The 57,671-nt window shown below is 42.4% G+C and carries 59 protein-coding genes (2 of these 59 cut by a window edge); 26 read left to right on the top strand and 33 right to left on the bottom strand.

Annotated features, from left to right (window positions below; translation table 11 throughout):
- Positions 1-842, top strand: partial view of a carbamate kinase gene (arcC, locus tag C1A02_RS00570; RefSeq protein WP_101696269.1) — the 3' portion only. It extends 97 nt beyond the left edge of the window; only the last 842 of its 939 coding nucleotides appear in the window; its start codon lies beyond the left edge, outside the window; its stop codon occupies positions 840-842.
- Positions 843-1,039: 197 nt separating this feature from the next.
- Here arcC and C1A02_RS00560 read toward each other — a convergent pair whose 3' ends face one another.
- From C1A02_RS00560 to C1A02_RS00525, 8 genes are read right to left on the bottom strand one after another with little or no spacing between them, the layout of a single operon-like run.
- Positions 1,040-1,912: an XdhC family protein gene (locus C1A02_RS00560; RefSeq protein WP_101696267.1), complete on the bottom strand. Its 873-nt coding sequence runs from the start codon at positions 1,910-1,912 to the stop codon at positions 1,040-1,042.
- A gap of 23 nt (positions 1,913-1,935) precedes the next feature.
- Positions 1,936-2,328, bottom strand: a complete 393-nt coding sequence (locus C1A02_RS00555; RefSeq protein WP_101696266.1) for a winged helix-turn-helix domain-containing protein — start codon at positions 2,326-2,328, stop codon at positions 1,936-1,938.
- A 44-nt stretch (positions 2,329-2,372) separates the two neighbouring features.
- Entirely contained in the window at positions 2,373-3,041 is a 669-nt protein-coding gene (gene modB / locus C1A02_RS00550; protein WP_101696265.1) for a molybdate ABC transporter permease subunit, read from the bottom strand.
- A 33-nt stretch (positions 3,042-3,074) separates the two neighbouring features.
- Entirely contained in the window at positions 3,075-3,929 is an 855-nt protein-coding gene (gene modA / locus C1A02_RS00545) for a molybdate ABC transporter substrate-binding protein (protein ID WP_101696264.1), read from the bottom strand.
- 52 nt (positions 3,930-3,981) lie between these two features.
- Positions 3,982-4,932: an MOSC domain-containing protein gene (locus C1A02_RS00540; protein WP_101696263.1), complete on the bottom strand. Its 951-nt coding sequence runs from the start codon at positions 4,930-4,932 to the stop codon at positions 3,982-3,984.
- Between the two features lie 5 nt (positions 4,933-4,937).
- Positions 4,938-5,957, bottom strand: a complete 1,020-nt coding sequence (gene moaA, locus C1A02_RS00535; protein WP_101696262.1) for a GTP 3',8-cyclase MoaA — start codon at positions 5,955-5,957, stop codon at positions 4,938-4,940.
- A gap of 10 nt (positions 5,958-5,967) precedes the next feature.
- Positions 5,968-6,483, bottom strand: coding sequence for a cyclic pyranopterin monophosphate synthase MoaC (gene moaC, locus C1A02_RS00530; RefSeq protein WP_101696261.1), 516 nt, complete (start codon positions 6,481-6,483; stop codon positions 5,968-5,970).
- 1 nt (position 6,484) lies between these two features.
- Complete coding sequence (locus C1A02_RS00525; protein ID WP_101696260.1) at positions 6,485-7,513, bottom strand: molybdopterin-binding protein; 1,029 nt, start codon at positions 7,511-7,513, stop codon at positions 6,485-6,487.
- 527 nt (positions 7,514-8,040) lie between these two features.
- Here C1A02_RS00525 and C1A02_RS00520 point away from each other — a divergent pair.
- A complete protein-coding gene (locus tag C1A02_RS00520; RefSeq protein WP_101696259.1) occupies positions 8,041-8,703 on the top strand; it encodes a helix-turn-helix transcriptional regulator in 663 nt (220 codons plus the stop codon).
- Between the two features lie 362 nt (positions 8,704-9,065).
- Positions 9,066-9,743, top strand: coding sequence for a type III PLP-dependent enzyme domain-containing protein (locus tag C1A02_RS00515; protein WP_129588132.1), 678 nt, complete (start codon positions 9,066-9,068; stop codon positions 9,741-9,743).
- Between the two features lie 284 nt (positions 9,744-10,027).
- Here the strand turns inward: C1A02_RS00515 and xdh are convergent, their stop codons facing one another.
- From xdh to C1A02_RS00425, 19 genes are all read right to left on the bottom strand, one after another.
- Positions 10,028-12,598, bottom strand: coding sequence for a selenium-dependent xanthine dehydrogenase (gene xdh, locus C1A02_RS00510; RefSeq protein ID WP_101696257.1), 2,571 nt, complete (start codon positions 12,596-12,598; stop codon positions 10,028-10,030).
- 55 nt (positions 12,599-12,653) lie between these two features.
- Positions 12,654-13,472 carry an FAD binding domain-containing protein gene (locus C1A02_RS00505; RefSeq protein WP_101696256.1) on the bottom strand — a complete coding sequence of 273 codons (819 nt, stop codon included), beginning with the start codon at positions 13,470-13,472 and terminating at the stop codon, positions 12,654-12,656.
- Positions 13,466-13,939 carry a (2Fe-2S)-binding protein gene (locus C1A02_RS00500; RefSeq protein ID WP_101696255.1) on the bottom strand — a complete coding sequence of 158 codons (474 nt, stop codon included), beginning with the start codon at positions 13,937-13,939 and terminating at the stop codon, positions 13,466-13,468. Before C1A02_RS00500 ends, C1A02_RS00505 begins: the two co-directional genes overlap by 7 nt.
- 2 nt (positions 13,940-13,941) lie before the next feature.
- Complete coding sequence (locus C1A02_RS00495) at positions 13,942-16,068, bottom strand: xanthine dehydrogenase family protein molybdopterin-binding subunit (RefSeq protein WP_101696254.1); 2,127 nt, start codon at positions 16,066-16,068, stop codon at positions 13,942-13,944.
- 17 nt (positions 16,069-16,085) lie between these two features.
- The gene (locus C1A02_RS00490) at positions 16,086-16,718 is read right to left on the bottom strand and encodes a nucleotidyltransferase family protein (protein WP_243577899.1); all 633 of its coding nucleotides are present in this window, start codon (positions 16,716-16,718) and stop codon (positions 16,086-16,088) included.
- A gap of 121 nt (positions 16,719-16,839) precedes the next feature.
- A complete protein-coding gene (locus C1A02_RS00485; protein ID WP_101696252.1) occupies positions 16,840-17,769 on the bottom strand; it encodes an NTP transferase domain-containing protein in 930 nt (309 codons plus the stop codon).
- Between the two features lie 383 nt (positions 17,770-18,152).
- Entirely contained in the window at positions 18,153-19,562 is a 1,410-nt protein-coding gene (locus C1A02_RS00480) for a nucleobase:cation symporter-2 family protein (RefSeq protein ID WP_101696251.1), read from the bottom strand.
- A gap of 1,321 nt (positions 19,563-20,883) precedes the next feature.
- The gene (locus C1A02_RS00475) at positions 20,884-21,591 is read right to left on the bottom strand and encodes a nitroreductase family protein (protein WP_101696250.1); all 708 of its coding nucleotides are present in this window, start codon (positions 21,589-21,591) and stop codon (positions 20,884-20,886) included.
- Positions 21,592-21,623: 32 nt separating this feature from the next.
- Positions 21,624-22,424: a nitroreductase family protein gene (locus C1A02_RS00470; RefSeq protein ID WP_101696249.1), complete on the bottom strand. Its 801-nt coding sequence runs from the start codon at positions 22,422-22,424 to the stop codon at positions 21,624-21,626.
- Positions 22,425-22,641: 217 nt separating this feature from the next.
- Complete coding sequence (locus C1A02_RS00465) at positions 22,642-22,980, bottom strand: ArsR/SmtB family transcription factor (RefSeq protein ID WP_129588131.1); 339 nt, start codon at positions 22,978-22,980, stop codon at positions 22,642-22,644.
- Positions 22,981-23,273: 293 nt separating this feature from the next.
- Entirely contained in the window at positions 23,274-23,633 is a 360-nt protein-coding gene (locus C1A02_RS00460) for a VOC family protein (protein WP_101696248.1), read from the bottom strand.
- Between the two features lie 107 nt (positions 23,634-23,740).
- The gene (locus tag C1A02_RS13670; protein WP_243577866.1) at positions 23,741-23,941 is read right to left on the bottom strand and encodes a PhzF family phenazine biosynthesis protein; all 201 of its coding nucleotides are present in this window, start codon (positions 23,939-23,941) and stop codon (positions 23,741-23,743) included.
- 25 nt (positions 23,942-23,966) lie between these two features.
- Positions 23,967-24,167, bottom strand: coding sequence for a PhzF family phenazine biosynthesis protein (locus C1A02_RS13665; RefSeq protein ID WP_243577865.1), 201 nt, complete (start codon positions 24,165-24,167; stop codon positions 23,967-23,969).
- 163 nt (positions 24,168-24,330) lie between these two features.
- The gene (locus tag C1A02_RS00450; protein ID WP_101696247.1) at positions 24,331-24,837 is read right to left on the bottom strand and encodes an Rrf2 family transcriptional regulator; all 507 of its coding nucleotides are present in this window, start codon (positions 24,835-24,837) and stop codon (positions 24,331-24,333) included.
- 72 nt (positions 24,838-24,909) lie between these two features.
- Positions 24,910-25,455, bottom strand: coding sequence for an NAD-dependent epimerase/dehydratase family protein (locus C1A02_RS00445; protein ID WP_101696246.1), 546 nt, complete (start codon positions 25,453-25,455; stop codon positions 24,910-24,912).
- Between the two features lie 273 nt (positions 25,456-25,728).
- Complete coding sequence (locus C1A02_RS00440) at positions 25,729-26,232, bottom strand: hypothetical protein (RefSeq protein ID WP_101696245.1); 504 nt, start codon at positions 26,230-26,232, stop codon at positions 25,729-25,731.
- Between the two features lie 87 nt (positions 26,233-26,319).
- Positions 26,320-28,971 carry an HD domain-containing protein gene (locus tag C1A02_RS00435; RefSeq protein ID WP_164997119.1) on the bottom strand — a complete coding sequence of 884 codons (2,652 nt, stop codon included), beginning with the start codon at positions 28,969-28,971 and terminating at the stop codon, positions 26,320-26,322.
- Between the two features lie 115 nt (positions 28,972-29,086).
- Positions 29,087-29,302, bottom strand: a complete 216-nt coding sequence (locus tag C1A02_RS00430) for a hypothetical protein (RefSeq protein WP_101696243.1) — start codon at positions 29,300-29,302, stop codon at positions 29,087-29,089.
- Between the two features lie 54 nt (positions 29,303-29,356).
- Complete coding sequence (locus C1A02_RS00425) at positions 29,357-29,686, bottom strand: hypothetical protein (RefSeq protein ID WP_101696242.1); 330 nt, start codon at positions 29,684-29,686, stop codon at positions 29,357-29,359.
- 522 nt (positions 29,687-30,208) lie between these two features.
- Here C1A02_RS00425 and C1A02_RS00420 point away from each other — a divergent pair.
- Positions 30,209-31,162, top strand: a complete 954-nt coding sequence (locus C1A02_RS00420; RefSeq protein WP_101696241.1) for a hypothetical protein — start codon at positions 30,209-30,211, stop codon at positions 31,160-31,162.
- A 263-nt stretch (positions 31,163-31,425) separates the two neighbouring features.
- Here the strand turns inward: C1A02_RS00420 and C1A02_RS00415 are convergent, their stop codons facing one another.
- Positions 31,426-33,072 carry a recombinase family protein gene (locus tag C1A02_RS00415; RefSeq protein WP_101696240.1) on the bottom strand — a complete coding sequence of 549 codons (1,647 nt, stop codon included), beginning with the start codon at positions 33,070-33,072 and terminating at the stop codon, positions 31,426-31,428.
- A 551-nt stretch (positions 33,073-33,623) separates the two neighbouring features.
- Positions 33,624-33,908, bottom strand: coding sequence for a helix-turn-helix transcriptional regulator (locus tag C1A02_RS00410; protein WP_101696239.1), 285 nt, complete (start codon positions 33,906-33,908; stop codon positions 33,624-33,626).
- Between the two features lie 144 nt (positions 33,909-34,052).
- On the opposite strand from C1A02_RS00410, the gene C1A02_RS00405 reads away from it, so the two are divergent.
- Positions 34,053-35,570, top strand: a complete 1,518-nt coding sequence (locus tag C1A02_RS00405) for a hypothetical protein (protein WP_101696238.1) — start codon at positions 34,053-34,055, stop codon at positions 35,568-35,570.
- A 21-nt stretch (positions 35,571-35,591) separates the two neighbouring features.
- Positions 35,592-36,185, top strand: coding sequence for a hypothetical protein (locus C1A02_RS00400; protein ID WP_101696237.1), 594 nt, complete (start codon positions 35,592-35,594; stop codon positions 36,183-36,185).
- A gap of 233 nt (positions 36,186-36,418) precedes the next feature.
- Here the strand turns inward: C1A02_RS00400 and C1A02_RS00395 are convergent, their stop codons facing one another.
- The 3 genes from C1A02_RS00395 to C1A02_RS00385 form a co-directional block, all read right to left on the bottom strand.
- Positions 36,419-37,192, bottom strand: coding sequence for a hypothetical protein (locus tag C1A02_RS00395; RefSeq protein ID WP_101696236.1), 774 nt, complete (start codon positions 37,190-37,192; stop codon positions 36,419-36,421).
- A 215-nt stretch (positions 37,193-37,407) separates the two neighbouring features.
- Positions 37,408-38,322 carry a hypothetical protein gene (locus tag C1A02_RS00390; RefSeq protein WP_101696235.1) on the bottom strand — a complete coding sequence of 305 codons (915 nt, stop codon included), beginning with the start codon at positions 38,320-38,322 and terminating at the stop codon, positions 37,408-37,410.
- Between the two features lie 11 nt (positions 38,323-38,333).
- Positions 38,334-38,930 carry a hypothetical protein gene (locus C1A02_RS00385; protein ID WP_101696234.1) on the bottom strand — a complete coding sequence of 199 codons (597 nt, stop codon included), beginning with the start codon at positions 38,928-38,930 and terminating at the stop codon, positions 38,334-38,336.
- 417 nt (positions 38,931-39,347) lie between these two features.
- Here C1A02_RS00385 and C1A02_RS00380 point away from each other — a divergent pair, with 417 nt between their 5' ends.
- Positions 39,348-39,986, top strand: coding sequence for a hypothetical protein (locus C1A02_RS00380; protein ID WP_101696233.1), 639 nt, complete (start codon positions 39,348-39,350; stop codon positions 39,984-39,986).
- A gap of 47 nt (positions 39,987-40,033) precedes the next feature.
- Here the strand turns inward: C1A02_RS00380 and C1A02_RS00375 are convergent, their stop codons facing one another.
- Complete coding sequence (locus C1A02_RS00375; protein ID WP_164997118.1) at positions 40,034-41,182, bottom strand: AAA family ATPase; 1,149 nt, start codon at positions 41,180-41,182, stop codon at positions 40,034-40,036.
- 155 nt (positions 41,183-41,337) lie between these two features.
- Here C1A02_RS00375 and C1A02_RS00370 point away from each other — a divergent pair, with 155 nt between their 5' ends.
- The 19 genes from C1A02_RS00370 to C1A02_RS00280 all read left to right on the top strand — a co-directional run.
- Positions 41,338-41,646 carry a hypothetical protein gene (locus C1A02_RS00370; RefSeq protein WP_370737775.1) on the top strand — a complete coding sequence of 103 codons (309 nt, stop codon included), beginning with the start codon at positions 41,338-41,340 and terminating at the stop codon, positions 41,644-41,646.
- A gap of 282 nt (positions 41,647-41,928) precedes the next feature.
- Complete coding sequence (locus C1A02_RS00365; protein ID WP_101696230.1) at positions 41,929-42,162, top strand: helix-turn-helix domain-containing protein; 234 nt, start codon at positions 41,929-41,931, stop codon at positions 42,160-42,162.
- Positions 42,159-43,136, top strand: a complete 978-nt coding sequence (locus tag C1A02_RS00360; protein ID WP_306437200.1) for an ABC-three component system protein — start codon at positions 42,159-42,161, stop codon at positions 43,134-43,136. The genes C1A02_RS00365 and C1A02_RS00360 overlap by 4 nt, the downstream gene beginning before the upstream one ends.
- Complete coding sequence (locus tag C1A02_RS00355) at positions 43,120-43,347, top strand: ABC-three component system middle component 6 (protein ID WP_101696228.1); 228 nt, start codon at positions 43,120-43,122, stop codon at positions 43,345-43,347. The genes C1A02_RS00360 and C1A02_RS00355 overlap by 17 nt, the downstream gene beginning before the upstream one ends.
- Positions 43,338-45,056: a DUF2326 domain-containing protein gene (locus tag C1A02_RS00350; RefSeq protein WP_101696227.1), complete on the top strand. Its 1,719-nt coding sequence runs from the start codon at positions 43,338-43,340 to the stop codon at positions 45,054-45,056. The genes C1A02_RS00355 and C1A02_RS00350 overlap by 10 nt, the downstream gene beginning before the upstream one ends.
- A gap of 78 nt (positions 45,057-45,134) precedes the next feature.
- Positions 45,135-45,956, top strand: coding sequence for a ParA family protein (locus C1A02_RS00345; protein WP_101696226.1), 822 nt, complete (start codon positions 45,135-45,137; stop codon positions 45,954-45,956).
- Positions 45,913-46,851, top strand: coding sequence for a ParB/RepB/Spo0J family partition protein (locus tag C1A02_RS00340; protein WP_101696225.1), 939 nt, complete (start codon positions 45,913-45,915; stop codon positions 46,849-46,851). The genes C1A02_RS00345 and C1A02_RS00340 overlap by 44 nt, the downstream gene beginning before the upstream one ends.
- Before the next feature lie 15 nt (positions 46,852-46,866).
- Complete coding sequence (locus C1A02_RS00335) at positions 46,867-47,181, top strand: DUF5720 family protein (protein ID WP_101696224.1); 315 nt, start codon at positions 46,867-46,869, stop codon at positions 47,179-47,181.
- Positions 47,182-47,241: 60 nt separating this feature from the next.
- Entirely contained in the window at positions 47,242-48,117 is an 876-nt protein-coding gene (locus C1A02_RS00330) for a DUF6017 domain-containing protein (RefSeq protein ID WP_101696223.1), read from the top strand.
- Between the two features lie 86 nt (positions 48,118-48,203).
- Positions 48,204-48,554, top strand: coding sequence for a DUF7768 domain-containing protein (locus tag C1A02_RS00325; protein ID WP_101696222.1), 351 nt, complete (start codon positions 48,204-48,206; stop codon positions 48,552-48,554).
- Positions 48,555-48,627: 73 nt separating this feature from the next.
- Positions 48,628-49,110, top strand: a complete 483-nt coding sequence (locus tag C1A02_RS00320) for a PcfB family protein (RefSeq protein WP_101696221.1) — start codon at positions 48,628-48,630, stop codon at positions 49,108-49,110.
- Positions 49,107-50,897, top strand: coding sequence for a VirD4-like conjugal transfer protein, CD1115 family (locus C1A02_RS00315; RefSeq protein ID WP_101696220.1), 1,791 nt, complete (start codon positions 49,107-49,109; stop codon positions 50,895-50,897). Before C1A02_RS00320 ends, C1A02_RS00315 begins: the two co-directional genes overlap by 4 nt.
- 62 nt (positions 50,898-50,959) lie before the next feature.
- A complete protein-coding gene (locus C1A02_RS00310) occupies positions 50,960-51,175 on the top strand; it encodes a Maff2 family mobile element protein (protein ID WP_004077018.1) in 216 nt (71 codons plus the stop codon).
- 74 nt (positions 51,176-51,249) lie between these two features.
- Entirely contained in the window at positions 51,250-52,119 is an 870-nt protein-coding gene (locus C1A02_RS00305; protein ID WP_101696219.1) for a VirB6/TrbL-like conjugal transfer protein, CD1112 family, read from the top strand.
- An 18-nt stretch (positions 52,120-52,137) separates the two neighbouring features.
- Positions 52,138-52,587: a PrgI family protein gene (locus C1A02_RS00300; RefSeq protein WP_101696218.1), complete on the top strand. Its 450-nt coding sequence runs from the start codon at positions 52,138-52,140 to the stop codon at positions 52,585-52,587.
- Entirely contained in the window at positions 52,490-54,889 is a 2,400-nt protein-coding gene (locus C1A02_RS00295) for a VirB4-like conjugal transfer ATPase, CD1110 family (protein WP_101696217.1), read from the top strand. The genes C1A02_RS00300 and C1A02_RS00295 overlap by 98 nt, the downstream gene beginning before the upstream one ends.
- A gap of 108 nt (positions 54,890-54,997) precedes the next feature.
- Complete coding sequence (locus tag C1A02_RS00290; protein ID WP_101696850.1) at positions 54,998-56,773, top strand: CHAP domain-containing protein; 1,776 nt, start codon at positions 54,998-55,000, stop codon at positions 56,771-56,773.
- 11 nt (positions 56,774-56,784) lie between these two features.
- A complete protein-coding gene (locus C1A02_RS00285) occupies positions 56,785-57,036 on the top strand; it encodes a DUF4315 family protein (protein WP_101696216.1) in 252 nt (83 codons plus the stop codon).
- Positions 57,023-57,671: the 5' portion of a DUF4366 domain-containing protein gene (locus C1A02_RS00280; RefSeq protein ID WP_101696215.1), read on the top strand. The gene runs 77 nt beyond the window's last position; 649 of the gene's 726 nt are visible here — the first part of the coding sequence; the start codon lies at positions 57,023-57,025; its stop codon lies off the right edge, out of view. The genes C1A02_RS00285 and C1A02_RS00280 overlap by 14 nt, the downstream gene beginning before the upstream one ends.

Here is a 57,671-nt window from a genome sequence, read left to right as displayed (position 1 = left end):
TCGTGGATTTAATGGAAGAAAACTGCGAAGTGATTATCGTTCATGGCAATGGCCCGCAGGTTGGCATTATCAACAATGCCATGACGGAATATGCAAACCACAACGGCACCGCCCCCACCCCACTTTCTGTTTGTGTGGCCATGAGTCAGGCATATATCGGCTATGATTTGCAGAACAGCCTGCGGGAAGAATTTTTAAACCGCAGCCTGACGGCTCCCCCCATTGTCACCATGGTGACACAGGTGCGCGTGGATGCCGACGATCCGGCGTTTTCCAACCCCTCCAAGCCAATCGGCCAGTTTATGAGCAAAGAGCAAGCTCTTGCGTCGGCCAGTGAATTTGGCTGGGTGGTCAAAGAGGATGCCGGCCGTGGATACCGGCGTGTGGTGGCTTCGCCAAAACCGCAGGAAATCATTGAAAGCAGTGCAATCCGCGCTATGGTCGAAGATGAAAATCTTGTGATCTGTTGCGGGGGCGGCGGCATCCCCGTGATTCGCCAAGAAAAACATCTGGCCGGTGTATCCGCCGTAATCGATAAAGATTTTGCAGCGTCACTGCTCGCCAGCAGCCTGGATGCCGACATGCTGATTATTCTGACCGCAGTAGAAAAGGTCGCGATTCGCTTTGGCAAACCAGACCAAAAATGGCTGGATCACATGACGGTGGCACAGGCGGAAGAATACTGCGCTCAGCAGGAATTTGCGCCCGGTTCTATGCTGCCGAAGGTTCTGGCGGCGATTCAGTTCGCACAGTCCGGCGAAAACCGCACCGCTATGATCACTTTGCTTGAAAAAGCAAGAGATGCCATTAACGGCAAAACCGGAACCACGATCGCCCGCTAAAACAGATTTTACCAAAACTTTTTTCCATAAAAAATTTTCCATGAAAAAGCACAGCCCCCGCACAGCAGAAAAAACTCTGCCAACCGGGGGCTGCGCTTCCTTTATTCAGTATGGCGGAAAAACGAACAGAAAAATTCTTTCCATTCTGTCAATCACACAGAACATTGATTTTACGCATTTGTTTGGATGGAAAAAAATCAATATGACACGATTTCGTTCTTAATTACTTTGCGGCGCCCTTCTCTGCGGGCGCGCTCCAAAATTAACTCCGCCGCAATCGACACTGCAATTTCCTCGGGTGTTTCAGCCCCGATGGGAATCCCGACCGGCGTGTGGCAGCGTGCAATATCCTGCTGGGAAAAACCGTCTGCCAGAAGCTTCTGTGTAACATGATGGATTTTGGAACGGGAGCCGATCACACCAATATAGCAGGCCGGTGTGCGCATTACCTGCTTTTGCACTTCATAGTCGCACAGGTGGCCGCGCGTCATGATCAAAACATAATCGCTCTCAGTCAGGCGGACATGCTCCGACATTTTTTCATAGGGGGCGCAAATAACCGAAATGGCCTGCGGAAACCGAGCTGAATTGGCAAACTCTTCGCGGTCGTCGTACACCACAGTATTAAAACTCACACAGGAAAGCGCATTTGAAACACTGACTGAAACATGGCCTCCGCCAAATAAATAGACCGTTGGGCGTTCCTTTTCAAGGGCATTCTCTATTTCTTCCAGTCGATGTACGCCGCTTTCCCCTTCCAAAAATTCATATTGGATCTGCACATCTCCGCCGCAGACCGCACCAATATCGGCAAGATCATTTTTACTGAGGATATAACGGCGCTCTCCGCCCGCTTTTTTTGCCAGAAGTTCCATCGCTTCCTGCCCGGCCAAATACTCCATTTTTCCCCCGCCAACCGTTCCCACGTTCCAGCCATCCTTTGCTAAAAGCATAAATGCGCCTTCTGCACGCGGTGTGGAGCCGTTGGAAGATACAATACACACCAATTCCAATGGTTTGCCTTCTTTCAGACGAGAGATGCCCGCTTTCAGCACTTCGCAGTTTTCCATACAAAGCTCCCCTTTCCGATCCGCTATCGATTGTTTTTAAAATAATACTCAAACAATTCCTCTGCGTGCGCTTCCAGCGCTTTGCTCATCGCATCATAGCTGGCAAGAAAGTCTAATGCCTCAGGGCTCAGGGTGCTCTGCCCCCCTTTTGCCCCCCCAGCCTTGGAATTCAGAAGCGGATACCCCAATTCATTTGCCGCGTGCTTCAGAATCTTCCATGCTTTGGAATATGACATATCCATTTCTTCACAGGCCATCTGAATCGAGCCTTTTTGATCAATCAGATGCAGCAAAGCCGCCACACCCGGGCCAAAAAACTTTTCTTTTTTCTTTAACGTCAAACGAAGCATAGGAGAAAGGCAGGGCTCTGGCACTTCCGTCCGGCTCTGCTCTTTTAAATTGTCGTTCCTTGCCATTTTGCATTCCTCTTTTTCGATTCAAGCTTTTATTCCAAGAGGCCTTACAGCTTAATGTCGCTGTGATCACCCTTGACATTCAATACCATTACCGCAAGGAAAGCAACCACCAGAATGATCGCCACATAATACCCGGCGATATCCATATTTCCGGCTGCAACCTCTGAATAAACGGCCAAAGACAGTGTGCGCGTCTTTCCGGAAATGTTGCCGGCAAGCATAGCGGTTGCGCCGAATTCACCAAGTGCCCTGGTGGTCGAAAGCACCGTTCCCGACAAAATGGCGGGCATGGTGCAGGGAACCAAAATCCGCCACAACATGCCAAAGCCGCCCAGGCCAAGCATTTTTGCTTCTTCGACGATAGACTGATTCAGCTGCTCAAAGCCGGCCTTGACCGAACGGTACATCAGCGGAAAACTGACCACCACAGCTGCAATCACCGTTGCCGCCCAAGTAAAAACCACCTTTTGCCCAAACAACTGCTGTATCAGAATGCCAAGCGGCCTTCGGTTCCCAAACAGATACAAAAGAAAAAAACCGGCTACCGTGGGGGGAAGCACCAATGGAAGCGTAAGAATGACATCCATAATGTGGCGGATTTTTCGGTTGCGGATGCGAAGAACCAGATATGCCGACAAAATGCCGAGAACGTAAGTAATGCAGGATGCACAGACGGTTGTTTTCAGTGAGATATAAACCGGATTAAAATCCAAACGACCGTCCCTCCTTTTTTAGCAGTGCCTTGCTTATTTAGACCGACTGTCAGAAAAACCGTAGCTGACAAACGTCTGTACTGTTTCGTCAGACTTTAAAAATTCCAAAAACTTTTTCGCACTGTCTTTTTCTGCAGAAGCCTTGGTGATGCCAATCGGATAGAATACAGGTGCCTTCAGGCTGTCCTGCGGCGCAGTGGCACAGATATTCACCTTATCCGCCATAGAAGCCGCATCTGTCGCATAAACAAATCCGCAGTCCGCAGAGTCCTCTGCTACCCAGCTTAGCACCTCTGTTACATTGGTGCCATGAGACAGCCTGCTTTCCACCTCACTCCATATTCCCAGGCTAGTGAGGGATTCCTTCGCGTATTGGCCAGCCGGAACAGAATCCGGATCGCCAACTGCAATGGATTCACACTTCGTAACATCCTTAAAATCCTTCAGGTCGTATTTGCTGTTGCTGGGCGTGATCAAAACCAGCTTGTTTTCCAGAAGATTTGAAATGCTGGAGCTGTCCATCAGACCTTCCTTGTCCAGTGCCTGCATTTGCTTGGTTGCGGCGGAAAAAAACAAATCTGCGGGGAGGCCTTCTTCAATTTGTGTTTGCAGCTTACCGGAAGAATCATAGGTGCCCTTTACGGTGATGCCAGGATTTTCTTTTTCAAACTGAGGAATCAGATCTTTTTCAAACGCATTTTTCAGGGATGCAGCCGCAGCGATCAGCAGCTCTTCTGACTCACCGGAAGCAACGGTTTGCTGTGCCGAGCCCGCATCTGGCGCTGTGGACTGCCCGTCCAACTGGTTCTGGCCGCCACAGGCGGTCAGGTTCATTCCCAAAACAGCCAATGCCAATACAACTGCCATGCCAAACGATCTTTTTTTCATTGAAAAAAACTCCTTTTGTCAAGCCTTTCATCTCGCCCGAACATTTTAAATTTTATTTCTCAAAGTTGGCGGCACAGTTTGTTACCGCGCCGCGCAACACTTTAAGCCCATGCCCAACCGTATCAAAAAATACGTCCATACTTTCCCGAACCGCTTTGGGGCTGCCGGGAAGATTGACAATCAGCGTTCCCCCGCGAATCACGCTTACCGCGCGAGAAAGCATTGCGCGCTTTGTCTGTGCCATTGAGGCCGCCCGAATTGCTTCGGCAATTCCCGGTGCATTTCGGGTCATAACCGCAAGGGTTGCCTCCGGCGTATTGTCACGGGGCGAAAACCCCGTGCCCCCTGTGGTCAAAACAAGGCTGACCTGACGCTGATCTGCCAGGCGGCACAGCTCTTTCTTTAAAAGCTCGGCGCTGTCTGGCAAAACCAAGGTTTCCAGCACTTCAAATCCCTCTGCCTCCAGCCGGGCGGTAATCAGCGGCCCGCTCTGGTCTGCGCGTTCCCCTTTTGCGCCGGAATCAGACAGCGTAATCACAGCCGCTGTAAACGGACGCTCCGGATCCGGCGGCATTACCTTCATATGGTCCCCGGAACGGATGATTCCCGAATGCAGAACCTCAGCAAAAACGCCCTGCACCGGCATGATACATTCCCCCATTTTCTGATAAATCGCACAATGCGTATGACACTCTTTGCCGATCTGCGTCATGCGCAGCTCCACATCGCCGCACCGCAGCAGTGTCCCGACCGGAAGGGACCGAAAATCGATTCCTGCCACCAAAAGATTTTCTCCAAACGCGCCGTCCTGCACCTGCGCGCCGCGGGCGTTAAAATCCTGCACACGGTCAAAGGAAAGCAGGCTGACCTGACGGTGCCATTTTCCTGCATGAGCGTCGTTTTCAATTCCCCATTCTTCCATAAAAAAGGCTTGAGGCACACTATGTTTTTGGATTCCCTTTTTCTCTGAAATACAAACAGCTCGTACTGTTCCGCTGTTCATCCCTGTTACCCCCCAATTCCTGACATTGGTGTTTTTTCCGTTATCCTCTCCTGCTCAGAAAAGCTGTGCCGCTCCGGCTTTTTTCGGGCTGCCTGCACAAAACTGCCAAACAAAGCCCGGCGCTCTTCCTGCTCCGGCAAGCCGCAGCGCAGGATTTGCCTTAAATCAATTCCATCCTCATAACACAGGCAATATTTCAAAAATCCGGAACTTGTCAGGCGCAGGCGATTGCACTGTGCGCAGAACGGCTCGTGGATGGCCGATATAAAACCGATTTGTCCCTGAAAACCGGGAATTATCCAGTATTGTGCAGGCCCATACCCCCGGCGCTTTGCCGAACGGCCAGCCGGAGCAAGGCCCGGGTATTTTAGGCGAATCCGCGCCCGAATCAGCTCATTATCCAGCGAACACAAATCTGCACCGAATCCAATGGGCATCAGCTCAATAAAACGAACGTCCAGCGGCCTGTCCTTTGCCAGTTCCACCAGACGGACAATGTCGCGCGGCGGGGTCTGCTGTGTAACCGTTACATTGATCTTTGTGCGGATACCGGAAGCCACGCTGAGATCGATCGCCTTTAACACATCGCCCAGCCGATCGAATCCTGTAATGTTCGTATAGGCATCTCTGTCCAGGGTATCCAGACTAATGTTGATTCCGTCAACCCCCGCACCTTTTAGTTCTTCCAAAAATGTGGGCAGCAGAACCCCATTGGTGGTGAGCGTAACGGTTTCGATCCCCCCGGTTTCTTTCAGCCGGTGCACCAAATCGGTACAGCCCCGGCGCACCAACGGTTCGCCCCCTGTCACCTTCAGATGCCGAACACCAAAGTCGGCGGCTGCCCGCACTGTGCGAAGAATTTCTTCACTGCGAAGGATTGCGTCATGCGGCTTCAACTCCAGATCATAGGGCATACAATACCGGCACCGCAGATTACATCGATCCGTAACAGAAATGCGGAGATAATCAATCGTCCGGTTCTGACCGTCCTGATTCAAACGCTGTTCCTGTCTTCTGTTTTCCATCTATACGCCTCTACCGGAGCTCACGCCGGTACTCCCCGGATTTTCCGCCTGTTTTAGAAAGCAGACAGATCCCGGTGATTTCCATACTCTTGTCTACCGCCTTGCACATGTCATAAATGGTCAGTAGGGCGACACTGGTGCCGGTCAGTGCTTCCATTTCAACTCCGGTTTTTCCGGCGCATCGGACGGTACATCGCACACGAACCCAGTGCTTCTTTTCTTCCTGCGTTTCTGTTTCCAGCGCTTCCATTTCCCCCATTAGTTCAAAATCGATGGCCACTTTTGTCAAGTTGAGAACATGACACAGCGGAATCAGATCACTGGTGCGTTTGACACCCATAATGCCGGCGATACGCGCCACCGAAAGCACGTCTCCTTTTTCCATGGAACCTTGCCGGATTTTTTCAAAACATTCCCGCGATACACCGATATCGCCCTGCGCACAGGCTTCCCGAATCGTTTCTGCTTTTCCGGTCACATCCACCATGACCGCGTTTCCATCTGGGTCAAAATGTGAAAATTCCATTTTATTTTCCAAAACCGCAATTGGGGTAAGTGCATACGCCGCACTCCAGACATAATCCGCCTTCCCCCAAAGCAGCTATCTCCTTTGCTGTGATTTTATCTTCCGCCAGAACACGGGGCAGCATTAAATCAAAAATCGTGCGCTTTGCGTACATCACGCACCCCGGAAGCCCACAGATCGCCGCCTTCCCCAAATACGCCAGCATAAACATGGCCCCCGGCAGCACCGGTGCACCATAGGTTACAACTTCCGCGCCGGTATTGCGGATTGCCAGCGGCGTTTTATCGTCCGGGTCCACACTCATGCCCCCGGTGCAAAGCACCACATCCGCGCCATCCTTTAAAAATTCGTTGATAGCCTTTGTTGTCATGCGGTCATCGTCGTCACACACCGCATGTCCAATCACTTCGGTATCAAATTCCTGCAGCTTATGTAAAAGAACCGAAGTAAAAGTATCTTGTATTCGCCCTTTAAATACCTCAGAGCCTGTAACCACTATCCCGATTTTTTTATGGCGATAGGGCAGCAGCCGCAGAACCGGCTTCCCACCGGTCAGCGCAAAAGTCCGGTTTTGCACCTGACGCATTTTTTCTTCTTCAATCACCAACGGAATAATTCGTGTTCCGGCAAGCTTGTCCCCCGCTTTGACAAAGGTATTTCCGTGGCGGGTGGCAATCATCATCTGCGGCGTTGAATTAACCTCCAGCAGAGCTGTCCCGTCCACCTGAAACAAGCCGTCGCATTCGGCAATCAGATCTATTTTCCCTTCCTTGGGTTCTGTGGCGCGCATTCCTTCATTCAGACATAAGTCACGCAGAATTTCTGCAGCTTCGTCTTCATGCAAGATTCCCTGCTGCTTTTCCCACACATATAGATGTTCTTTTCCTACGCTTAAAAGTACTGCAATATCCTCAGGCTGAATTACATGCCCTTTTCGGAATACAGGCCCTTTTTTCTTCCCTGAAATAATTTGTGTAATATCGTGGCAAAGGACGCTCCCGACTGCATCTTCAGTCCGAACCAGTTCCATATCTGCTCACCCTTTTCTTCAGTTTCGATATTCATACGAAAAGATAACGTTTGGTTTATCATAGCAAATGTTTTGCTAAAATACAAGGCAAAATTAAAAAATTTTTGTTCTAATCTAACTAAATTTGTAGGCGTCTTATTTCGACAAAAAATGCACTCGCCTGCTGCATGACAAATCTATCTTTTTCAGCGGCACAAACCAAGAATCGTGCCATTCTTCTGATAAATCGGCAGAATATTGCGCCTGTGCGGGGAATGTTAAATTCACTGCCGGTTTTTGGGCACGGCTGGCCCGAATTGCAGCAATGTTAAAAAGCTGTGACCGGAAGGGCTTGCAGTGAAAGCCTTTTCCTTATATAATGAAAATTAATTCAGAAAGCTTATAATGCAAACTTTGGCTTTTCCATTCACTCTGCATTTGCTTTTCCGCCCGTGATAGAATACCGGAATGTTTTCCTGCCATGCAGCCTGAAAAACAAGGACGGTAAGAAGAAATTGAAATAATGACGTTAGAATGAGGGATGTTCAATGGAAGAAAGCAGCAATATTCAGCTTGAAAATCTGATTGCAACGGCACAAGGGATTGTGCAGCAGTTTGGTTCCAACTGCGAGGTGTGCATCCACGATTTGAACGGTGAAGATTTAGAGCACACCATCGTTTACATTCTGAACGGAAATATTACCGGGCGGAAAGTAGGCGACGGACCTTCTAAAATTGTATTGGAAACAATTGAAGCGCTGAAAACCGGACACAGCCTTAGCGGCCATAAAGTGCATATAACTCGTAATAAAAGGGGAACTATTCTGAAGTCTTCCTCCATTTTCATCAAAGACATCAACGGGAATTACCGGTATATGATGGGCATTAATTTTGATATTACCAGCCTGGTTTCCATTGACTTGGGATTGTCCAGCTTAATCAGCTTGGGGGAAGAAAAAGAGCAGCCCACCCAAATTCCAACCAATGTAAACGATCTTCTCGATAACCTGATTGAGCAAAGCATTCAGCTCATCGGCAAACCGCCGGCGCTTATGAACAAAGAGGAAAAGGTGCAGGCCATTCAGTTCCTGAATGATGCCGGTGCGTTTCTGATTACCAAATCAGGTGATAAGGTATCCGAATGTTTTGGTATCAGCAAATTTACCTTATACAGCTACATTGAAGTAAATAAACCCAACAAAAACAATTAGCAATCTGTTCAGTCCAAACAAGTGCAAGAGCGCGTTTGCACCCAAAGCATACCGTAAAACAGCAAGAAATGTAATTGGCCATTATTCTGGGAACACACATGTATTTCTGCGGATTTTTGCCTTGATTTTTGTTTTTTCTTTTAGATTTCAGAACGTTTATGATGGAAAAATATGCCCTTGGGCAAATAGGAACCTTCTCCTAATCTGCGAAAAGCCACGCATAACAGGGGCAGATTTGAAGCAGCCGGGGCTATCATTTGCAGCCCTGGCTTTTTGAGCCTATAGAACCTGTTAAAAACATCACCGCGCCAGCAGCACCTTGAATCGTTTGCTTGTAATGGCAGCGGGGAATGGAGCTTTTTATGAAAAGCAGCACTTCTTCCATGTGGGTACAAACGAATCTTCCAGACTATCAACTTCTTGCCCCCTGCGACCAGCGTGCCATTTTTTCCGATGGAAACGCCGGCTCTTGCGAGCAGGTGGAAAAAGCCGCCTCACTTGGGCTAACAGCGGAACATATCTACTTTTCCACACCGGGCAAAACAGAGGATGCACTTCGTCGCGCCATTGGCAAATGCCGCTTTATCGCCAATGACCGGGACGAGCTTAACCAGATAAACCGGGTGGCACAGCCCCTGCTGAAGCCGGGCTTTCTGGAATCTGTTGGCCTGCGGATCATCCCCGAGGCTTATGACGATAAAAAGCAGTTCGGCATTCCGGAAAGAGAGTTGCCTGAGCTTGCGCAGGCAATCAAAGCATTTGGCGGAATCTCTGTTCGCGGCTGTTTTGTGCAGGGCAGCACAGAAGGCCTTCACGGAAAAGCACTGGGAAAATATTTTCGCACCTGCTATGAACTGGCAAAGCGTATGACAGTGATCTTACCTTGCGGTATGCCTTACCTATGCGTTTCGGGCGGTGCGGAACCTGCCTATAAAAACGCATTGGAGCATCCGGAAACGCTGGAGGATTTCCTGCGTGAAGCGAAAATAGTTGCCACACAGAATCAAAATGCATTTTATGCTAAACTGCTGATTACATAACTGAAAATACAAAGAGCCGGGGCAGATTATCGTCTGCCCCGGCTCTTTGTATTAATTGAAACAACAGGAGTTCTATTCCAAAACAACCTACCGCTGCATGCAAAGAGTTTTTTGATTCCTGCTTGTGGAAAACCCAAGAAATATCAGAGTCTGCCGGTTCACCGCCGAAAAAGCCTTGGGCTCTTCCAACGCCGATAACATCTTAGCGCAGGTATCGATCCGGCAAAAGCAGACAGTACGAACCTGTACCCTTCATTAAATCTGTTAATTTTTCAGTAAGTTTTTTAGCGTTTGTTTTTTCGGTAGGGGGTATCTTCCAAAGGCAGGCTCTGGCGGAACCTTCCATCCAGACGATAGTAAGCGTGAGCACAGGCCGGAGCAGTGGGAATCATACAAAGCTCACCGCAGCCCTTGGCACCCAGCGAATAAGGCAGTTGATCCTTTTCTTCCGGCTGGCAGAGGATAACCTCTAGCTCGGGTGCCTCTGTGGCTCGCATAAAGCCGATTGTTCCAAACCTGCTTTTGGGGTAACCGTCCACACACTCAAACTTTTCGGTCACACCATAGCCAATTCCCATCACCATGCCGCCCTCGATCTGGCCTTCCACAGACTGAATGTTCACCGGTGTTCCCACGTCAAAAGCAGAAACAGCCTTGGTGATTCTTCCCTCTTCGTTCAGCACAATAACCTGTGCACCATAAGAATACGACACATGGCTAATCGGGTTTTCCTTGATCGCACCCAAAGGATCTGTTTGTGCAGAGTATTCGCCCAAAAACTCTTTTCCCTCCAACTCGGCAAGGGTTTTTCCGCAGTTCAGGGCGCATTTGAGCATTTCACCCGCACGGCGGGCGGCCTCACCCGTCACAACAGTCTGCCGGGAAGCAGTGGATGTACCGGAATCCGGAGTGCGAATCGTATCCGCAGCTTCAAAGACAAACAGTGCGGGATCCAAATGAGTCACATGGCAAATTTCTGTCAGGGTCATTTGTCCGATGCCCTGCCCCATACAAGAGGCAGAGGTACGGATATGAATTTTCCCCTGCTCCACAGACAGCAACACCCGGCCAATATCCTTTTTGCCCATTCCGGTGCCAGAGTTCTTAAATCCACAGGCAATTCCGGCATAAGGATTGGAATAAAACACATCTTTCACCGCGTCAATACAGGCGGCCATGTTGGTGTTGGGGTCAGCGGTTTGCCCGTTGGGCAAAATGTCGCCGGGTTTTATGGCATTGCGGCGGCGGAACTGCCACGGGTCAATCCCCACCATCTCTGCCAACAAATTGATATTCATTTCTGTGGCGAAACAGCTTTGGGTCACACCGAAGCCGCGAAACGCACCGGAAACCACGTTGTTTGTGTAAACCGACATACCGAAAATATCGATGTTCTGATAATTATAAGGCCCGGCCGCATGAGTGCAGGCGCGATGCAGCACCGGGCCGCCCAAAGAGGCATAGGCCCCCGTGTCGGCTATAATGATCCCTTTCATCCCGGTGAGGATACCGTTCTCATCGCAGGCTGTGGTGAACTCCATTTCCATGGGATGGCGCTTGACGTGGTAATTAAGGGATTCCTGCCGGGTGTACTTGACCTTGACCGGTTTTTTCGTCACCCACGCCATAAGCGCGGCGTACTGCTGCACAGACATATCCTCTTTTCCGCCGAAGCCGCCGCCTACCAGCGAAGCATGACAATGTACCTTCTCCTTCGGAAGCTGCAGCATCTGGGCACACTCTCGCTGCACGTCATAAATCGACTGGCTGGTCGTATAGATCAGCAGGCCGTCATCACCTTCCGGCAGGGCAACACAACATTCCGGCTCCATAAATCCGTGCTCTTGCCAAGAGGTTTTGTATTTCCGTGTCACTACATATTTAGATTTTTTAATCGCATCGTCCGCATTGCCCCGCACCAGATTGGCGCGGCTCATCACATTCCCATCCTCGTGAATCAGGGGCGCGTCGCCCTTCAGCGCATCAAAGGGGGTGGTAACGGGTTCCAGCTCTGTATAATCGACTTCAACAAGAGAACAGATTTCTTCCAGCTTCTCTTTCCTGTCGGTTGCCACAACCGCCAAAACATTGCCCACATAGCGGGTGATATCGCCCACGCCCATCATCACATCCCAGTCCTGCTTAATGTGGCCGATTTTATTGCACGGAACATCTTCTTTGACAAGAACCTCGACACAGTCAGGGTGCGCCATTGCTTTGCTCACATCCAGCCGATCAATGCGGGCACGGGGATATTTAGAATAAACGGGTTTGGCGTACAGCATCCCGTCCACCACAATATCATCGGCAAAAATCCCGGTGCCGTTCACCTTTTCGGCGGCATCGATCCGCTTGGCGTGCTCGTTCATATGCAGCACAGTGGGGGTGGGCGGAATCGCCTTTTTCCCGCGGAAAAATTCTGCCGCCATCAGAATGGCATCCTCAATTTTCTTGTAACCGGTGCAGCGGCAAAGGTTCCCCTTAATTGCCTGTTTTACTTCGGTACGGGTCGGGTTTTGATTGACATCCAAAAGGCTTTTTGCAGAAATGACCATGCCGGGAATACAGAAACCGCACTGAACCGCCCCTGCCTCTGCAAAGCAATGCTCATAAATCTTCATTTCCTCTGGGTCGATCCCCTCAACCGTAAGAACTTTTTTGCCCTGTAACTTGCTCAGGGGCATCACACAGGCTTTTGTCTTTACGCCGTCCACCAGTACTGTGCAGGTTCCACAGGCGCCTTCACTGCACCCGTCTTTGGTGGCGGTCAGGTGCAGATCATCCCGCAAAAAAAGCAGCAGCTTTTTATCGTGAGCAGATTCGTACTCTTTCCCGTTGATACAAACTGTATACATCTCATTCTCCCTTTCAGAAACCCTGCATCACACAACTGCAGGGTTTCACTCCGAATTAAATGCCAAACTGAGTCAAAAATTCATCCAGCAAATTCATGCAGACCTTTTTTCGGTATTCCGCCGATACACGGCCCCGCGTAAGAACCATTCGGTCGGCATAGGCTTTGAGATATTCGTCTTTCAGCGCCTTGGCCTCTTCCAGTGATTTTCCAAGCATCCGGCTTTCCAAATCCTGAAACCGCAACACGGTATCCGCTACGGCACCAAAGGCTGCGGCAATGTTTGTAATCTTTCCGTCCTCTGCCGCAAAAACGCCTGCAAAAGCAACGCGAGAGATGGCCAAGGCATTGCGCCCGCCGACCTTTTGATAGTAATACCTTTCCAGCCCGGTATTAGGCAGCAGAACTTCCACAATCAGTTCGTCTTCGGCTAAATCCAGCTTCTTACGGCCAAGATAGAACCGGTCCACGTCCACAATACGTTCGCCGCGCACAGACAGCAGCCGCAGTTTTGCATCCGCCACATATTCAATCAGAACCGAGTCAGCCTTGGCAGAACCGTTCCCCAAATTCCCACCAAACGTGCCGGCATTGCGGATAGCAGGCGCTGCAATCAGCGAAACAGCGTCTTTCATAATTGGGGGAACGCGGCTGTCAGCCAGCGCTTGGGTAAAGGTGACTCCCGCACCGATGCGGATGAAATCCTCATCCAGCGAAATTTGCTTTAATTCGGGAATTTTATTCAAAAACAGATAGGTGGCATCCGGCCGATTTTCTACCATCAGGTCGGTACCGCCGGTATAGGGGACTACCTTATGCGCTGCACGAACATCCAATGCATCCCGCAAAGAAGCAGCCGTGTATCCGTTTACCATAATCCATTCCCCTCCTTTGCAGCGGTTGATACTGCATTGACAATAGCGTTATAGCCCGTGCAGCGACAAAGATTACCGGAAAGCCCTTCTCGAATTTCTTCCTCTTTGGGGTGCGCGTTCGCAGAAAGCAGTGCCTCCGCGGCCAGCACCATACCAGGGATGCAAAAGCCGCATTGTACAGCGGAAAAACCCGCAAACGCTTTATCCAGCACTGCATAGCGCTTTGTATCGCGAAAGCCTTCCATCGTAAGAATGGAAGATCCCTCTACCGCACCCATGGCAACACAGCAGGAGTTGACCAGAACACCATCCATCAGAACGGCACAGGCACCGCACTCCCCCTCTTTACAGCCACACTTAACGCTGGTGGTGCGATATGTATTTCTCAGCACATCCAGCAGACGATCCGACGCACTGCCTTCATAGAATACCTCTTTGCCGTTGAGAATAAATCGAATTGCATCCATGATTATTCCGCCTCCTTGCTGATAGCCTTCAGAGTATCCTCTATCGTGAACGGAATGTGGTTTACTCGCACACCATTCCCCAGTGCCTGCTCCACCGCAGCTGCATATGCGCACGGCGCACCCACCAGCGGCAGTTCTCCCGCGCCTTTGGCTCCGTATGGGCCGTCACAATATTTTTGCACATACAGCATACATTGAAGATTCGGCACATCCTTGGTGGTGGGAATTAGGTAATCTGAGAAAGAATTGTTTCGAATCCGCCCCTTATTGTCGTAATCCATATTTTCAATGGAGGCATAACCGATGCCTTGCAGGAATCCACCCTCCATTTGCCCGATCACGATGTTATAGTCGATGGGTGTACCAACATCAAAAGAGCCATATGCTCCCAAAACTTTAGAAATTCCGGTGTAGGTATCCACTTCCACCTCAATCGCGCCGACTGCCCAGGCATAGGTGGGGTAAGCATCGCCTTGGAATTTATCCAAATAAAACGGGATCATGAAATCCGGCTCTTTGAAATGTTCCTCCACAACCTGATCCTCTCCGTCCTTCCACTGGCTGCGCAGCTGAATGGCGGCACGCCGCAGCAGTTCACCCACAATCATTAGGGAACGAGAGGCCACCGTGGGGCCGGAATCTGGAACGCGGGCGGTGTCGGGGTGGTTATAATACACTTTTTCCAAAGGCAGATTCAGTTCGTGTGCCACAATCTTTGGGAATGTGGTTCGAAGACCCTGGCCAATTTCTCCGTTTGCAGCCAAAATTTCCACTGTGCCGTCCGGATGTTTGTGCAGCTGACAGACAGCCTTGATGAAATCACGTTCGCCAGATCCGGTAAATCCCGCCCCGTGGAACCACATGGACATACCGATTCCTCTGCGGTAGCGCCCGGTTTGGGGCTTTTGATATTCCTGATATTTTCTGCGGAAGTCGCAGGCCTGATCCACCTGCGCAATCATATCGGGCAGGGGCACCGGGAAATGGTATTTGCCGGAAGTAGAAGTAGCATCACCCTGCCGCACCAGATGATCTTCCTTAAAATTCAGGGAAGCAACGCCAAGATCCTGTGCGATGTGGTTCATGATCATTTCCACTGCAAAAAATGTCTGAGGAGCGCCGAATCCGCGGTAAGCACCGGATGGAGTGGTGTTGGTTTTCAGCGCAATTCCATGAACATGCAGATTTTCGACGTTATAAACGCCGCTGGCACAGATGATTCCCCGCTGAAGCACAACCGGGGTCAGCGTGGTGTAAGCCCCGGCGTTGAATTTGACGTTAATATCCATTGCCGTAACTTTTCCGTCTTTGACGGCAACCTTGTATGTACACAACGATGGATGGCGCTTAGAGGTAAATTCCAGATCCTCCCTGCGGTCAAAAACACAGCGTACCGGGGCATTCGCTTTCTTTGCCGCCACAGCCACCTGACAGCCCAAAATCGAGGGGAAGGCTTCCTTGCCGCCAAATCCGCCGCCGGTTACATCCTGAAAAATATGAACCTGATCCGGCTTGCAGCCCAGCGCACGCATGACTGCTCCGTGAACATAATAGGCACACTGCAAAGAGCCGTGCACATACATATTCCCGTTGTCCTCCGGCTCTGCCATCATTCCCTGCGTTTCCAAATAAGTCTGATCCTGATAGCCTGTGAGAAACTCTTCTTCATAAATTTTATCTGCCGCGGCAAATGCCTGTTCCAAATTCCCCTTGCTGTACTCGTAGTTAAAAAACACCGTGTCTGCCTTGCGCAGATCAAGTACCGGCTCCAGCTCTTCATAAGTGACTTGAATTTCGGACAAAATTCGGTTCAAAACCTTCTCGTCCGGCCCAACCACCATGCCGATGGGCTCACCGATGTATTCCACGGTATCTCTGGCAAAAACCGGCGTGTCATCCAGAACAACGTTTACATTGTTGTCGCCGGGTACATCGGATTTGTCTACATAAAAATAACCTTCAGGCAGAACGGGCAACTCTACTTTCAGCAGCTTTGCCTTTGCCAGCTTGGAACGAAGCAGCTTGCCGACCAACACACCATCATCAGAGTAATCCCCTACATAGACAGAACGCCCAGACATTTTTGGCTCATGGTCCTTTTTCACCACCGATTGACTAATTTTTTCCATAGCTCAATCATTGCCTCCTAATTCATAAATTCATAAGTCTGCCTGCATTTCTGATAGTCGTGCTGTGTGTCAAGGTCTATCCAGACCCCATCATCATCTACCGGCACGGTGTATACCAGTTCTTTGTGCTGCTGCCAAAGCCGACGCAGGCCGCCTTCGCCATCAAAAGCAAGAATGTCCGGAATCAGGCGTACATCCACCAACGGCGGGTGTTTTCGGTATCCCCCAAGTGTTGGGAACACCACGCTGACCGCATTTGCGGGCCGTGCCCCAAGCAGCTTATGAAAGGTAGCCCGCTGCACAACCGGCATATCCCCGGGAAGCAGAAAAAATGCCTCGCAAAGCGGCAGGGCACGGCATCCGATTTGAATGGAGTGCATCATATCCGTTTCGGCGAAATCATAGTTGCGGGCAAAGAGCACCCGGTCCCCATATCTGCAGCGCAAAAGCGTTTCCAGCTCCTCGCCGCGGAATCCGGTTACCACGACTACAGACTGTGCCCCCCCGCTCAGAACGCTGCTGACTGTGTTTTCAATCAGTGTTTTCCCCCGAAACGGCATTAGCGGTTTAAAATCGCCCATTCGTGAAGAAAGCCCCGCGGCAAGGATCAAACCGCAGATGCTGTGTTGAGTATCGAACAAAAAAACCACCCCTTCCATTTGAAAACAGCCCTCTTAATTCTTGCCATAGAATCATGAGTATCACGCTACTTTCATTATGGAATGGGGGGGTTATGTTTGCAAGTTCTTCCACAAAGGAACTTGTAGAATTCTATCCCATGATTTTTGTCATAAGAAACGATTTTTGAAAATGGCTTTGCGCAAAACGAAACACTTCTTCCTCAAAGTGTTGAGAAGCCAGCAAAAATGCCTCTCCACGCTCAGTTAAAAAAGTGTTTCCGCCATGTTTTCCGCCTTGTCTTCGCTCTACCACAGAATAGCCCAACTCTATTTCCAGCCGGTTAATCATGTTCCATGCTTTACCGTAAGACAAAGCCATTGCTTCACAGGCCTTGCGCATATTGCGGGTATCCGAAATCAAAAACAACAGCAACTTCAGCCGCGCGTCAAAAAAAGCGGTTTCCCGCTCAATGCTTATATGAATTACCGGGTGAAGAATTGCGTCATTATGCTCTTCCAGCCTTGCTTGAAGCTGCTCTTCATTATGTACGCTGGTTAAAATCCCCTCGTCCTCCACTGGAACCCATCTTCTTTTTTCGTTCAAAGACTGAACTGCGCCGCGCAACCCGTCCTCACCGGCATAGGCCAGAATATCCGGAATTACACTTTCCAAAAGCATGACAGGATGGCCGCCGTTCCCCTGATAAGAAGGGGTTACAATTTCCCCCGGGGTGTTCATCAGCTTTGTCAATGTATCCGGCGTAAACATAGGCACATTTACCGGGGTAAACGCAATGCGATCGCATTTTCCATAAAGATATTGCAGCCCCATTTTTACAGAATCCAAAAGCTGCGGATGATCCGGCTGTTGGTGAGAAATAAAAATCACGCCGTAATTACTTAGCTGACACTTGACCTGTTCTTCGTCTGCACCGGTAATAATCACAATTGGGAAAATACCGGCCTGCTGAAAAGAGATTACAATTCGTTTGATAATAGGAATGGTGCCGACTTGTAACATCGGCAGTGCAGCCTGCTTGCTGGCCGCCGCAATTAACCCGCCAACTTTGCTTATTCGCACTTTTGCACCCCCTGTTATTCGTCAGTTAGGCTGTTTCGGCAGTTTTATGTTACAGGTATGGTTCTGCACAGCTGTTCTTCACTGAAAACAGCCGAACACTAGGGCTGGGTTCCTTGTAATAGACCAGACCCTCCATGATTGTTTCTGAATTTCCCTTTCGTATCCTTCAGACAACTATCTGTATCCCCGTAAATTAAATTGTAGCTATTGCACAATTACACTGTCGCTATCTTTTTATTATTGCACACTTTCTATATTTTCGTCAATTCAATTTGCAATAAGCCCCATAAGCGGAATCGGCGCCAGGCCTTTCAAAAGGAAAGGATGGGTGGAGGAATCCTCTTCGCCCACCCGTACCTTAATCCAATCTGTGCCGCCACTTTTTATTTACTGCCCGTAACGGCCTTTTCTTTTATCGGTGTTGCCTCAGCTGCTTCGCTCTGGTCAGGGCCCTGTTTTTTGGGCTTCAAATGGATGTGATGAAATAGAATGTTCAGAATCACAGCCGTAAAGGCACAAGAAACAATGCCGCTTCCACCAAACACTGTGCGGATAAACATAGGGGTATGCTCAAACAGTGTGGGAACTGTGGTTACAGCCAAACCGATTCCGATCGAGCACGCTACAATCAGCGTATTTCCCGGATTGTCAAAATCTACCTCACGCAGCATATTGAAACCGGCAACCGCGACCAAAGCAAACATAACAATGGTGGCCCCGCCAATCACCGGATTCGGAATAATGGTTGCAAGAGCGGCAAATTTCGGACATAAACCCAAAAGCACCAAAATAACACCGGCAGCAGCTCCCACAAAACGGCTGTAGACCTTACTGAGCGTTAACAACCCCAGATTTTGATTGAAACAGGTATAAGAAAAGGAATTGAAAACACCACCGATAACGGTCGCAAGGCCTTCTGCCCGCATGCCTTTGACAATTTCCTTTTTATCAATTTCTTTTCCAACCACTTTGCCAATTCCCAGATAAGTACCTGTGGATTCAATCATACAAATCAGCATAATGATGACCATCAGCAAAATGGGGTTAGCCGCAAATTTGGGAGCACCAAATATAAATGGACGTACAAAGCCAAACCAATGGGCGGTATGTACGGGCGTCATATCGACTATCCCCATAAAACTGCCGGCTATCGTGCCCACTAAAATGCCGATAAGCACCGCAATGGAACGAAGAAAACCGGTAAAAAACCTATTGAAAAGAATAATAATTACCATAACGATACTGGCCAGCAAAAGATTTTGGAGGGAACCGAAATTTTCTGAGCCCACTCCCCCTCCGATATTTTCTGCCGCCACCGGCAGAAGAGAAAGGCCGATAATCGTTACAACAGAACCGATTACCACCGGCGGGAAAAACCGAAGCACCTCGCCATACAGCGGAGACGCCAAGAAAACGATGGCACCGGCGCACAGAATTGCACCGTAAGCGTACTGCATGCCGTACTGCCCGCCAATGGTAATCAAAGGGGCCACAACGGCAAAAGAACAGCCTAAAATGGCCGGCAAGCGAATTCCAATCTGTTTCCCAAGCCCCAGCGACTGAATCAGCGTGGCGATACCGCAGGTAAACAAATCCGCCGCTACCAGAAGTGAAATTTGCAGCTCCGTAAAGTTCAGCGATACGCCAACAAGAAGCGGAATCGCCACTGCACCCGCATACATTGCCAGCACATGCTGTAGTCCAAATGTAAAAAGCTTTCCAACCGGCAGCATTTCGTCAACCGGTTCTGTAACAATGTTTTGTTTTATTTCCGACCCGTTGCTCTTACTCATTCATCATTCCTCCAAAGCACTAGAATAAAATAGTTTCTCAACGTGAAATCACCCAAAGTGGTATAACCATGAAAACCATTTCCCAAATTTTTTCGGTCCTTGCTGCTTTAGAAACACAATGCAAATTTCATCTGTAAAAGTCAGGATGAAATCTGCTGCCTGCGTTTGACTCTTTTTTATTGCAAACGATGTGCCACACCATGCAATTGAACATCATCCCTCTCTCAGTTCGCTGCATTTCTATCTTGCGGCACCCCAATGCAAGGGATGCAGTCAACAAAGTAGAAATGGGTAATCATACATTCTTAAAATATTTTAAACAGCTGTTTATTCCTAAGAGATAACCATAAGATGGAGGCAACGGAAAAAATAAAATCATTTTTCCCCCTCAGTATAGCAGTGTCATTATGCCATGTCAACAAAAATTTTTAGATTTATAAATATTTTTTATGCCCAATATGAGAACTCATAAAATAAAATTTTAAACAAAAATAGGATTAAAAAATGGTTTTTTTACAGCAATACAACGTTCGGTTTCAAAAAAACAAACGGTTTCCCTATGAAAACCGTCATTCTGAAAATTCTCTTACCCCAGAGAAAACAAAGGCGTTTTCCAGCGGTATCCCCTGTAACGTCTTCTGCAGAGCTGGGCAGGGGTAACTTTCAGCTCGTATTCGTCGTCAATATAACAGCATATTTCCCATTGAACTCAAAAAAAATTTTAGGTATAAAAGTGATTGCATTCTGCATGAAACAGAAGTTTAATTAGCAAAACCTGCGTTGAAATCCATAAAAAATTTGCAAAAAAAGAAACCGGTAGATTTCTCAACCGGTTTCCCGTTTTACACAATATGAATTTTTTTGAGAAAGTTTAGAAACTATTTGAAACAGAAGAAACCATTGCTTTTCATGCAACAGAACAAAATTAAGGAAAAGCTCATTTTAATCATCAATTTTATAAGGATGCCAACTGTTGGATTGTTTTTAAAGGTACCTTTCAGAGCCTAAAAACTCTTCTATTTTTCTTCAGAATCCCCTTTAGAAACACTTTCTTTATTTTTGCAAAAAGGAATTTTTCTTTTTTGACTATAGAGCAAGATTTGATTATTCTTTTTGGAACCACGTCAAAGTTTTGAAGCCATTTTTAAAAAAGGAAGTGGTCGGTTTTACGCCAATCTGTTTCGTTACGCAAATTCATGCGCCTGATGCAAACATTCCTATTGTTCTGATGCATTCAGCCACAAATATACGATAAAATCAGTTGCTGTTCATTGGTTTTTTAATTGGTTTCATAAGCCTTTTCATCTGATAAAATGCAGTGTTAACTCAAATGGAATACTCCGCTATTTCCAAATTCGAATTTTCCCCCTGCACCTATCTCAAAATGTTTCTTTGCAATGCCTAAATCAATCAAATCCATGGAATAGTCATCTACAATTTCGGCAATTAAGATGTTGTTCTCGTACCGAAATATTGTTTTTTGTGTGTTCTTAGCGCTTGGAGCAAGTAACACTACCTCCATTCCATTTTTGATCCATTGGGGCAAAGGCTGATCGCTTTTGATTCGTTCTTCTATGCTTTTCCCTTTTCGATGGGTAGCGGAACGAACCATTTTTTCGGTTAATGAAGGGGCTGCCACTTTGCCCATAACAACAACACACGCCAATTCTTCATCACTGTCTATGGTGAATTCGTCCGGGTCAAAGGTGCCACCCACCCAGCATGTTCCCAAACCCAAATCAGTAATAGCAAGAACCAAATCTTCTCCGTAATATCCAATTTTTTCTTTTAAATCTTTATCTTCTTTTTTTCCTTTCATCAAAACAAGGGAACGCACATTGGTAAACAGCCCATAACTTTTTCTTAACTTTTGAAAAGCACCGCTTCCATCTTCTAAAAATTCCATTCTTAAACCGGATTCCCCATTTAATTGGTGAATCAGCGAAATGATTTTTTCTTTTTCTTCTATTGTAAGCGCTTCCTGTTCAAACTTTCTTCGCGAAACTCTTTTTTCGATTGCACTGCGCATAAATTACCTCCAATACCTTCATAAATTCGCTTCTATCTCCATTCAATATCCACTTTTTTTCTGGGAACTGTCCGCATATATTGAACAGCGGGATATCCGATTGCAAGACAAGTTACCACCTTTTCTTTTTTGGTAAGGCCAAGCTCTTTTCGAATTTTCCTGCTTCGTTTGGCCGCTACAGCGAAAAACCCCACATACAGTGTTCCCAGCCCCATAGCCTCAGCCATCAGTTCCATATTCATTGATGCAAGTGAAGCATCCACAGCATCATCTGAAATAACAAAAAGAACAGTCGGTGCTCCATGGAAGAAAAAACCCGGTTCTAATTGGTATGTACTCAGATCATACGGAAAATGAATCAATTTACTCGCAATTTTGGCCGGATACTTCCACCTTTTAAATACTTTTAACGCATCATTTTCAAACATGGAAATCCTTTTTTGAGCAACGACATATCGTATCCTTTGCTTGTTGCCACCGGTGGGGGTAAAGCGCCCCGCTTCTATGATTTTCTGAATTGCTTCTTTGTCGACCTGCCTTGTCTGATAATGCCTTATCGATCGGCGAAATTGTATCGTGTTAAGAAAAACATCCTCATTCATACCAAAACTGTTTTTATCATATGCTTTGACTTCGTTCATATCATATCCATTCATAGTAACAGCGTCTTTCGGACATATCGCAACGCAGTGGCCGCATTCAAGACACTGTTCCGCCAGCATTACCGCTTTGCCGTTTTGCAGCACAAGCACATGATGAGGACAGTCTTTGCAGCACAGCCCACAACCAATACACTTTTCAACATCAATATTTACGATACGATTTTTATCCATTATTCACACCTCAATCTTCTTATTTCTATCATCAAGTTTATTAAAAAGGAATCGAAAGACGCTCGCAGCTATTTCGTTTTTAAGATCTGTTTCCGCTCTGCTTTACAGCACCGAATGTTTCACTTTTTTGCACAGCTTCATTCGGACAGTGAAAACAGCCCAGCAACCACATAAGCCAACTTTTTATTTCCGTACAGATGATATGTCTGTGGAAATTTCACTGATAAAATTCCTCCATCAAATCTTCGATATCCAAAACTAATTTTTTTAATAAATTTAGTTTTTCGGAAACATTGATATAGTAATAGTTTTTAGCCCCCTCTTCTCTCATCTTTACAATCCCTGCATTCTTCAATAGTTTTAATTGATGTGAAACAGCAGGACGTGAAAGATGTGTTTTTACAGTAATTTCGCCAACACGCATTCCGCTTTTGCAATCACATTCCATTAAAACCAAAAGGATAACTTGGCGGGTTGGATCCCCGATAGCCGTCAAAATCGATTGCGCACTCTTGAAATCTTCTTGTATCATTTTAATTTGTTCTGTTTTATCCACATTCCACACCTCATCTGATTGGTTCTTTGGTTCGCACGAATAAACCATTATAGTTATCATACCCTTGCAAAAAAACAAATACAACATTGAGAAAGCAAGACGAGACGAGTTTTTGCTGGCAAATTTTTTAAATTTTATAATATTAAAAACAGCCCACAAGGCTTGATGAAGCATCAGGCCTTGTGGGCTGTTCCTGTAATCTTATCTTATGGTCGTCCCTAAAAAATTCCCGAACAACAAGTACAGCAATTGTATTTTCAACTGAACTTGCAAACTAACACTCTAAAACCAGCTTACATTGGTTGTTTCAATTGTATCGACACGCCATCGGGATCATACACATAAAAATATCTGCTTTTAACATCGGGGCTTCGAATGTCAGATGGATGTAACCCCTTTGCTTGTACCAATTCATGCATTTGATCCAACTTATCGGTTATAAAGCAAAGGAAAAAACCTTTGCCCTCAAATTTCTGCATCTGGGGCGTACAAACCAATTCAATTTCTGTTTCTCCATTCCCGTTTGTCATAAATGCTATTTCTGCGGATCCATCTTTATAACGCCGGGAAATTTTCAGTTCCGTAATTGTCTCATAAAATTCAATGGATTTTTCAAGGTCTTTGACGATTAAAGTCAGTTGTTTAAAAATCATCATCCTATCTCCTTTTTTATTTTTTAATTTTCCTTTATAGCTAAAGACACTCGGGCTTCAGCTGACCTTTTCATAGAATAGCCTTGTTCAAAAATAATGTGTGAAGCTTACTCCTCGTTGATTTTTCCATAGTGGTACAAATAACAAGCAAGTGCAGCGCTTGATGTTCCTGTGGCAGATTCCTCGGGAATACCATATAAAGGAGCAAAGTTTCTACAATAAGCGTTATCGCCATGTAAGGATTTCAAAGAAAAAATATGGTATCCAACAGTATTGTACTGCTGGCTAATTTCTTTTACTTTTTTCATATCCGGTCTGATCGCATCTAAAATCTCAATACTTCTTACAGGAACTATACTTAAAATCCGCCGCATCTGCTTGTGATACAAAAGCAGTTTCACTGAATCCAAGAACAACAGCAATTTTTCTCATTTCTTCCTCAAATAATGAACCTGCGTTCATAACAATGCCTGCTGGGTTTCCACCTTCTTTTGTTTTCGCAAAAGAATTTAATGTGTATACGTTTATTTTCAATCATTCCGACGCTCAACACTTGTTTTTTTAATAGCTGCGCTAATTATAACATGACAATCCCTCTTTATCGATATATTATTTAGTAAAATAAAAACTGCTAAGGCTAAAAGCCCTCCATATACTGAGGATTTTAGTCTTAGCAGTTTGCGATGGAAGACATGTTCTATCTTCCTTCTGTTTTAACTTGATTTTCAAAGCCATGTTCTTTGTACCAGGCAACAATAGACGGAAAATCTATTTTTTGATTGATATGCATGCAAATTTCAACATGAAGTTCTTCTATCGTTGTTGCAGAAAGTGAATTTTTCAACGCCGTAACAGCATCTTGGAGATGTATCAGCAGTAATTCACGAATCGAGCTCCCTATGGGGCATACGCCTGATAAGGTATCGGGAAATTTGAATACCTCGCTTACATCATCCGTTTCCACAGCTTTATAAACATCCCATAAAGTAATTTCATTTGCGGGCTTTTTTAGCTTGGTATCGCCCGTACCACGCTGAATATATAAAATATCCGCTTTCTTTAGTTTTCCGTATATATTTCTTATAATGACAGGATTATTTCCCACGCTTTCTGCAACCATTTCACTGGTAACACGAATATCTGGGAAATATGCGATCATAAGAAGTGCATGAACCGCAATCGGAAACTGCGTGCTTACTCGCATAATTCTCACCTCCCTGTGTTATTGTAACAATACATATTACAAAATGCAAGAAAAAGCGCGGGGATAACTACATTATGCGAGCCAGCTTTTTGTAAGTTGATCAATAAGCTGACAAGCTACAATTTCAACGCGTATAGGCGACGCACTGTCAAAGTGCCCAGCTTGAATCATCTTTGCGATATCGTCGTCTCGATCCACACCATAAGCAACTGTTATGTCAACATTCTCAACCCGAACAGTACCCGCTTGCAAATTGTTCAGCTCATTTCTCTTCATATTCACAAAATCAGCAAACTCTGGTGCTTTCATATCACAAACACCGATATTTCCGATCGCTTGTGCACCATGATTTTCAGCAAAATCACGAATTGATTTTATTGCGTCCATACTGCCATAGGTAAGGTTAACGATGTAATCGATTTTTTCTGGCAGAGCAATGTCAAATGCTGTAGCATCATTAACATCCACCTGTATGTGATGAATACGTTCATCCTTAATTGCCTGTCGGTCACTTCTGCTTATTACATAGATTTGTGCCTCTGGGTCTCTTTTCAACCACTGCCTTGTAACCTCTCGGCCGATATAACCGTTGCCTCCAACTAAAACAATTGTTGTCATTTTAAATTCCTCCTTATAATATGTTTGTAACATTAATTATTACAAACATATTATAGTTCTTCTTTTTTGTAATGTCAATACTTACAAACTTAAATATTTTTTCAATATTATTTTTAAGTTAGGTTAAATAGTTTTCCCCAAATAAAAAAGGACGTGAAAGCTTTTCGCCCCCAAGTCCTCAATCTTCATGGATTTTTTTACTGTTCTTCTATGATTGAACTATTTTTCTTTTGCAACAGGATTACAGATTCAACATACTTCGTGAATTAATATCTACCATATTACAGTATTCGGATACCTATATAACATTTTATTTCTCAACTTTACAAAATCCTCCTGGGGGAATGGCATCCATTGCCTCTGATAAATATTCAAATTTTTCCCACTGCTATATAATTCAAACGCTTTAAAAATTGAATTAGCAAACTCTTTAAAAACATAACTCCCCTCAAACATTACCTTTTTTACGCTTTCGTTTTCTAATGCTTCAGGGTTGCTAGAAATCTTGTTCGAGTTTTTATATGCTTCTCCAACTATTATTTGTATTTCATGAGAATGTTTTGAAAATTTTAAAATATAGGCAGACATTTCATCCATACAACAGATTAATTTTATACAGGTCTCTTGATGGAACATTTCATTAATTGTTTTTAGAAGGCTCAACGAAATATCATATCGGAAAATATTTGAACACGATAAGAGAATCTCATTTCCATGGTTTCTAAATTTAAATTCAAACCACCCAGCATAAACGCTTATAATTTCAAAACCTTCCAATGCTTGTCCTCCTAAAATCATTATATTTATTTCAATGTATTCTCCAAAAGTACGCACGTCTCCACATGCCTAGGGGATTTCTAACTACTATAAAGAATCTCCCTTAGGCATTTTTATTATATCGATATGATCGAAAATAACCGACTCTCCTTCAACATATCCCACTGTTCCTTTAAAACTTTCATCATCCGAAGAAATATTAGAACTCTCAATTATTTCATTTACGCTAGTATTCCAGATTTCAGATAGTGCTTCTATTATAAGACCTTGTAGGGTTGCCGAATGAAACCATTCCCGAATTTTTATGCTTTCGGGCCAAAATATATAGCTTTCTATATCTCGGCACTGTAAAATAGCTGGTATTCCACAATCAGCCCAAAATGTATTTTCAATATACTTTATTTTACATTTGTTATCTCTTTCATAAATATGCACTTTAGAATCACTAAAAATTACGTATGTATCACTCTTTAACTCTTTCATAATTTCTTTTATTTCATTATAATTTATAGCATTACCGTTATGATATGCAACTTTTAGTTTTTTTGTATTTCCTCCACACCTCCTAACAATTGAAGCACACTCCTCCTCCATATCTAAATCTAATGCCAACTTTGAAATTAATTCTGCTTGGTTAGAGGCCCAATTTTGTAATGATTTTTCCGCAACTAGAGGAATTCCTATATCTCTAGATGCTCTTTCACTATCACCAATAAAAATACCTACAATACCCCATAGTTCTGAAGTTCGAACGCCTCCTACTGTAACTATCCCCTTAAAGATACTATTTGATTTTGCATATATTGTTGGTGTTTCTTTAATAATTAAAGCTCGTGCAACCACTTCATCGTTCTCTATTATTACAGACATATTCTTTGAAAACTCATATAAAATACTTTGCAATTTTGGTTCTAAATCATTAAATTCAGATCTGCCTAATACCCGCTTCAACAACTCAATAGATGAAATTGTTTTCCAGTCATTTGCACGTATAACCGTTTGTCTATTATTATTTTCTTCTATAACAATATTACAATCCATACTCGGACAAAGAGTTTCAATAAGTTCTGCGAATGTCTTTTGGCTTTTTCGATGGCTATTCATAACCAGAATTTTTTCTAAAATACTTTCATTGCTTAGCCATACTCTAACTTTGGTTCCGCCTTCTTTAATAAACTCTAGAGAATTAGCTTTTCTTAATATTGGACGTGAAGAAACGCCATTATTAAATTCCAAGACCAAAGTAGCGTCCCTTCCCTTTTCATAACGCCTTGTTGTGATACTAACCTTCTTTCCCCACATAAATACTGAAAAAAAGCCTATTCCATATCTTCCTGTTGAAGAAAACCCTTTGGACTCGAGGCTAGGAAGTTCTTCATGCATTAATGGAGTTCCCCATAATGAATTCCCAAAATCTAAGAAGGGACCAGTTAAAACTTTTTGAGACATACCAACTCCATTATCTTCAACTTCTATGAATGTACCATCTGCATCTTCACCAATCCTAACAATAATACTACCAAAATCGCCATTCTCATTTTCAAGAACTCTTCTTGCCCTAATTGCATCAGCTGCATTTTGGATTAGCTCTCTTAGTGGGACCATAAGATTTTCACCATATAACTGAGATCCACCAATACATCCAACTAATTTGGCAACATTAGAAACTTTAACATTTATGTTAATAGGTTGCCACCCCTGAACAGAAATCAACTTTGATAATCTTTTAGGATCCTCAATCGCTGAAATGCCACTTGCATTTAATCTCTTTCTATTGGTATCAATTAATAACGAATCTACCAGATTAAGTTCTTCATCAATCATTTTTAATGTATCATGACAAACCCACCAACTTTCAACTTCATTTATAGTAAATGGGGTTTTAGAAGTAAATACCAATTTGTTACGCTCTAATCTAGGCTGATACAATTTTCGTTGGAAATTCCAATGACTATCTGAAACATCAGATAAATCTCTAACAGTTCTTAATAAATTGGGTGCCCTTCGATCATCAATTTGAACTGCATCAGCTATCCTGAGCACACATGCTAATTTTAGAGGATCAATTGTCCAAATTGGAGGAAACATTCCTGGAGCACCTAGAATACTATTAAACTTATCTTCTAATTCATCGACTTTCCACCAATGACTATAAGCAATTAATCCTATAATCCTTCCATATGCTTCTCTTAATTCATAATTATCCATCAAATAAATTTGATTATTTTCTTTATCTGTCCAAGAAATAAGCGCTAACTTTTCTGCTTGCTTTGCATGTAACAATCTTAAAGTATATTCCGTAGCTATTTTTTCAGCATCAGCATAAATATTGTCTCTACAAGTTAATTCTTTTGTTCCATTATTTACAATGGAAGACATAGTATCTTGCCAGATAGATTCCAACTTTAGCTCATCTACTCCATTTGGAAAAGAGGCTAATCCCATTCCCAAATCATGAATAAGAAAAGCTCCTCCTAGAACAAATACTTCTGTGGGAGTTAATTCGAAACTATCTTTTGCAACTAATTCAGCTGTCTCCCATAAAGCATCAATATGAGTTATATCGTGAACTGTATATTCTGGTAAAATATTTGAAATTTCTCCTGCAAGTAGCTTGGCGTTTTCTCTAAAGCCCTCATACGCCACCCTTAATATATCTCTTTCTTTCTCAAAACTATCTGGTTCAAGTTGCTTTGCAAGAGTTTTTTGCCAAATTGTTGTTTGTTCATATCTATTCATTTTACTCCTCCAAATAAATTCTATAATAGTTTCGGGCCATTTCATACTCCTGTGGAATAACCCTGTTTTTATATCCAATTATCTATTTACATTATATCCCATAAAAATTAATAAGTCACCAAATTTTGTAGTTATTGTTTACTGCTTTTATACCTTCTTCCATCATGATATTTTCAGCATTAATTTTAATCTGAATTCCTCCCTGAAAACAAAAAGAAAATTCTATCGGGCTGTGAATAACCACTTTTTTGATAACTGTCTGAAACAAATGTGCATCAAACCTTGTCAGAGGATTTGCATTATTGTGAATGGCTGCCTTAATGCACTCCATCTTCAAATTCTGTTCCGCTAAGGAAATTTGACTGTCAGCCAGTTTATCTGTTTCTTAAATTAACTCACGTAGTTTTTGCTTGCTCTCGTCGGCTTCTACATTAAAGCAATCATCATCAATTTGCTTTTGGGTTCTTATTTTGATTAACTCTTTCAATTCTTTTTTTAAAGAAAAAATTTTCTTAGATAGCCTAGAAAAATCACTCTTCTTTTTGCTCTTTTCTAAGCTTCTGCTGATGATTTTAAAGAACTCATCAAAAAAGATGAACTTGTCTTGAATTACTTGATTATACACGTCAACAAAGGCTCCTTCTATACTGGCCTCTCCACTCCTTTGGTTGGGCAAAAGACGCTTTCCGATGGACATATGTAATAACATTGCCATACGATACGTTCATTTGCTATTTTTGAATTTCAATGCCGTCGCTTTAACGTTTCACCACAGTATCCGCAAATAAGCTTCCCCAAAAATGGGTAACGCTGTGGGTATTTGGCTTTATTTGAATTCTTACCCGATGTCAGCTTCAACCATCACTTTCGCTCTACCTAAACCCTATCCCAATATTCTTTCTAAATAATAGGCTCATGATTATTTTTTACGCAATGATTTAAAGTTTTTATCTGCCAATTCTTCTTGTAATATAAGAATAGGATTCTTAATTGCTGCATAGCAAGAGTGCCACCATAAAGCAAGGGCAGTAAAGCCGTTTATCTTAACAATTGTTTTGTGGTGGCACTTCTGCTTTTTTTGTATTTGAAAGCTGTTGATGAATTTTTCGGAGGTACGTGATATAATAAAAAAATTAAATCTATTCTATTAAACGACAAATCAAAATGTGTTTTTTACAACTGTATTATACTAAAGAATAGTATAATATGCGCAATAGGACATGGAGGAAAAAATGCTATGAAAAGGAATTTTTTACTTTGGAATATTGTAAAAAATAAAGCAGATACTTCAATACAAGAAATAGAAAATGTTTTATACCAATTGAAAACAAATGAAAACAAGATTGTTTTAAAGAGTTTGTTTGTTTATGGTGTGTCTACCTTTGAAAATGCTTTATCAGACATACTAAAAGAATTTTTCAAAGCATTTCCAGAAAAAATACCAGAAAGTTCATTTTCATTTTCCAAAGAACATATTATAAACAATACCGACATCATTCTAGATATATTTTTAGAATCTGCAATTAACAAACTAACATATGGATCTTTAGAAAAATATCTTTCTACATTTACTCAAGTTTTGGCAATTGATAAAATAGAACAAGACATTGATAAACTAATTGAAATTAAGGAAACCAGAAATTTAATGGTTCACAACAATCTTATCGTGAACTCTATTTATCTATCCAAATGCAAACCAAGCTGTATTAGAGCCGATGAAAAAAAGATAAGCAAGGAGTTGCCATTCGATAAAGATTATGCATATAACTCAATAGAATTATGTGCAATCATACTTCGAGATTGTATTGTTATTCCATTAGAAAAGAAATATAATTCTTACACAAAGATAAAAGCTATGAAAGAAATATGGGAGTACCTTTTTAATTCGCTAATTTTGGAATTTGATGACTATTGGGAATATGATAAATTAGGAAATCTAAAATCCTTTAAGTTAGATGAAGAGGACATTATGAGCTATTTCAAGATAAGTTTTTCAACTACCGAGAAAATTCTTGTATCTCAGATAATGTTACATTATTGGGGGTCACTGAGAAATATTGATGGAATTAGCATTGATATTTTTAATATCAATGCTTTATATGGAGAAAGGAAAGATAAATTTTTTTATTTACAAAATGCTTTACTTCGTTATCCCCAACTATTTAAACAGGATATTTCTATAAAAAATTAAATTGCAGATAGGTCGTTAATTAAATTTTTTAGTTTGTAGAGCTAAAGATAAACTGTTTTAAACAAAACATTTTCAAAAGAGCTGCCGTACGGCAGCTCTTTTTTCTTACCACAAGTAGGTGTTATCATCCACTACCACTCGTTTAATTTCCATGCACCATAATAAAGGAAGGTCTATTGCAGATTTCCTTGCCAACCACACCGCTTATCCCAAAAATTAGGACAAAACAAACGAGGATGAATAGAGGTAACCAAATTTCCCCTTTATTTTTTACTTTTTTTCATCTTTCTTCCGTCATGATACTTTTCGGCATCTACTTTGATCTGAACACCGCCTTGAAAACAAAAAGTAAATTCTATAGGGCTGTGAATGATGACTTTTTCTATAATCGTCTGGAACAAATGCGGATCAAATTCTGTCAGGGGATTTGAATTATCATGAATCACTGCCTTGATGCGCTCCATCTTCAAATTCTGTTCCACCAAAGAAATTTGACTATCTGCCAACTTATCCCTTTTTTCTATCAACTCATGTAGTTTCTGTTTCCGCTCGTCCGCTTCTACGTTAAAACAAGCATCATCAATTTGCTTTTGCGTTCGCATTTTGATTAGCTCTTTCAATTCTTTTTCCAGAGCATTAATTTTCTTAGACAACCTCGAAAAATCACTTTTCTTATCACTCTTTTCTAAAGTTCTGCTGATGATTTTAAAGAACTCGTCAAAAAAGCTGGACTTGTCTTGAATCACTTGGTTATAGACCTCTACAAAGGCGGCTTCTATAGTGGCCTCCCCCACCGCTTTGGTTGGACAAAAAGATGCTTTTCGCTGGATATATGTAATACATTGCCAGACGATACGTTCACTTGCTGTGCCTGTATTCCAATGCCGCCGTTTTAATGTCTCACCGCAGTGCCCGCAAATAAGCTTTCCTGAAAAGGGATACCTTTGCAAATATTTTGCCTTATTCGAATTTTTACCCCCTGTCAGCTTAAACCGCCGTTCACGCTCTGCCTGAACCCTATCCCATATTTCTTTCGAGACAATAGGTTCATGATTATTTTCTGCACAATAGATGCTGGCAAGGTTGTTATTATCCACTCGCTTGTGGGTTGAAAAATGTACTGTGACAGTTTTCTGTAGAAGCAATTTCCCATAATATTTTTCATTCATCAAAATTCCTTTTATCGTGGTTTCTGCCCATCTGCTACACCCTGTTACTGTTTTAATCCCGTCTTGCTCCAGTTCTTTTCCAATTTTACCGCAGCCCTTTCCTTCCAGATACTCACTAAAAATGCGCTGCACGATTTTGGCTTCTTCAGGATTAATAATCAAGTTATCATTTTCATCTTTATCATAGCCCAAGAAGCGGCTGCAATTGACAACTGCTACTCCGTCTTTCATACGCTTGCGGATACCCCAAGTGCTATTCTCTGAGATATTCCTCGATTCTTCCTGCGCTATAGATGCTAATATAGTTAAAAGAAATTCGGCCTTACTATCAAATGTGTAAAGATTCTCCTTTTCAAAATGAACCTCTACCCCCACCTCTTTAAGATTTCGGACAGTCTCAACACAGTCAACCACATTTCGAGCAAAGCGTGAAATGGACTTTGTCAAGATGAGATCAACTTTTCCTGTTTTACAAGCCAGAATCATCTGCTGGAATTGCACACGCTTTTTCGCTTGTGTGCCGCTTATTCCTCTGTCAGCAAAAATCCCCACAAACTCCCAATTGGGATTTTCTTGAATCCTCTGCTGAAAATCACTTACCTGTGCGTCAAAGCTCTTTTGCTGTTCTTCTAACTCCGTACTCACACGGCAGTAAGCGCAAACACGTTTTTTGCTCACTGCCTGATTATTACTATCTGTCATTAGAACTTCAGGTTCTATAATTGTTACTTTCTCTCTCATTTCCTACTGAATCCTTTCTGCATGTTACTAGAAACATGCGTCAACATATCGTTTTTGATTTCTTCCTTCTGTTCATAAGAAATCAGCTTTAAGTCATACAGTTTGTTTAAATGACCATTCATCAATTGATATTCCAAATTATTTTTCATGCTGAAACTCAACGCTCCTGTGATAATTGAATTTCAAGCCGCGACTTGATGCGTAATTACATTTTTAACGTATCATGCTTTTTGCTGGATTAAAACGGAATATAAATCAACTTTCCATTTAAACAGATTTATACAACTCAAAAGATCTTGAATTTTTCTTTTACTCTCTCCTTTTTGAAATGATTTTTATGAATCATATTGAGAAAAAAGTACAATTATTCAACATAGCTGTTGAACGCAAAAAATCCCACAGCACAAAAAAGTGCTGTGGGATTCGTCATTCCATTTAATTTCTTACCGTTTCTTTCTTACCCTTGTTTTGTCCATACAAAAAAGAAAGATTTAAAAGAGTAGTGTTGGACTACCTTTATATCATATTACTGAATAACAGAAAATATTCCATTATCTACGATTTTCTTTAAAAGTATTGATTAGCTCTACAAGTATTCCAACCTCTTTGTCAGTTAATCCAGAAATATCAATTGTAGAGTTATGTTTAATGCCAAGTAAATAGTCACTGGACACCCCAAACATTAAGGATAACTCGGTAATCATTTGTGTGCTAGGAATAGATATCCCCATTTCCCAAGCATTCACGCTGCTTCGTGTTACATTTAAGTTTCTTGCCAAATCAGCTTGAGTAAAATTTTTCCTTTGTCGCAACGATTTTATGCTTTCAGAAATCATATGTGTAATCTCCTTTTTGGACATCTTATAATAGTCAAAGAGATATTACATTATCATAATGATGTTTATAATTGACACGCTCATAGCTTTCAGTGTATATTAATGGATATAGAAGTAATTTGGAAAACATTAGGAGGGATACTGTTGAAAAAAGTAAAACGATTTTTATCACTTGTTCTATCCATCAGCGTTCTTATCACCGTCCTATGCTCAAATTCAGTTTCTGCGGCAAACGGTTATGAAGAATATTTCACCGCTGAATCAGTTCCGAGCACCCGAATGGTACAAGACAGCACTTTCACTTACAAGCTGACCCCTAAAAACGCAAAAGATGTGCTTACCTTAGAATCCCAAGACCCCAAGATTGTTCAGGTTGTTTCTAATATAAAAAAGGGAAACAGCTATTATTCTACTATTAAAGCTGTGGGCGAAATGGGACAAATCTGCCAAATGTATGTACAAGTCAAATCAAAAGATTCCGTTGCCCACCCAGCCATTAATTACATTATTATAAAAGAGAGCACTCAGGCAGAAGCCAAACGGCAGGCTACCTTACGTGAACAAGAAAGCTATGAGCCGCCAAATGACAATTACCTCAGTATAGTGAATAATCCTAACCCATCTGACCAAGAAGGTCGTGGCGATGAAATGTATGGTGTAAGTGTAGACATTTCAATCAATGGAGTAACAAGTCTTTTGCCAAAAGAATTAACAATCCCCAAAGACAGTACTGTTAAATTATTTTTTAACACAGTATACGATAAGCGCAACGGAATCATACCTAGCTGGATGTCACAGCCCCCTGGGGTAGAATTTAGTAACCCTGACGTTATCACATACAGTCGCAGCAATACTGAGGTTATCACATATGAGCACAATCCTAAGGGTACGAAAAAAACTAAAGAGGAAATCGGAACTTTTTTAGGTAACAGTATTCGAGCAGTGGAAATCACAGCTTCAGGAGAGGTCGGTGAAAGTACCGATATTATTACTGCCACTATGGGTTCATTATCGGCAAAAACATTCAAATTGATTATTGGCGAAAAAAACTCCCAACCCCAAGGAAAAGGCATTAAACTAGTTCAACCTGAAAAACGTCCTCATGTAAAAGGTTTGTATGGCATTACGGAAATCGGTAGTTATGATGTTTATGATATGAAAAATGTCGGTGTACTTACTCCACTAAAAACTCCTTATGACCCTTCCAGAACCTTTTCGCAACAAGAAAGAGCCTTAAGCGAAAATCTGAACGGATGCTGGGTCGGCGAAAATAACAGCATCACATACAGAGGAACTTCTATGACTGGATTTATAACAAATAGTGGATTCTTTGTTCAGAAAGATGGAAAATTCGGTTTAAAAATTTACCACTGGAGAGACTTTAAAAAAGAGGGGCGCTCTGAACATAACGATTTTTATAACAGTATGTTAAATGCTTTTTGTTTCTTATCTAACGACAAAAAGACGGGCGAAGCCCTGTGGAAGTGGCTAGATGATACTTATACAAATGGTGGTAACATTGACACAAATGATTATGGCTTTGTGGATGATCCAGGCGGAACAGATGGGAATTGGACAGTAACTTATAAAAGGAGCGGTGTAAAAGTAAACATTGTAGCAGATGAAACCAGTATTTCATTATACTTTACACCCAAACAATAAAAATATAAGGAGCAAATAAAAATGGAAGACAGCGCAATTTTTTTAATTATCGGGGTAGTAGTTTCAATTATCAGTGTAGTTGCAGTCAAAAGATTAGCACAGACAGTTTATAACCAGACTGGCTATAATGGATTAAGTGGAATTAATAAACTTTTAATGCTTACACTTTACATTCTGCCTCTTGGTGTGACTATGATGCAAAGCGGAGGCGGCCTAGTGCGAAACGATGCACAGACCAACGGAACCATGCTGATACTATTTTTAGTTCCGCTTGCTATTTTGATTATTCGAAACCTGAAAGCCAAAAACCCTGCTTACATAGTCGGCCTGACGTTACTTCAAGTTTTGTGCGGTTTAATTTTGTTCTTTGTGATTGTTTTTAAATTTGTTTTCCGATCCAACGGAAAAAACTTTTCAATTGACACCAACACAATCAATCAAATGCACCAATCACAAGCAGATCAACGGCACAGAGAAGAAATGGAAGCCCAAGAGGAAGCTGCCAAAAAGGACAAGGCTACTGCCCAAGCCGATGCTTACGCTCGGGGCTGGGGCTATCGGGATTCTGAGGAAGCGGAACGAGAAGGAATCCATACAGGCCACCCGAACAAATAAACAAAGAAAGTGCCACTGTTCTTTTGAGCGGTGGCACTTTCTTATTAAAATGGTAGTGGGTCATTATCTTCATAGGGTTTGTCAATGATAGCTTGATATTTTTGTTCCAATATAGATGCGTCCCCATGGAACAAAAACTGTCCAACACGATAGTTCTCCAGCAGATTTTCAAACGCCTCTGGCTGAAAGTCGTGAAACAAAATAAACAAGTGAGTTGAGCCTCTTACAAATGGTTACGTTTTTTGCTTTAGCTCTGTAATAAAAGTGAGCATCTGTAACACGTTGTGAAACACATGACAATGTGTAAAACGGTGGTTTTCTTCACTTTTTTGAAAGGTATAAAGAAACGGAGCGTTATTTTCCGCAGCAAGATAGCTGTTATAATTATTTTTAAATTTAGTTGATTTTTTAAAAACACCTTTTGCAGTTTCTCTGGTTTTTAAATCATCAAAAATTAAAAAGCAAGCATTTCTATGTTGATCGGAAACCAAAAAACCACGGAAAATCATATCCTTTAGAACAAACTCATCTATCTTGTGCAATTTAGTAAAATGAGCAATCAAGTATTTATTATTCTTATGGTCATGCTGGGATTTTAGCATATCTACTGTACCGCTTTTAGGGGTATCTGCTTCCAGTGCTGGCAAAGGAATTTGATACTTTTGATAAAAATCAAACTCCCAATTTTTATTGAATTCCATATGCGTATAGTGGTAATGAAACAGCAAAGCTGCCGTACGAAAGGGAGTAAACAGACTTTTCCCAATCGCAAACTGTATGACAAAATCAAAGCAAGGGTATGTTTCTTTTGTCTCAACATTGACGGCTAAATTATCTTGTAGCTTATATCTTGGATCTGGTGCAAAGTAAAAACCATCTTCCTTTTGGAGTAGTAGGCTGTCATTGAGAAAAAACAACATTCTGGTTAGATTAAAATTTTGAAATAAGCTTATTTCTTCAGGAGGAACAAATGTCCTTTTATTTATTTTCATAGCAACTGCTTTCATAAGATACACGTCCTTTAATTTATTTTAATCAAACACCTAACGGTGCTATTTTGTATCACCCCAAAGTAGTTGACTGCTGTAACCAGCAACCTCACACTACTCCTTACTCTCATTAAATTAAGCCCCTTGAGGGGTTGGGGTGATACTTGTTTGATTCTATGCTCGCTTTTTTTCAAAAAATCGCAAAAAGTGTTCGAGCAAACATTTTATTATCTCTATATTAAATTTTCCATTGCAATTCCGCTGAATAGTTTTCGTGAAGAATTATGACCGATGAGCCAAATGGTCGTTGAGGTATGCCATTCGCTCTTGGGGCGGTAAGCACTCGTTTTTTTGACACGCTGCATGATATTTTCCCTCATTGCTTTTGGAAATTTTCTGTGACTGTGAACTTCGATACCAACTATCACCTTCACAGCAGAAAACATATTCTCGAGGGATTCACAGGCAAGGGAAATTCGATTGACTAACTCCTGATTTGTTAAGTTATCCACGTCTAAAACAATGGCATAGATGCGAAAAACAGCCTCTGTAGAATCATATCTTGCATCGGAAACATAGATGTTTTTAGCGGCAAGGGTAAACAAATCTTCTTGCATTGTTTTATGTACTCTTGCTTTGCCTGACACCCCCACCCTTCGATCTGCCACATCTTTTGCACGTTGTAAAAGCCGATCCGTTTCCCATTGTAGAGCCGTCGCATCAAGATGATGCTTTTGGAAAAGCTTCATTGCATCTTCCATAAAATCCACATGAGCGGTTGGGGTGTAAAACATTGCATTGCTCTTTAAAATACCTTGTACCATTTGGTTTAGGTCATTTCTATAGATATCTTCATATTGCTTTGCTAACAAACTACTTTTCAGCAACTTACGAATTGAATAACGGGCAGAAGCGTGTTTTAAGCCCCAATACTCAAAAACGGGCTTGGTTGCCAAATAGACTACATTCCTGCCTAACTTTTGTTTGCGCAGCAACCCTACCTTTAAAAACTTTTGGGATTCCCCTCGATACGCTAAATCTTCAAACTGTTTTTTCAAACATACTCCACCCAAGCCAAAAACCAGCACCCAAAACAGCTTTTTACTACCTTGTATAAACGCAAATTGTTCCTCTTTTTTTGTAACCATAGTATCAACTCCTATATTTTTTGATATTGAATTTCTAAATTAACTGCAAGTGAATATTCTTCTTTCGCTTGCAGTTCGGCTTCACCGTAGTTGTTTGTAACGCACTCGAATAGCACGGTATGTTCCCCTTCTTGATATGCTCCATCGGGCACACTTATTTGATTTTGCTCCCACATTCCTTTCAGCTGTACCCAGCGTGAAAAATCGTCTTCCCGAAGCCTGTCTAACATTTGCTCGAACTGGCTTCTCAGTTCCTGCTCTGTGCGCCATGTTTCCCGTTGCTCGGGAGAAAGGCTCAAATACTTGTTTGTGATCGCAATATCATGTAGAGGACTTGCCGAACGGTAAAGACTGCGGCTATTCATTTCATCTATGTGCTTTTCACACCATCGAAAGCCACCATGAGAGAAACGGTAACATTCCACTTGTTCTTTCCCTTTTTGGTAAAGGCAACGTTCTATTACTCCTTCGTGACAAAATGCTTTTATCCTCGAGTCTGTTAAAAAGTTCTTTAATTGGGTTCGGTTCATATAGCCACAGCACCGCATTGCCTGCATTGCTTGTACATCTCGTTGATTGATTACTTTGATATAATGTTTTTTTCTCATTTAGATTGCCTCCTTAGTAGGAACACGAAGTGCCGAGCGGAAAAAGCCACGAAAGCAATGTTCACTGTGGGAACATGGTGGTGCAGCCAGCTTTCATGAGCGGTTTCTCGCATTTGACAAAAATGTGAGAAATTTGGAGTGAGGCACTTCGCAATTACCTTCATTTATTCTATTGTTCTTTTCGGGTCATTATCAGTTTTTCAGATGCAATACGTTAACGTATTTGAATGCAAAATCGGTTTTGGCAGGGTTTGAAGAACTTTGCGACGAATTCATTAGCCGATGTTTGAATTGTAGCTTGAATTTTATAATAATAAAACAGAATATAAATGCAGTTTAAATTTAAAGTATGCAGAACAACTTTATACTTTAAATGGCTACACCATTCAACACAGCAAAGAAGTAAATGACGCTGTCTTGAAAAAATGCTTTCGGCTTGGTTTCCCTCTGGCTTACGCTAATGCACTTCTATACAAAGCAGGGTATTCTTGTTTAAATAGCCGAATTTTCTGCACAAAGAAGCCAGAATTTATTATAGAAGACTTCGGAACTCCACCAGCACCAGAGAACAAAGTACAATTTATTAGAGAATTACGATTTGCTACAAAGCATATTACAAAGTTTGTAGCGAGCAAAAAGAGAATTGAAGATGGACATAACAAAAAAATAGCCGACTATCGGCAAAGAATTAAAAATTTTGAACCTGAGATTTTTGCTCTGAATAATGAAATTGCTGTTCTTAAAAATACAAAAAGTCATTATGAAAGCAATTTAGAACGAAATAAAGGTAATTTGAAAAGAACCCAAATTGAACTTAGAAAAAAAGAACGTGCCCTTGGTGGGGTTCATCGAAAAATTCAAATGTTTAAGGAAAGTATTGAGGTACACGAAAAAGCTATTAATGAGCTGTATCTAACTTTCTATTCCTGTTTGGAATACTTTGGGTATGAGAATAATTACTATGGGGATATTTACTTAGATGATGTAGAGATTTTACAGGAAGCATTTATTGAGATTCTTTTAGAACATGATTCGCATTCACAGTTTATTATATAAAGAAAGATAGCCGCCCAAATGGACGGCTATCTTTCTTTTGAGGTTAATTATCCAAATAATTCATTAACTAATTCTTTATATGCCTGAACAACATTTTTAACTTTTTCAAATTTCCAAATATCTTTTTTACGCCACATACAATCAGAAATATATCTATTCTCAGGAATCACTGTTTTAACTTCTTTAAGATTCAACCCAGCTTTACAAATGATTTCTTGAGTTTGCAAAAACTCTTTTCTAAATTGAGCATTTACTTTAGGATTGCTTGTTAAATAACCCATCGAATAGAATACCCAGATATTTTTACAACTACTACTATTTCTTAACCAATAACATACAGAGGACATTCCTCCATTGGAATTACTATGTTGTCCTAATGGAATTATCACTTCTGAACTTGCTAATAAAATCTCTGTTTGAATAGAATTAGTCAGCCCATCGCCACAATCACAAACAATATATTCATAACCGCATCTTTTGGATAAATCCAAAAGCATACCGTTTAAGTCCGTCTTTCCAAATTTCAAAAGTTGCTGTAAATGAATATCTTTCAACGTATCATAAAAAATCACATCAACGTTATCATATATTGGAGAATGATATGTTTGAATTTTCACATCATTATGTGTTATTGATGAATTAGAAAATGGTAGCCTTTCAAGCTCTCTTTCAAACCCTAAGTTCAACAGTGCATGATCATATTTAGTTACACTAACACACAATACTTTTTTATTAAATTGTTTAGAAAGCGCGACACTGATAGCACTGGTTACAAAAGATTTTCCTGTTCCACCAGCCCCAATAGCTATTCCAATAATTTTAAGTAAATGTTGAGAATCCTTAATTAAACAAGAATCGCTATACATTAATTCTTTTTCTGCTTGTTCCTTCCATTGTTTAAGCACTTCTACTGTATATTTCTTTTCGTCTTTATCTATAATGTCGGAACAATCTGCACATAACCAAATACCATTTTCTATTGCCCTTCTTTGCTGTGAAGTCATTAGTTTATTGTATCGCGCTCCCCCCTCAGCTGCAGCTGAAATATGACAAGCTCTGCCAATACAAAGTGATTTATCTGGCCTACTATGCGCTCCAATAGTAATCTTTTGACAATTCGGATTACTGCAACGGTAGGAACACCTTTTAGCTAACTCTTCTTTCGTTTTCTTCAAAAAGTCATCCCGTTTATTCATCCTACTTACTCCGATTAACATAATACTTTATATTGTTAACTCATAAATCCGTATCTCGATATAGTAGTGAGCAACATTCAACGGTATTACCAAAAACCCACAAAGCTCCAGACAGTTATATTAGTATTACCGTAGGCTTTGGACACGGTGATGGATTGATACCACTTGATGGTATAGTCACTTTTCAAAACAGCCTCACTCTTAATAATATAGCTCAAAAGGCAGAGGTATACAAGCCAAAACCACGAACCACATACAAAATGCTTCAAGAATATATTCTTGAAAAATATAGCTTCAAAGTCCACACGGCATATATTGCCGAAGTAAAACGTGGATTAGGTTTGCAAATGTACGATGCTCCCAATGCCGTTGAAACACTAAAGCAACCAAGGAAACACCCCACTCCTATTCAAGTAAATGCTATTAAAGATGCACTAACTTATTTTGAAGTAATACAAAACTAAATATGGATATGAAATTGCTTCTTATTATAAGGGGCAATTTTTTATACCCAAAATCGAAAAGTGGAAAAACATTTGAACGCAAAGGCAATCGCTACCGCCAACTAAAGTGTTAAAATCTTGTTGATAGATATTGACCCATACGGCAAATTATTGATTAGTTTGGGACATCCACGGCCTAGCAGATGAATGGCTCCTCCCTCCATCATTGCAATAACGTGACTTATTGTATGTTGACTTATTGTATTCGATGAAATAAAATTATTCTTGAGGTGACGTGCAATCATGGATATAGTAAAAGTTTTTGCGAATAACGTAAAAAAGTATAGAACTGAAAGAGGTCTCTCGCAAGAGGCTTTTGCTGAAAAAGCAGGATTGCATAGAACTTATATCAGTGCTATAGAACGTGAAAAACGAAGTATTGATTTAGATAACGTACAGAAAATTGCTGATGCGTTAAATATTGACACTTATTTGCTTTTTATTGATAAAAGAATTTCTGAACGGGAGGAACAATGATGAACCGTAGCAATTATTTTAACTACATAGAACAAGAATTAAATACATTGTCTTACCGTATAAAAATTCGTGGAAAAATTAATTTATTAGACTTAAATATATATTCAGAAACTTTTTTTGCGGAGCTTATAAGCCAACTGCTGAAATGTAACTTAAAAAATATCAATGTTATAAAACAAAATACAGAAGGCATAGATTTAATTGATGAGGAAAACAAAATTATAGCTCAAGTCTCATCAACTTGTACCAAACAGAAAATTGAAAATTCTTTGGCAAAGAAAATTTTTAAAGACTATCCTGGTTATCATTTTAAGTTTATTGCAATTGCTGGCGATGCAGATAAATTGAGATCTAATACTTTTAAGAACCCTCATAGTGCAATATTTTCATCAGATGATGATATATATGATATTAAATCTTTGCTAAATTTGGTACTCAATTTACAAATAAAAAATCAACGAGAGTTATATGAATTTATCAGAGATGAACTTGGCAAGAACATAGATATGGTTAAGGTAGATACAAATCTGGCTTCCATTATCAATATATTATCAAAAGAAAATTTATCTATGGTAGCTGACTCCCCAGAAATCAATCCTTTTGAAATAATGAGAAAAATTGAATTCAATAATTTATTGTCTGTACAACCTACTATAGATGATTATAAAGTTTATTACAGCAAGTTAGATGAAAAGTACAAAGAATTTGATAAACAGGGAGCAAATAAAAGCCTTTCTGTGCTGTCTGTGATGAGAAAACAGTATAATAAGCTGATAGTAAATACGCAAGAACCATATGAAATTTTCTTTTCCATAATTGACAATGTAGTCGAAGTGATAAAAAACAGTAAAAACTACATAGAAATTCCATATGAGGAATTGGAGATGTGTGTATCAATTCTAGTGGTTGATGCTTTTATTCGTTGTAAGATATTTAAGAATCCGGAGGGTTATGACTATGTTGTTACCAGATAATATTCATCCAGAATTAAGTATATATTATAATGGTGCATTAGTCCTTAACGAGCTGAAAAAAAAAGACAATCAACCCATTATAAATCTATATCAAATAATAAAAGGTGCTAATAATATGTCATTTCCAACTTTCATATTATGCCTTGATTGGTTGTATTTGATTGAGGTGGCACAAATTAACGAAAGGGGGAACGTTGAATTATGTTCATAAAAAGACTTATAATATCAAGTCCTACAGAAGTTGTTCGTAATATTGAATTCAGTTCTGGACTTAACCTAATTATTGATGACACCCCCATTGATGATTCAAAATCAACAGGAAATAATGTTGGAAAAACAACTGTATTGAAACTTATTGATTTTTGTTTGGGTGCTAAGGCAAATATTATTTATACAGACACTGAAAACAAAAAAGAGGTATACGATGTAGTTAAGGACTTTCTGGTTGATGAAGAAATTAAAATTACGCTTATTTTAACTGAAAACCTTGATGATCCAGAAGCAAAACAGTTGGAAATTCAAAGAAACTTCTTAACCCATAAGAAAGCAATTAGAAAAATAAATGGGAAAACCGTCCTAGATAAAGAGTTTGAAAATGAGCTGGAACAGTGCATAATGCCTGAAAAAGAGGCGGAAAAGCCAACTTTTAGGCAAATCATATCTCATAATATTAGATATAAAGATGAAAGCATCAATAACACGCTAAAAACACTTGATAAATTCACAACAGACATAGAATATGAAACATTATATCTATATCTTCTGGGCTGTACTTTTAATGAAGGAGCTAAAAAACAGGCTCTTGTTGCTCAAATAAATCAAGAAGAAACTTTTAGAGAGCGTTTAGAAAAGAAACAAACAAAAACCACATATGAAATAGCATTGGCACTGGTAGATGATGAAATTGATGCCCTTAATGTAAAAAAATCATCATTCAATCTTAATGAAACATTAGAACAGGATTTAGAGCTTCTGAACTCTACTAAATATAAGATCAACAAAATAAGCTCACAAATCAGTAAATTGGAGATCCGTAAAAATTTAATACAAGAATCAGTAGTTGAATTAGAACAAAGTATCTCTCGCATTGATTTACAACAGTTAAAATTGCTCTATAATGAAGTGACTACAAACATTTCTGGTATTCAAAAAACCTTTGAAGATTTGGTCGCTTATCATAACAATATGGTAGTTGAAAAAGTAAAATACATTTCTCAGGATTTACCAGATCTTTCACAAAAACTTAAAATTTCTCGTGAAGAATTAGCAACGTTTTTGAAGGAGGAAAAGGAGTTAACTGAGAAAGTTGCAAAAGGTGATTCTTTTGAAGAGCTAGAGAAAATTATATTTGAACTAAATGAGAAATACAGAGTTAAAGGTGAATATGAAAGTATTATATCTCAACTGAATGAGGTAGAAGAAAATATCAATGAGCTTAACAATCAGATTGAAAGCATTGACAGTTATCTTTTTTCAGGTGATTTTGAAATACTTTTAAAAGAACAGGTAAAAAAATTCAATAAACTATTCTCTAGTATTTCACAAGAATTGTATGGAGAAAAATATGCTCTTACCTTTAAAAAAATGACAAACAAAAAAGGGCAACAATTTTATAAATTCAATGCCTTTAATGCAAATATGAGTTCTGGTAAAAAGCAAGGGGAAATTTTATGTTTTGACTTAGCTTACCTCCTATTTGCTGATGAGGAACAACTTCCCTGTTTACATTTTTTATTGAACGATAAGAAGGAACTTATGCATGATAATCAGTTGGTAAAGGTTGCTGAGTTTGTCCAATCCCAAAACATACAGCTAGTAATTTCAATTTTAAAAGATAAATTACCAACCACTGTACTTGATAAGGCTCACATCGCTGTTGAGCTTTCTCAAAAAAATAAACTATTCAAAATTGAAAAATAATCAATCTTTTTAACTAGGAGTTAGCTTTTTAATAGCTAGCTCCTTTTTTATACCCAAAAACCGAAAGGAGGAACAAAATTGAACGCAAAAACAATTGCCATCGCCAACCAAAAAGGTGGCGTAGGCAAAACAACCACCTGTGCCAACTTAGGCATCGGATTAGCACTTGAGGGCAAGAAAGTCCTGCTGATAGATACTGACCCACAGGGTAGCTTATCAATCAGTTTAGGATGTGCACAGCCTGACAAGCTGAATACCACCCTTGCCACAGTAATGGGTAAAGTAATAACCGACACCCCTCTCCAGCACAAGGAAGGTATTTTGAGCCACCATGAGGGCGTGGACTTGATGCCCGCCAATATAGAGCTGTCAGGTATGGAAGTCTCCCTTGTAAATGCCATGAGCCGTGAAACTGTCCTAAAGCAATATCTTGATACGGTTAAAAAGCAATATGACTTTATCATTTTAGACTGTATGCCCTCTCTCGGTATGCTCACGATCAATGCCCTTGCTGCCGCAGACAGCGTAATTATTCCTGTGCAAGCACAGTATCTTCCTGCCAAAGGATTAGAACAGCTTTTGCAGACCATTGGTAAAGTACGCAGACAGATTAATCCCAAACTGAAAATAGACGGTATCCTGCTAACAATGGTAGACAGCCGTACCAATTTTGCAAAGGACATCTGCACCCTGATAAGAGAAACCTACGGTGGCAGCATGAAGATATTCTCTACCGACATTCCCCATTCAGTACGAGCAGCTGAAATTAGTGCCGAGGGTAAGAGCATTTTTGCTCACGACCCCAAAGGCAAGGTTGCAGAAAGCTACCGAAATTTGACGAAGGAGGTGTTGAAGATTGAAAAGCTCCGCCAAAAACATAAATCTGACATCGGTAGATGATTTGTTCTCCACCGAGGAAAGCAGAGCCGATGCCAATAGAGAAAAGATTATAGAAATCCCCTTAACCGAGCTGTTTCCATTCAAAGACCACCCCTTTAAGGTGGTAGACAATGAGGCAATGCAGGATACCGCCGAGAGTGTCAAGGAATACGGTGTACTTGTTCCTGCGATCGCCCGACCTCGTGATGAGGGCGGCTATGAGCTTGTAGCAGGACACCGCCGCAAACGAGCCTGTGAGCTTGCAGAACTAGAAACAATGCCTGTCATTGTCCGAAATCTGGACGATGATGCCGCCACCATTATTATGGTTGACAGCAATTTGCAGCGAGAAACCCTCCTACCGAGTGAGCGAGCCTTTGCTTTTAAGATGAAGTTAGAGGCTATCAAACGGCAAGGAGAACGGACGGATTTAACTTGTACCCAACTTGGGCACAAGTTAAATGAGGGTAAAAAATCCGTGGAAATTGTAGCGGAACAGGCAGGCTCAAGCCGTAATCAGATACAACGCTTTATCCGTCTTACCGAGCTTATTCCCGAACTTCTTGATATGGTAGACGATAAGAAAATCGCCTTTAACCCTGCTGTGGAGCTGTCCTATCTAAAGCCCGAGGAACAAAGAAATTTGCTTGAAGCAATGGATATGGAACAGGCGACCCCTTCTCTCTCACAAGCACAACGGCTTAAAAAGTTTAGTGCCGAGGGCAAATGTACCCTTGAAGCCATGTGTGCCATTATGAGCGAGGAAAAGAAAGGTGAACTGGACAAGGTTACGCTTTCAAGCGATAAGCTCAGAAAGTATTTTCCCAAGTCCTACACACCTCAAAAAATGGAGGAAACTATCCTCAAATTACTGGAAACATGGCACAAGAAACGCACTCAACAGCAGGAGCGTTAGAAAGGAGCTGTCACTATGAATAAGAACAAAACCATAGGTGAATTGCTTGATGAAGCCCGAAAAAAGTCGGGTGAGCCTGTTTTGGCAGGGCATGACATTATGGCACTGGAACGCTTTGGAGAGGATACAAGGCACATGATTGTCTTTGATGTGCTTTCCCATTCTTCTCCTGTTGGCGATAAGGGTGAGCGTATGCGGCTGTTTCTCACCGATGCAGGCTACAAAAAAGCATTAGAGAGCCAAAGCCGTGGGGAGTGCAAAATCCTTAAACATGCCAAGGTATTCAAAGGCGATATTTTTTATGACAAACCAAAGCAGGAAATCAGATAATTTTGCCACAGTATTATGCTGTGGCTATTTTTATGCCCAAACGAAAGGAGTTGAGGAAATATGGCAGTTTTTCGGGTAGAGAAAAACCGTGGATATACGGTAATGTCCAATTTCCATTTGAAAGATACAAGCCTTACGCTAAAAGCAAAAGGCTTGCTGTCCATGATGTTATCCCTGCCCGATGAGTGGAACTACACCACCAGAGGCTTGGCGGCAATCTGTAAAGAGGGTGTTGACAGTATCGGTTCTACTCTGCGAGAACTGGAAAAGCAGGGGTATATTATCCGCAATCAACTCCGTGACAGCAAGGGACGCATCTCCGATACCGAGTACATCATTTACGAGCACCCACAACATAATCCAGATACGGACATACCACATACGGAAAAGCCGTATCTGGATAATCCGGATATGGATAAACCTTATCTGGAAAACCCCGCACAATTAATTACTAATAGATTAACTACTAATCAAGAAAAGAAAGATTTATTGATTACTGAGGTATCAAATCCTAATCGATCTTATCTTGCAAGCGGCACAAACACAACAGCTCAGATTGGATTAGATTGGATGGGATGCGATAATATCACAGAATTAAGAGAATTGGTTTTAGATAACCTTGAGTACGAGTTTATCAAGAAAAGCCATGACAGAGAACAGCTTGACGAAATCGTGGACATCATCGTGGAAACGCTCTGCTCCACCAAGCCCACCATTAACATATCCGGAGAAGAATACCCTGCACGGCTTGTGAAAGAAAAGCTCTTGCGGCTTGACAGCTCCCACATTGATTATGTGTTTGAGTGCTTACAGAAAACCACCACCTATGTGCGGAACATCAAGCGGTATCTGCTTGCAACATTGTTCAATGCTCCCTCCACCATTGGGAATTACTATTCCGCTTTGGTCAACCACGATTTATACGGTGGCAGATAACTTATTCACAACAGGCGTTACCTCCCTGCACAGCAGGATTGGGTACGCCTTTTTTCATATCCAAAATCAGAAAGGAGTTTTTTACCATGAAAAGACCTATGGCATACATTACGGCAGCTTGGAGCAATAACGAGTTTGAGAATACCGAAAACGCCGCTAAATATTGCAGGGCAATCTACGAGGCAGGCTTTATGCCTATGTGTCCTCTGCTGTTCCTGCCACTTTTTATAAACGATGAAATCCCACAGGAGCATAAGGATGGAATTGATATCGGACGGGATATGCTCCGCCGTTCCCATGTCCTTATAGTCTGCGGAGCTGTTGTGGATGAAAGCGTGAAAAATGACATTGCTGTTGCAGAGCGTTTGCGGATTACCGCCACCACACTGGACGGTATTCTCACTGTGAAAGGACAAGGACGAACAAAGAATGATTAAATATCTGCTCCGGCGGTTGGTAGTTCCACCTTAGTGAAAACTACCCACTACATCACGGAAAGGAGGACTACTTATGCAGGAAGAAGTTGAAAACAGATCGGTTACGCTTGCCATCAATACGGCAAAGCTGACAGGTAGAACGCTGAAAAACGCCATTTTGAAATTCTTGGAGGCACAGAAAAACAAGAGCCGTGACAGTCCTGACCCCATTCCCCACGGCAAGCAAACGGTCAAGCAGCTTGCAGAGCAAAATCAAGGCATGAGCAATATTGCGGTGACGGACAAGAACATCAAGAGCTTTGAACGGGTGGCAAAGAAATACGGCGTTGACTTTGCCATCAAAAAGGATAAAAGCGTGACCCCACCCAAGTACCTTGTCTTTTTCAAGGCGAGGGATGCCGATGCTCTCACCGCCGCTTTTACCGAGTTTACCGCCAAGACCGTGCGAAAGGCTGAAAAACCGTCCGTACTTGCACAGCTCAAGAAATTTACTGAGCTTGTGAAAAACGCTGTCACCGACAAGGTGAAAAACAGAAATAAGGAGCAGAGCCTATGAACACGAAAACTAAAAAGCTCCTTATTCTCAATCTGCCCTATGTCTTTATCGGCTTAATGCTCACAAAAGTACCGCAGGCATGGAGGCTCACCACAGGCTATGACTTTGCAAGTAAAGTGTTAAACCTTACCGATGGGTTTGCCGCCGCATTTGAAAATCCACTGCCGAGCCTGCACCCACAGGATATGTTAATCGGTATCCTGCTTGCGGCTGCTATTCGCCTTGCGGTTTATCTCAAAGGGAAAAACGCAAAAAAGTACCGTAAGGGCATTGAGTACGGCTCTGCAAGATGGGGCAGTGCAAAGGACATTGCACCTTTTGCAGACCCTGTGTTTGGAAACAATGTGATACTCACCCAAACGGAACGGCTGATGATGTCAAGCCGCCCCAAAAGTCCAAAGAACGCACGAAATAAGAACGTGCTGATTGTGGGCGGCTCCGGCTCTGGTAAAACGAGGTTTTGGCTCAAACCAAACCTTATGCAGTGCCAGTCTAAAGAGTATCCAGTCAGCTTTGTTGTGACTGACCCCAAGGGCAGTATCGTGGTAGAGTGCGGAAAAATGCTCCTGCGGTACGGTTACAAAATCAAGATACTCAACACCATCAATTTCAAAAAATCCATGCACTACAACCCCTTTGCCTATGTGCGAAGTGAAAAGGACATTTTGAAACTGGTAACTACCTTAATCGCCAACACCAAAGGCGAGGGTAAAGCCGGAGATGATTTTTGGGTAAAAGCGGAAACCCTGCTCTATACGGCACTCATCGGGTATATCCACTTTGAGGCTCCCGAACATGAGCAAAACTTTTCTACCCTCATCGAATTTATAAACACTTCGGAGGTGCGTGAAGATGATGAGGACTTTAAAAATCCTGTTGACCTCATGTTTGATCGCTTGGAAGAAAAAGACCCACAGCACTTTGCTGTAAGGCAATATAAAAAATACAAATTGGCTGCGGGCAAGACAGCAAAATCTATCCTTATTTCCTGCGGTGCAAGGCTCGCTCCCTTTGACATCAAGGAACTGCGTGAGCTGACCGCTTACGATGAAATGGAGCTTGACACTTTGGGCGATAAGAAAACCGCCCTTTTTATCATCATCAGTGATACGGACGATACCTTTAATTTTTTGGTATCTATGGCGTACACACAGCTTTTTAACCTCTTGTGTGATAAAGCCGATGATGTGTACGGCGGCAGACTACCCATTCATGTACGCTGCCTGATTGATGAAGCGGCCAACATCGGGCAGATACCGAAGCTCGAAAAGCTGATGGCAACCATTCGTAGCCGTGAGATCTCGGCTTGCCTCGTTTTGCAGGCACAGAGCCAGTTAAAGGCTCTCTATAAGGACAATGCCGATACTATTATTGGCAACTGCGACAGCATGGTGTTTCTCGGTGGAAAGGAGAAAACCACCCTCAAGGACTTGTCGGAAACTCTCGGCAAGGAAACCATTGATATGTTTAACACTTCCGATACCAGAGGAACACAAAGAAGTTACGGGCTTAATTATCAAAAGTTGGGGAAGGAGCTTATGAGCATGGATGAGCTTGCCGTTATGGACGGCGGCAAGTGCATTTTACAGCTTCGGGGTGTTCGCCCGTTTCTCTCGGACAAGTATGATATTGCGCAGCACCCAAACTATAAATATCTGTCTGATTCTGATAAAAGAAACACCTTTGATATTGAAAAATATCTGTCCACAAAACTGAAACTCAAACCCGATGAGGTTTTCGATGTTTACGAAATCGACCTCACTGACGAGCCCGAAACCGCTGAATAGGCGGTTTTTTCATGTTCAAACACAACCTTAAACAACAATTCAAATTTTAGGAGGAAAACACAATGGAATTTTTTAACTCAGCGATAGATGTATTGCAGACACTGGTAATCGCACTTGGTGCAGGCTTAGGAATTTGGGGTGTCATCAACCTCTTAGAAGGTTACGGTAACGATAATCCAGGTGCAAAATCTCAAGGTATGAAACAGCTCATGGCAGGCGGCGGTGTTGCCCTCATCGGCATGGTACTTGTACCTCTCTTATCTGGCTTGTTCGGTTAATCCGAGCAGAGCAATAAACTTCTCTGCCCCCTTCCGTATCAGGCTGGAGGGGGCAAGAAAGGAGGGCAACCCTGATGGATTCTTTATGGGAAGCCATTGAAAAGTGGCTCAAAGACCTTTTAATTGACGGCATTACGGGTAACTTGTCTGGAATGTTTGATAATGTCAACACACAAGTTGGAGAAATCGCAGGCGATGTAGGAATGACCCCATCCGCATGGAATGGCGATATTTTTTCTATGGTGCGCTCACTTTCCGAAACCGTCATTATTCCCATTGCAGGCATTATCTTGACCTTTGTAATGTGCTATGAGCTGATACAGATGGTCATTGAAAAGAACAATATGCACGAAATCGACACTTGGATATTCTTCAAGTGGATATTCAAAACCTTTGTAGCTGTATACCTGATTACCAACACCTTCAACATCGTTATGGCTATCTTTGATATGTCACAGCACGTTGTATCGGGTGCTGCCGGAGTGATTATTACGGACACCAACATCGATATTACCTCTGTTGTAGCAGACATGGAAACCCGCCTCGGTGAAATGGAGGTGGGAACACTTTTAGGCATTTGGCTACAAAGTATGGTGGTTGGACTAACAATGCACATTTTAAGTGCTTGCATCTTTGTGGTCATCTACGGACGAATGCTCGAAATCTACATGACCACCTCTCTCGCTCCCATTCCTTTTGCAACAATGGCAAACCGTGAATGGGGCGGCATGGGGCAGAACTATTTGAAATCTATGCTCGCTCTCGGCTTTCAAGCCTTTCTCATTATGGTGTGCGTGGGCATTTATGCAGTACTGGTGCAATCCATCGCCACTGATGAGGACATTATCACCGCTATCTGGACTTGCATGGGGTACACAATTTTGCTCTGCTTTACCCTGTTTAAGACGGGTTCACTGGCAAAGAGTATATTCTCAGCTCATTAAGAGCAGAAAGGAGTTTTTATGGCTTATGTACCCGTTCCCAAAGATTTAAGCACCGTGAAAACAAAGGTGATGTTCAACCTCACCAAGCGACAGCTCATTTGTTTTTCTGCGGCTCTCGCTGTCGGATTGCCCCTGTTCTTTCTCACAAAGGACAGCATCGGCACAAGCGGTGCGTCTCTCTTAATGATATTCTCCATGCTGCCCCTTTTCATGTTCGCTACGTATGAAAAGCACGGTCAGCCGTTGGAAGTCATTGCAAAACACTATCTGGAGGTACGGTTTTTCACTTCAAAGCAAAGACCGTATCAGACGGATAATTTCTACACTGTTATACAAAGGCAGAACATATTGGACAAGGAGGTAAAAAACATTGTCGAACGCAGAAAAAGCAAAAGCCCTCAAGCTCACGAGGGCAGAAAAAAAGGAAATTACGGCGGCAATCGCAAGAGCAAAAAACTCGGACAATAAGGCAAAATCTGCACAGGACAGTATCCCCTTTCAGAGAATGTATCCCGATGGTATTTGCCGTGTGACAGATACCCTCTACACTAAGACCCTACGCTTTCACGATATTAACTATCAGCTTGCACAGAACGAGGACAAGACCGCCATTTTTGAGAGTTGGTGCGATTTCCTCAACTACTTTGACAGCTCTGTGGGATTTCAGCTTTCGTTCCTTAATATGACCGCTAATGCCGAGGACTATGAGAGCAGTGTTTCCATCAAGCCACAGGCAGACGATTTTGACAGCATTCGTACCGAGTATACAGAAATGCTCCACAATCAGCTTGCCAAGGGCAACAACGGACTGGTAAAGACCAAGTACCTCACCTTTGGCATTGAGGCAGAGAACATCAAAATTGCCAAACCTCGTCTGGAGCGTATTGAAAATGACCTCTGGAACAGCTTTAAGCGGTTGGGAGTAACGGTGGAATCGGTAGATGGTAAAGAACGTTTGCGACTGCTCCATAATATGCTCCGCATGGACGGCAACGAGCCGTTCCGCTTTGACTGGAAATGGCTTGTGCCATCGGGATTATCTACCAAGGACTTTATCTCCCCACCGTCCTTTGAGTTTCGTGAGGGCAGAACATTCCGCATGGGCAAAAAGTATGGGGCGGTTTCTTTTTTGCAAATACTCGCTCCCGAAATCAATGACCGTATGCTTGCCGATTTTCTGGACATGGAGAGCAATCTCCTTGTTACCATGCACATTCAGTCGGTAGACCAGACCAAGGCGATTAAGACCATCAAGCGAAAAATCACCGACCTCGACAAGATGAAAATTGAAGAACAGAAAAAAGCTGTCCGTGCAGGATATGATATGGATATCATTCCGTCAGACCTTGCCACCTATGGCGGAGAGGCAAAAAAACTGTTGCAGGACTTGCAGAGCCGCAATGAGAGAATGTTCTTAGTCACATTTCTTGTGATGAACACCGCCGACAACAAGCAGCAGCTTGAAAACATCGTATTCCAAGCATCGGGGATTTCCCAAAAACACAACTGTACTCTGGTACGGCTCGATTATCAGCAGGAGCAAGGATTGATGTCCTCTCTGCCTCTCGGACTAAACCAGATTAAAATTCAACGCAGTCTTACTACCTCGGCAACCGCCATCTTCGTTCCCTTTACCACGCAGGAGCTGTTTCAAGCAGGCGGCGAAGCTCTTTATTATGGACTGAACGCTCTTTCCAACAACCTCATTATGGTTGACCGAAAAAAGCTTAAAAATCCCAACGGCTTAATACTTGGAACACCGGGCAGTGGCAAGAGCTTTTCTGCTAAGCGTGAAATTACCAATACCTTTTTGATTACCACAGATGATATCATTATCTGTGATCCAGAGGCAGAATATTTTCCCCTTGTACAGCGGTTGCATGGGCAAGTGATAAAAATCTCACCCACCAGCACTGACTTTGTAAACCCGATGGACATTAACCTTAACTACTCCGAAGATGAAAGTCCGTTATCCTTAAAGAGTGATTTTATTCTCTCCCTTTGTGAACTGATTGTCGGCGGCAAGGAGGGATTGCAGCCAGTGGAGAAAAGTATCATAGACCGCTGTGTCCGTCTGATTTACAATGATTACCTTGCCGACCCCGTACCAGAAAAAATGCCTATTTTGAGTGACCTCTATCACGCTTTGGAGGAACAGGAGGAAAAGGAGGCACAGCACATCAGAGCCGCCCTTGAAATCTATGTCACAGGCTCGCTTAATGTCTTTAATCACCGTACCAATGTGGAACTGAATAACCGCCTTGTCTGCTTTGACATTAAGGAGCTGGGCAAGCAACTTAAAAAGCTCGGTATGCTGGTGGTGCAAGACCAAGTTTGGAACAGAGTGACGGTCAATCGTGCTGAAAAACGCTCCACTCGCTACTATATGGATGAGTTTCATTTGCTGCTTAAAGAGGAACAGACAGCCGCCTATTCAGTAGAAATCTGGAAACGCTTTCGTAAGTGGGGAGGCATTCCGACAGGCATTACGCAGAATGTAAAAGACCTGTTATCCTCTCGTGAGGTGGAGAATATCTTTGAAAACTCCGACTTCATTTATATGCTCAGTCAAGCATCGGGTGACAGGCAAATCCTTTCCAAACAGCTCAATATCTCCACCCATCAACTCTCCTATGTGACCCACTCCGGCGAGGGCGAGGGACTTTTATTTTATGGCAATGTCATTTTGCCCTTTGCCGATAAGTTCCCCAAGGATACAGAGCTGTATCGCATTATGACCACCAAGCCAAACGAAACAGAGCAGGGATAAAATACATCATAAAATGTGCGTCAAAGCCGCTTGTAGAGATGCAGGCGTTTTTTTGCGTGGAAAGGAGGCTCTCATTTGAGCAAAAAATCTAAAAAGCCGTTTCGCCCTGTGGGGAAAATATCCCGCTTGCAGTTTTCCGAAGAAGAACGCACAGACCCAACCCTTGAAAAACCGATGAAAAAGGCGGTAAAAGCAGCGGATAAAATGGAAAAAGCACAGGCAAATATTCCACAACAGAAAAAGCTGACCAGAGAACGCACCCTTGATGCCGACACAGGCAAACCAAAGGTGCGTTTGTATTTTGAGGAAACCGACAAGCCAAAACCGCCCTCTAAGCTCTCTCGCAAGATAAAGAATATCCCACAGCAGGAGCTGATGGCGAAAATCCATAAGGAGATACGAGAAAGCGAAAATGACAATGTGGGCGTAGAGTCAGCTCATAAGTCCGAGCAGGCTTTGGAGATTGGAGCAAGGCGGATGCAAAGTGCTTATCACAGCCACAAGCTCAAACCTTATCGTCAGCTTGCCAGAGCCGAACGGACAACTGCAAAGGCTGAAATGAATTATCTCTACAAAAAGAACCTGCGGGATAATCCAGAGCTTGCCTCTAATCCTCTTTCTAAGTGGCAGCAAAAACGAGCGATTAAAAAACAGTATGCTGCCGCCCGCTTTAGCGGATCAGCAAATACGGCTGCATCGGCAAGCTCCACCGCCAAGAACACAAAAGCAGCGGCAAAGACTACGGCAAAAGCCACCGATAAGGTAGTTCAGTTTATCACCAAGAACAAAAAAGTGTTTCTTATCCTCGCTGCCATCGGCTTGCTCGTTGTCTTTATCATGTGTGCGGTATCCTCTTGTACGGTTTTGTTGCAAGGCGGTTTACACAGTGTAGCCGCCACCTCTTACACCTCAGAGGATGCGGATATTATTGCGGTAGACAACAACTACACCGCCCTTGAAAATGGCTTACAAGACCGCATTGACAATATTGAAAGTGAATATGCAGACTATGACGAGTACTGCTATGACCTTGATACCATCGGGCATTACCCTCACGAGCTTGCCGCCTATCTCACCGCCCTGTTTCAGAATTACAAGCCAAGCAGTGAGGTAAACCGAGAATTACAGTGTGTCTTCGATATGCAATATAAGCTAACCATTACCGAAGTGGTGGAAGTCCGCTACCGCACCGAAACCCGTACCGATACATGGACAGATGCCGAAGGAAATTCCCACAGCGATACTTACACCGTGGAAGTGCCGTACAATTACTACATTCTGAATGTGAAACTGAAAAACGCTTCTGTCGGCTCTATTGCGGAACGATTACTGAATGACGAACAGCTTGAGCAATATCGTATTTGTCTGCAAACACGTGGAAACAAGCCATTTATCTTTGGCGGCGGCACAGGCGATAGCTCTCCCTCCACCGATTTAAGCGGTGTTATCTTCAAAGACGGCTTACGAGAGGGCAATCAAAATATCGTAGATATTGCCAAGTCGCAAGTAGGCAATGTGGGCGGACAGCCGTTCTGGTCATGGTATGGTTTTAACAGCCGTGTGGAATGGTGTGCCTGCTTTGTATCATGGTGCTTAAATCAAGCAGGATACAGTGAACCGAGATTTGCCGCCTGCCAGTCGCAGGGTATTCCGTGGTTTAAGTCGCATGGGCAATGGGCAAGCGGTAATTACAAAGACCTTGCCCCCGGCGATGTGATTTTCTTTGATTGGGAGGGTGACGGCAGCTCTGACCATGTGGGCATTGTCATCGGCACAGACGGTCAGAGGGTTTATACCGTAGAGGGAAATAGCGGCGATGCCTGCCGTATCCGAGATTATGACATGAACAGCAGCGTGATTATTGGATATGGGCTGATGAATTAAGGAGGTCTGAAATGAATAAAAAATTAAGTAAAATCCTTGCAGAGATAGAAAAAACCAAAGAAAAGCTATCTGAACAGCAAGGAAAGCTCCGTGAACTGGAACGCCAGAGGACGGAACTGGAGAATACCGAAATGGTGGAGCTTATCCGCAGTACCAAAATGAATACCGAGGAACTTTCTACATTCTTAAGAGCATTTCGTGAAAAAAGCGAAGTGCCTATTATTATGCCAAAACAGGAGGAACAACACGATGAAGAAAACTAAAATGCGTATTTTCGCTACCTTACTTGCGGTTACGCTCTGCTGTACTGCCTTTTCCACCACTGCCTTTGCAGGCGGCGGCGAGGACACTACCGAGCCTGCCCCCGAAGTAACCGAAACACCTAAACCCACACCAGACCCTGCACCTCTTACCCCTGATGGCAACCTCACTCTTGTGGACGATATTGACGGTGAACAGGCAAAGTCCAAGCAGTTTGTCACCATGCAGTCCAAAAACGGCAATTACTTTTATCTGGTCATTGACCGTGATGATGACAAGGAAAATGTCTATTTCTTAAACCTTGTAGATGAGGCTGACCTCATGGCACTTATTGAGGACGATGCCACTGCCGCCCCTGTGCAGGAGATTTGCTCCTGTACCGATAAATGTACTGCCGGAGCAGTCAACACCTCCTGCCCTGTATGCAAAAACGTTCTGACAAAATGCTCTGGTAAGACCGCCGAGGAAACCGAGCCAGAAAAACCCGAAAAGAAAAATAACTCTATGGGTATGCTTGCCCTGCTTTTAATTGTAGGTGTTTTAGGCGTCGGTGCGTTCTACTACTTTAAGGTTTTGAAAAACAAGCCGAAAACAAAGGGCAATTCTCAACTCGACGAGTACGAATTTGATGACGATG

The organism is Clostridium minihomine, assembly GCF_900240385.1.
Lineage (GTDB): Bacteria > Bacillota > Clostridia > Oscillospirales > Acutalibacteraceae > Faecalispora > Faecalispora minihomine.
The sequence above is the reverse complement of the archived record's forward strand: the minus strand, read 5'-3'. Positions and strand labels throughout refer to the sequence as shown.

Bases quoted from the DNA above. Each gene is read 5' to 3' on its own strand.
- C1A02_RS00500 (WP_101696255.1), bottom strand. From the start codon at position 13,939: ATGGATGCAATTCGATTTATTCTCAACGGCAAAGAGGTATTCTATGAA.
- C1A02_RS00300 (WP_101696218.1), top strand. From the start codon at position 52,138: ATGGCTTATGTACCCGTTCCCAAAGATTTAAGCACCGTGAAAACAAAG.
- C1A02_RS00475 (WP_101696250.1), bottom strand. From the start codon at position 21,591: ATGCGCAGTGCAATCGAAAAAAGAGTTTCGCGAAGAAAGTTTGAACAG.
- C1A02_RS00435 (WP_164997119.1), bottom strand. From the start codon at position 28,971: ATGAATAGATATGAACAAACAACAATTTGGCAAAAAACTCTTGCAAAG.
- C1A02_RS00410 (WP_101696239.1), bottom strand. From the start codon at position 33,908: ATGATTTCTGAAAGCATAAAATCGTTGCGACAAAGGAAAAATTTTACT.
- C1A02_RS13670 (WP_243577866.1), bottom strand. From the start codon at position 23,941: ATGAAAAAAGTAAAAGAAATTAGCCAGCAGTACAATACTGTTGGATAC.
- C1A02_RS00555 (WP_101696266.1), bottom strand. From the start codon at position 2,328: ATGGCAAGGAACGACAATTTAAAAGAGCAGAGCCGGACGGAAGTGCCA.
- C1A02_RS00330 (WP_101696223.1), top strand. From the start codon at position 47,242: ATGGCAGTTTTTCGGGTAGAGAAAAACCGTGGATATACGGTAATGTCC.
- C1A02_RS00390 (WP_101696235.1), bottom strand. From the start codon at position 38,322: ATGGTTACAAAAAAAGAGGAACAATTTGCGTTTATACAAGGTAGTAAA.
- C1A02_RS00540 (WP_101696263.1), bottom strand. From the start codon at position 4,932: ATGAACAGCGGAACAGTACGAGCTGTTTGTATTTCAGAGAAAAAGGGA.
- C1A02_RS00445 (WP_101696246.1), bottom strand. From the start codon at position 25,455: ATGACAACAATTGTTTTAGTTGGAGGCAACGGTTATATCGGCCGAGAG.
- C1A02_RS00470 (WP_101696249.1), bottom strand. From the start codon at position 22,424: ATGGATAAAAATCGTATCGTAAATATTGATGTTGAAAAGTGTATTGGT.
- C1A02_RS00560 (WP_101696267.1), bottom strand. From the start codon at position 1,912: ATGGAAAACTGCGAAGTGCTGAAAGCGGGCATCTCTCGTCTGAAAGAA.
- C1A02_RS00305 (WP_101696219.1), top strand. From the start codon at position 51,250: ATGGATTCTTTATGGGAAGCCATTGAAAAGTGGCTCAAAGACCTTTTA.
- C1A02_RS00285 (WP_101696216.1), top strand. From the start codon at position 56,785: ATGAATAAAAAATTAAGTAAAATCCTTGCAGAGATAGAAAAAACCAAA.
- C1A02_RS00315 (WP_101696220.1), top strand. From the start codon at position 49,107: ATGAACACGAAAACTAAAAAGCTCCTTATTCTCAATCTGCCCTATGTC.
- C1A02_RS00480 (WP_101696251.1), bottom strand. From the start codon at position 19,562: ATGAGTAAGAGCAACGGGTCGGAAATAAAACAAAACATTGTTACAGAA.
- modA (WP_101696264.1), bottom strand. From the start codon at position 3,929: ATGAAAAAAAGATCGTTTGGCATGGCAGTTGTATTGGCATTGGCTGTT.
- C1A02_RS00430 (WP_101696243.1), bottom strand. From the start codon at position 29,302: ATGGAGTGCATTAAGGCAGCCATTCACAATAATGCAAATCCTCTGACA.
- C1A02_RS00395 (WP_101696236.1), bottom strand. From the start codon at position 37,192: ATGAAAGCAGTTGCTATGAAAATAAATAAAAGGACATTTGTTCCTCCT.
- C1A02_RS00335 (WP_101696224.1), top strand. From the start codon at position 46,867: ATGAATAAGAACAAAACCATAGGTGAATTGCTTGATGAAGCCCGAAAA.
- C1A02_RS00415 (WP_101696240.1), bottom strand. From the start codon at position 33,072: ATGAGAGAGAAAGTAACAATTATAGAACCTGAAGTTCTAATGACAGAT.
- C1A02_RS00385 (WP_101696234.1), bottom strand. From the start codon at position 38,930: ATGAGAAAAAAACATTATATCAAAGTAATCAATCAACGAGATGTACAA.
- C1A02_RS00520 (WP_101696259.1), top strand. From the start codon at position 8,041: ATGGAAGAAAGCAGCAATATTCAGCTTGAAAATCTGATTGCAACGGCA.
- C1A02_RS00495 (WP_101696254.1), bottom strand. From the start codon at position 16,068: ATGGAAAAAATTAGTCAATCGGTGGTGAAAAAGGACCATGAGCCAAAA.
- xdh (WP_101696257.1), bottom strand. From the start codon at position 12,598: ATGTATACAGTTTGTATCAACGGGAAAGAGTACGAATCTGCTCACGAT.
- C1A02_RS00310 (WP_004077018.1), top strand. From the start codon at position 50,960: ATGGAATTTTTTAACTCAGCGATAGATGTATTGCAGACACTGGTAATC.
- C1A02_RS00460 (WP_101696248.1), bottom strand. From the start codon at position 23,633: ATGATTTTTAAACAACTGACTTTAATCGTCAAAGACCTTGAAAAATCC.
- C1A02_RS00515 (WP_129588132.1), top strand. From the start codon at position 9,066: ATGAAAAGCAGCACTTCTTCCATGTGGGTACAAACGAATCTTCCAGAC.
- C1A02_RS00365 (WP_101696230.1), top strand. From the start codon at position 41,929: ATGGATATAGTAAAAGTTTTTGCGAATAACGTAAAAAAGTATAGAACT.
- C1A02_RS00350 (WP_101696227.1), top strand. From the start codon at position 43,338: ATGTTCATAAAAAGACTTATAATATCAAGTCCTACAGAAGTTGTTCGT.
- C1A02_RS00325 (WP_101696222.1), top strand. From the start codon at position 48,204: ATGAAAAGACCTATGGCATACATTACGGCAGCTTGGAGCAATAACGAG.
- C1A02_RS00400 (WP_101696237.1), top strand. From the start codon at position 35,592: ATGGAAGACAGCGCAATTTTTTTAATTATCGGGGTAGTAGTTTCAATT.
- C1A02_RS00420 (WP_101696241.1), top strand. From the start codon at position 30,209: ATGAAAAGGAATTTTTTACTTTGGAATATTGTAAAAAATAAAGCAGAT.
- C1A02_RS00375 (WP_164997118.1), bottom strand. From the start codon at position 41,182: ATGAATAAACGGGATGACTTTTTGAAGAAAACGAAAGAAGAGTTAGCT.
- moaC (WP_101696261.1), bottom strand. From the start codon at position 6,483: ATGGAATTTTCACATTTTGACCCAGATGGAAACGCGGTCATGGTGGAT.
- C1A02_RS00355 (WP_101696228.1), top strand. From the start codon at position 43,120: ATGTTGTTACCAGATAATATTCATCCAGAATTAAGTATATATTATAAT.
- C1A02_RS00450 (WP_101696247.1), bottom strand. From the start codon at position 24,837: ATGCGAGTAAGCACGCAGTTTCCGATTGCGGTTCATGCACTTCTTATG.
- C1A02_RS00320 (WP_101696221.1), top strand. From the start codon at position 48,628: ATGCAGGAAGAAGTTGAAAACAGATCGGTTACGCTTGCCATCAATACG.
- C1A02_RS00505 (WP_101696256.1), bottom strand. From the start codon at position 13,472: ATGGTAAACGGATACACGGCTGCTTCTTTGCGGGATGCATTGGATGTT.
- moaA (WP_101696262.1), bottom strand. From the start codon at position 5,957: ATGGAAAACAGAAGACAGGAACAGCGTTTGAATCAGGACGGTCAGAAC.
- C1A02_RS00360 (WP_306437200.1), top strand. From the start codon at position 42,159: ATGATGAACCGTAGCAATTATTTTAACTACATAGAACAAGAATTAAAT.
- C1A02_RS00525 (WP_101696260.1), bottom strand. From the start codon at position 7,513: ATGGAACTGGTTCGGACTGAAGATGCAGTCGGGAGCGTCCTTTGCCAC.
- C1A02_RS00425 (WP_101696242.1), bottom strand. From the start codon at position 29,686: ATGGCAATGTTATTACATATGTCCATCGGAAAGCGTCTTTTGCCCAAC.